This is a genomic window from Psychrobacter sp. H27, from assembly GCF_059072655.1.
Map to the genome: position 1 here is coordinate 576,714 of NZ_JCACRX010000001.1, position 57,671 is coordinate 634,384.

At 42.0% G+C, this 57,671-nt stretch carries 39 protein-coding genes and 1 tRNA gene (2 of these 40 cut by a window edge); 23 read left to right on the forward strand and 17 right to left on the reverse strand.

Translation table 11 applies throughout. From position 1 onward, the window contains the following. From AC5JPY_RS02280 to AC5JPY_RS02295, 4 genes are all read right to left on the reverse strand, one after another. A protein-coding gene (locus AC5JPY_RS02280) for a CoA-acylating methylmalonate-semialdehyde dehydrogenase (RefSeq protein WP_493851955.1) crosses the window boundary here: on the reverse strand, positions 1-1,337 show its 5' portion. The gene continues 148 nt to the left of window position 1, outside the view; only the first 1,337 of its 1,485 coding nucleotides appear in the window; it begins with the start codon at positions 1,335-1,337; its stop codon lies off the left edge, out of view. A 505-nt stretch (positions 1,338-1,842) separates the two neighbouring features. After that, the gene (locus tag AC5JPY_RS02285; protein WP_493851956.1) at positions 1,843-3,864 is read right to left on the reverse strand and encodes a propionate--CoA ligase; all 2,022 of its coding nucleotides are present in this window, start codon (positions 3,862-3,864) and stop codon (positions 1,843-1,845) included. Between the two features lie 302 nt (positions 3,865-4,166). Next, a complete protein-coding gene (locus tag AC5JPY_RS02290) occupies positions 4,167-5,837 on the reverse strand; it encodes a fatty acid--CoA ligase (protein WP_493843021.1) in 1,671 nt (556 codons plus the stop codon). Positions 5,838-6,182: 345 nt separating this feature from the next. Beyond that, positions 6,183-7,382 carry an MFS transporter gene (locus AC5JPY_RS02295; RefSeq protein WP_493852718.1) on the reverse strand — a complete coding sequence of 400 codons (1,200 nt, stop codon included), beginning with the start codon at positions 7,380-7,382 and terminating at the stop codon, positions 6,183-6,185. Between the two features lie 601 nt (positions 7,383-7,983). Between AC5JPY_RS02295 and AC5JPY_RS02300 the strand changes: the two genes are divergently transcribed. Next, entirely contained in the window at positions 7,984-8,730 is a 747-nt protein-coding gene (locus AC5JPY_RS02300; protein ID WP_493851957.1) for a hypothetical protein, read from the forward strand. Positions 8,731-8,900: 170 nt separating this feature from the next. Beyond that, entirely contained in the window at positions 8,901-9,647 is a 747-nt protein-coding gene (locus tag AC5JPY_RS02305; protein WP_493851958.1) for a hypothetical protein, read from the forward strand. A 228-nt stretch (positions 9,648-9,875) separates the two neighbouring features. Here the strand turns inward: AC5JPY_RS02305 and AC5JPY_RS02310 are convergent, their stop codons facing one another. Together AC5JPY_RS02310 and AC5JPY_RS02315 are read right to left on the reverse strand one after the other, a co-directional pair. Continuing rightward, positions 9,876-10,313, reverse strand: coding sequence for a DUF3429 domain-containing protein (locus tag AC5JPY_RS02310; protein ID WP_493851959.1), 438 nt, complete (start codon positions 10,311-10,313; stop codon positions 9,876-9,878). Between the two features lie 72 nt (positions 10,314-10,385). Continuing rightward, a complete protein-coding gene (locus tag AC5JPY_RS02315; RefSeq protein WP_493851960.1) occupies positions 10,386-11,738 on the reverse strand; it encodes a DASH family cryptochrome in 1,353 nt (450 codons plus the stop codon). 359 nt (positions 11,739-12,097) lie between these two features. Here AC5JPY_RS02315 and AC5JPY_RS02320 point away from each other — a divergent pair, with 359 nt between their 5' ends. After that, a complete protein-coding gene (locus tag AC5JPY_RS02320) occupies positions 12,098-12,343 on the forward strand; it encodes a hypothetical protein (RefSeq protein WP_493851961.1) in 246 nt (81 codons plus the stop codon). Between the two features lie 147 nt (positions 12,344-12,490). Here the strand turns inward: AC5JPY_RS02320 and AC5JPY_RS02325 are convergent, their stop codons facing one another. Next, positions 12,491-13,969: an aldehyde dehydrogenase family protein gene (locus tag AC5JPY_RS02325; protein WP_493843014.1), complete on the reverse strand. Its 1,479-nt coding sequence runs from the start codon at positions 13,967-13,969 to the stop codon at positions 12,491-12,493. 289 nt (positions 13,970-14,258) lie between these two features. On the opposite strand from AC5JPY_RS02325, the gene AC5JPY_RS02330 reads away from it, so the two are divergent. From AC5JPY_RS02330 to AC5JPY_RS02360, 7 genes are all read left to right on the forward strand, one after another. Beyond that, positions 14,259-14,864: a TetR/AcrR family transcriptional regulator gene (locus tag AC5JPY_RS02330; RefSeq protein WP_493843013.1), complete on the forward strand. Its 606-nt coding sequence runs from the start codon at positions 14,259-14,261 to the stop codon at positions 14,862-14,864. A gap of 403 nt (positions 14,865-15,267) precedes the next feature. Then, positions 15,268-16,479 (forward strand): iron-containing alcohol dehydrogenase, encoded by a 1,212-nt coding sequence (locus AC5JPY_RS02335; protein WP_493851962.1) that lies wholly within the window; start codon positions 15,268-15,270, stop codon positions 16,477-16,479. Between the two features lie 134 nt (positions 16,480-16,613). Continuing rightward, the gene (curA, locus tag AC5JPY_RS02340; RefSeq protein WP_493851963.1) at positions 16,614-17,663 is read left to right on the forward strand and encodes an NADPH-dependent curcumin/dihydrocurcumin reductase; all 1,050 of its coding nucleotides are present in this window, start codon (positions 16,614-16,616) and stop codon (positions 17,661-17,663) included. A 157-nt stretch (positions 17,664-17,820) separates the two neighbouring features. Continuing rightward, complete coding sequence (locus AC5JPY_RS02345) at positions 17,821-18,498, forward strand: type 1 glutamine amidotransferase domain-containing protein (protein WP_319051519.1); 678 nt, start codon at positions 17,821-17,823, stop codon at positions 18,496-18,498. A 44-nt stretch (positions 18,499-18,542) separates the two neighbouring features. After that, on the forward strand, positions 18,543-19,172 hold the full coding sequence (locus tag AC5JPY_RS02350) for a glutathione S-transferase family protein (protein WP_493851964.1): 630 nt from the start codon (positions 18,543-18,545) through the stop codon (positions 19,170-19,172). Between the two features lie 409 nt (positions 19,173-19,581). Then, positions 19,582-21,270, forward strand: coding sequence for an MFS transporter (locus AC5JPY_RS02355; protein WP_493851965.1), 1,689 nt, complete (start codon positions 19,582-19,584; stop codon positions 21,268-21,270). Between the two features lie 70 nt (positions 21,271-21,340). After that, entirely contained in the window at positions 21,341-22,627 is a 1,287-nt protein-coding gene (locus AC5JPY_RS02360; protein WP_493851966.1) for an HlyD family secretion protein, read from the forward strand. A 118-nt stretch (positions 22,628-22,745) separates the two neighbouring features. On the opposite strand, the gene pdxH is transcribed toward AC5JPY_RS02360, so the two are convergent. From pdxH to cysS, 5 genes are all read right to left on the reverse strand, one after another. Further along, a complete protein-coding gene (pdxH, locus tag AC5JPY_RS02365) occupies positions 22,746-23,417 on the reverse strand; it encodes a pyridoxamine 5'-phosphate oxidase (protein ID WP_493852719.1) in 672 nt (223 codons plus the stop codon). Positions 23,418-23,486: 69 nt separating this feature from the next. Next, positions 23,487-24,854: a phosphoglucosamine mutase gene (gene glmM / locus AC5JPY_RS02370; protein ID WP_493851967.1), complete on the reverse strand. Its 1,368-nt coding sequence runs from the start codon at positions 24,852-24,854 to the stop codon at positions 23,487-23,489. A gap of 195 nt (positions 24,855-25,049) precedes the next feature. Further along, positions 25,050-26,522, reverse strand: coding sequence for an IMP dehydrogenase (gene guaB, locus AC5JPY_RS02375; protein ID WP_319051514.1), 1,473 nt, complete (start codon positions 26,520-26,522; stop codon positions 25,050-25,052). Positions 26,523-26,790: 268 nt separating this feature from the next. Continuing rightward, positions 26,791-28,806 carry a mechanosensitive ion channel family protein gene (locus AC5JPY_RS02380; protein ID WP_493851968.1) on the reverse strand — a complete coding sequence of 672 codons (2,016 nt, stop codon included), beginning with the start codon at positions 28,804-28,806 and terminating at the stop codon, positions 26,791-26,793. Between the two features lie 154 nt (positions 28,807-28,960). Further along, complete coding sequence (gene cysS, locus AC5JPY_RS02385; protein ID WP_493852720.1) at positions 28,961-30,397, reverse strand: cysteine--tRNA ligase; 1,437 nt, start codon at positions 30,395-30,397, stop codon at positions 28,961-28,963. Between the two features lie 248 nt (positions 30,398-30,645). Here cysS and AC5JPY_RS02390 point away from each other — a divergent pair, with 248 nt between their 5' ends. Then, positions 30,646-31,242 (forward strand): cob(I)yrinic acid a,c-diamide adenosyltransferase, encoded by a 597-nt coding sequence (locus tag AC5JPY_RS02390; protein ID WP_493851969.1) that lies wholly within the window; start codon positions 30,646-30,648, stop codon positions 31,240-31,242. A 141-nt stretch (positions 31,243-31,383) separates the two neighbouring features. Here the strand turns inward: AC5JPY_RS02390 and AC5JPY_RS02395 are convergent, their stop codons facing one another. Continuing rightward, positions 31,384-32,331 (reverse strand): hypothetical protein, encoded by a 948-nt coding sequence (locus AC5JPY_RS02395; protein ID WP_493851970.1) that lies wholly within the window; start codon positions 32,329-32,331, stop codon positions 31,384-31,386. A gap of 358 nt (positions 32,332-32,689) precedes the next feature. Between AC5JPY_RS02395 and AC5JPY_RS02400 the strand changes: the two genes are divergently transcribed. The 11 genes from AC5JPY_RS02400 (at position 32,690) to AC5JPY_RS02450 (ending at position 46,968) form a co-directional block, all read left to right on the forward strand. Beyond that, positions 32,690-33,418, forward strand: coding sequence for a glycerophosphodiester phosphodiesterase (locus AC5JPY_RS02400; protein ID WP_493851971.1), 729 nt, complete (start codon positions 32,690-32,692; stop codon positions 33,416-33,418). A 472-nt stretch (positions 33,419-33,890) separates the two neighbouring features. Continuing rightward, a complete protein-coding gene (locus AC5JPY_RS02405) occupies positions 33,891-35,069 on the forward strand; it encodes an acyl-CoA desaturase (protein WP_493852721.1) in 1,179 nt (392 codons plus the stop codon). A gap of 356 nt (positions 35,070-35,425) precedes the next feature. Continuing rightward, positions 35,426-36,892, forward strand: a complete 1,467-nt coding sequence (locus tag AC5JPY_RS02410; protein WP_493851972.1) for a protein adenylyltransferase SelO — start codon at positions 35,426-35,428, stop codon at positions 36,890-36,892. Between the two features lie 348 nt (positions 36,893-37,240). Further along, positions 37,241-39,559: an NADP-dependent malic enzyme gene (locus AC5JPY_RS02415; protein WP_319051507.1), complete on the forward strand. Its 2,319-nt coding sequence runs from the start codon at positions 37,241-37,243 to the stop codon at positions 39,557-39,559. Positions 39,560-39,747: 188 nt separating this feature from the next. Beyond that, positions 39,748-40,929 carry a tRNA nucleotidyltransferase gene (locus tag AC5JPY_RS02420; protein ID WP_493843003.1) on the forward strand — a complete coding sequence of 394 codons (1,182 nt, stop codon included), beginning with the start codon at positions 39,748-39,750 and terminating at the stop codon, positions 40,927-40,929. Between the two features lie 68 nt (positions 40,930-40,997). Continuing rightward, positions 40,998-41,774 (forward strand): pteridine reductase, encoded by a 777-nt coding sequence (locus AC5JPY_RS02425; RefSeq protein ID WP_493843002.1) that lies wholly within the window; start codon positions 40,998-41,000, stop codon positions 41,772-41,774. Between the two features lie 93 nt (positions 41,775-41,867). After that, positions 41,868-41,944 (forward strand) — tRNA-Ile (locus tag AC5JPY_RS02430). A 150-nt stretch (positions 41,945-42,094) separates the two neighbouring features. After that, positions 42,095-43,294 carry a tyrosine-type recombinase/integrase gene (locus AC5JPY_RS02435; protein WP_493851973.1) on the forward strand — a complete coding sequence of 400 codons (1,200 nt, stop codon included), beginning with the start codon at positions 42,095-42,097 and terminating at the stop codon, positions 43,292-43,294. Between the two features lie 56 nt (positions 43,295-43,350). Beyond that, entirely contained in the window at positions 43,351-44,265 is a 915-nt protein-coding gene (locus AC5JPY_RS02440; protein ID WP_493851974.1) for a hypothetical protein, read from the forward strand. Positions 44,266-44,405: 140 nt separating this feature from the next. Further along, the gene (locus tag AC5JPY_RS02445; protein WP_493851975.1) at positions 44,406-44,711 is read left to right on the forward strand and encodes a helix-turn-helix transcriptional regulator; all 306 of its coding nucleotides are present in this window, start codon (positions 44,406-44,408) and stop codon (positions 44,709-44,711) included. Next, on the forward strand, positions 44,704-46,968 hold the full coding sequence (locus tag AC5JPY_RS02450) for a YfjI family protein (protein WP_493851976.1): 2,265 nt from the start codon (positions 44,704-44,706) through the stop codon (positions 46,966-46,968). Before AC5JPY_RS02445 ends, AC5JPY_RS02450 begins: the two co-directional genes overlap by 8 nt. Before the next feature lie 182 nt (positions 46,969-47,150). Here the strand turns inward: AC5JPY_RS02450 and AC5JPY_RS02455 are convergent, their stop codons facing one another. From AC5JPY_RS02455 to AC5JPY_RS02470, 4 genes are all read right to left on the reverse strand, one after another. After that, positions 47,151-50,954, reverse strand: coding sequence for a hypothetical protein (locus tag AC5JPY_RS02455; protein WP_493851977.1), 3,804 nt, complete (start codon positions 50,952-50,954; stop codon positions 47,151-47,153). Positions 50,955-51,100: 146 nt separating this feature from the next. Then, positions 51,101-54,352, reverse strand: a complete 3,252-nt coding sequence (locus AC5JPY_RS02460; protein ID WP_493851978.1) for a site-specific integrase — start codon at positions 54,350-54,352, stop codon at positions 51,101-51,103. Then, positions 54,345-56,669, reverse strand: coding sequence for a hypothetical protein (locus AC5JPY_RS02465; RefSeq protein ID WP_493851979.1), 2,325 nt, complete (start codon positions 56,667-56,669; stop codon positions 54,345-54,347). Before AC5JPY_RS02465 ends, AC5JPY_RS02460 begins: the two co-directional genes overlap by 8 nt. Further along, positions 56,669-57,223 (reverse strand): hypothetical protein, encoded by a 555-nt coding sequence (locus AC5JPY_RS02470; RefSeq protein WP_493851980.1) that lies wholly within the window; start codon positions 57,221-57,223, stop codon positions 56,669-56,671. Before AC5JPY_RS02470 ends, AC5JPY_RS02465 begins: the two co-directional genes overlap by 1 nt. A 433-nt stretch (positions 57,224-57,656) precedes the next feature. Here AC5JPY_RS02470 and AC5JPY_RS02475 point away from each other — a divergent pair, with 433 nt between their 5' ends. Beyond that, positions 57,657-57,671: the beginning of an anti-phage-associated DUF499 domain-containing protein gene (locus tag AC5JPY_RS02475; RefSeq protein WP_493851981.1), read on the forward strand. 3,111 nt of this gene lie beyond the right edge of the window; the window shows 15 of its 3,126 coding nt (coding positions 1-15); the start codon lies at positions 57,657-57,659; its stop codon lies off the right edge, out of view.

A 57,671-nucleotide genomic window follows, 5' to 3' on the forward strand; every position in this document is an offset into this window, starting at 1 on the left:
GAGAACATGGGTAATGGCACAGGAATCGGTAAGTTGATACCGATCTGACCGACTTGAATGTCTTGTTGGAATTTGTGCGCAGCCGCGCCTGACTGGGTGAATATCGCCGTGCCATTGCCATGCGGATTGGCGTTCAGTAGTGCAATCGCTTCATCTAAGCTATCAGCGCGCATGATGCAAAGTACGGGTCCAAAGATTTCTTGTTGATAAATTTGCATATCACTTGTGACATTGTCAAAGATAGTTGGCCCAACAAAGTTACCGTTCTCAAATCCTTCAACGCTAATGCCGCGACCATCCAGAATTAAGTCTGCACCCTCTTCTACCCCAGTCCCGATCAAATGCTCGACACGGGCTTTTGCGGCAGGTGAAATCAGTGGCCCTAGGTCTTTGTCGTTTTTGCCAGCTGAAACAATTAAGTTGTCTGCCTTGGCTTTAATATCATCGATCCATTCTCCAGCAGCGCCTACTAACACGACAACTGAGAGTGCCATACAGCGCTGACCAGCGGCACCAAATGCCGCGCCTGCTAGCTGATTGAGCGTTTGCTCTTTATTAGCATCAGGCAGGATAACGCCATGGTTTTTTGCACCCATCATACACTGTGCACGCTTACCTGATTGGCTGGCACGCTCATAGACGTGCTTACCAACGCTAGTAGATCCCACGAAAGAGACAGCTTTGATATCTGGGTGGTCACAGATGGCGTCGACGGTTGCTTTGCCACCATGTACCACGTTCAGCACACCTTCTGGTACGCCTGCTTCAATTGCTAGCTCAACCAAACGCATAGTCACCATCGGATCTTGCTCAGACGGTTTGAGGATGAACGTATTACCCGTGGCAATCGCCATTGGGAACATCCATAGCGGAATCATCGCAGGAAAGTTAAACGGCGTGATACCAGCGCAAACGCCGAGCGGCTGCCAGATGCTATAAGTATCAACACCTGATGCGACGTTTTCTACAAAGTCGCCGATTTGTAAATTGGCAATACCAGCGGCATGTTCGACCACTTCTAAGCCTCGGAACACATCGCCGCGTGCATCAGCAATCGTCTTGCCCTGCTCTGCGGTCAATATTTCTGCTAGCTCATCCATATGCTCACGAATAAGTGCTTGATAGGTTAAGAAAATACGAGCACGCGTGGTGATTGGTGTTTTGCGCCATGTTTCAAACGCGGTTTGGGCGGCTGCAACGGCTTGATTGATCTCATCATTGGTGGTTTGCGGGACTTTTGCGATGACTTCTTGGGTCGCAGGATCGGTAATATCAATCCATTCATCGGTATTTGACTGTGTGAACTGACCGTTGATGAGCTGTTGAACGTGGTGCATAAGATATCCTTATCTTTTTTGCGAGACTACCGTGTGACGGCACCTGAGTATTCACTGGTGAATGAAACGCGATGAGCGTTTATCTATAAAACATCATTAAAATTCTAAATTTTAAAATGATTTATTTTGTATCGTTATTGACTATAGCAATAAACCAATTTTAGGGTCAAGCGCTTTATCAAAATTTTCATTAAGTTTGTTTTATTAAAATGCGATGAGTGAGCAGATTGCTATAAGGAAATGGCAGAAACAAAAAAGCCCATGATGATTCATGAGCTTTTAAATGGTTGGGGCGTGTCCCTAATTCAAACGTTTATCACTAAATGTGCCAAAAATGGCTAAATCTTTTACAAACGGCGTCAAATAGCTGGTCAATATCTCGATATTGACCAGCTATTTTCCTTGTTTGGCTTCGATTTATCTCATTTTTATCACCATTTTTAAAATAGGGACACGCTCTAGTCTAATTTTGATAGGCAGTAGGCAACTTATTGACCTTCGATGTTCAATAGTCTTTCATTGACTGCTTAATCGCATCGATAGCGGCTGGGTTATCGAGGGTCGACATATCTCCTGTAGGCTTATCTTCAGCCAACGCACGAATAGATCGGCGTAGGATTTTGCCAGAGCGCGTCTTTGGCAGTGCTTGCGGGAAATAGATAGCTGCTGGCCTTGCAATACCGCCCAAAGATTTGACCACCGCACCGATGACTTGCTGCTCAACACGAAAGCGGTTTTCGGTCGTTTCGACTTGCGTCTGATCTTTTAGCACACAGAATGCGATGGGTAGCTCTCCTTTTAACTCATCCTGAATACCAACCACTGCACACTCTGCCATATCTGGATGCATACTGATGGCTTCTTCGATCTCTTGCGTTCCTATCCGATGACCTGCGACGTTGATCACATCATCAGTACGCCCCAATATATAAAAGTAACCGTCTTCATCTGTCACTGCATAGTCTGACGTAGAATACTGCTGCCCATCAAACAAACCAAAGTAGCTACTGATAAAGCGATCGTCGTTGCGCCACACCGTAGTCAGACAACCAGGCGGCAATGGCGCTTTGATTGCAAGGAGGCCTTTTTCTCCCGCTTTGCAGGGGTCGCCAGTCTCTTCATTAATCACCTGCGCCTCATAGCCATACATGGGATAGCCAGGCGATCCTTGCTTATGCGGTTTATGATTGAATTTTGGTGTGTGACTTAAGATGGGCCAACCAGACTCTGTCTGCCAATAGTGATCTAAAATCGGTACGCCTAAATGCTGGGTCAACCAACTGGCCGTTGACTCGTCAAGTGGTTCACCTGCTAAAAAGAACGATTTGACACTAGAGACATCATAGCGAGTCATCCAGCTCTCGTCTTGTTTTTTGAGCATACGCACGCCTGTGGGTGCTGTAAACAGAATATTGACTTTGTTGGCCTCAACGATACGCCACCAAATACCAGGATTAGGTGAGTGTGGTAAGCCCTCATACATGACGCTCGTCATCCCTGCTAGCAATGGCGCATAAATCGTATAAGAGTGTCCAACTGCCCAGCCGATATCTGATATCGCCCAAAACGTCTCACCTGCCTTGCCATCATAGACATAATCCATCGAGGTAGTCAGTGCGACGGCATGACCGCCAGTATCACGCTGTACGCCTTTTGGCGTCCCTGTCGTACCAGAGGTATAAAGCAGATAAGACGGTGTGTTTGACTCAAGCCAGACAGGTTCCACAATTGCATGGGCCTCACAACTATGGCGACGCTCAGTTGCATAATCCACATCAATCTCTTTTGGCTCAAAGGGTAGGATACCGCGATTGACCACCACTACATGCTCAGGCTTGGTTGTTGCTTGCTCGACGCCCTGATTGACAAGGTTTTTATAATTAATAACCTTACCATCACGCAGACCTGCATCTACCGTAATGACCATTTTTGCTTCGGCATCATCCATACGGATGGCCAAGTTATGGGCCGCAAACCCACCAAAGACGACTGAATGTACCGCGCCAATACGCGCACAAGCCAGCATGGCATACGCCGCTTCTAGAATCATCGGCATATAGATGATGACGCGATCGCCTTTACCAATACCCTGGCGCTGTAGCACATCGGCAAAATAATTAACTTCTTTATATAGGTCGTTATACGTCAGACGGCGCTTGGTATAGTCTGTATAAAACTCGACGTTGTTGCCCAGATCTTTAAACGAATCAATGACTGCTGGAAAGGTTTCTATCAACTCTTGATTGATTTCTGATGATACCCAGACAAACGCGTCTTGCTCGGCACGATCTACCAAGTGACGATCTACGCAGTTATAGCAAAGATTGGTCTCACCGCCGACAAACCATTTGGCAAATGGTAGATTACTATCATCGAGAATTTGCTCAGGCTCTTTGTGCCAGTAAATGCGCTTTGCTTGCTGGGCCCAAAAATCCTCTCGTTCGATAATGGAGTCGTGATAGATATCAGCAAATGTAGGCATGTCTGCTGCTTGGGTAGATACTGGGTGTTGGGCGTGGTCGCTCATAATAGCTGTCCTTAGCATAAACGAGAAATGAGGCAATGTTATTTTATCATCGAAACTCTAGCAAGTCGTCATCGCATTAGGAGCGCTATCTGCACGTCTAACTCTGCGAGGCTTACACGGTTCCGACTATAGTAGACAATGTCTGAGTGTGTACTGGTCATCCTTGCCAGAATTAAAAAACCGATACATTACGTATCGGTTTAAAATGTAGCAGAGCCTATTGCAAAGGTCAACTATTAAGCGTGTAACATGCACTACATTTTGACAAATACAAACGTTGAATGTTCAATTAATAAATATGATTATATTTGAGTTTGGTTGGCATATATCTCACGCATGACTTTTTTGTCATGTTTACCCACCGAGGTTTTTGGCAGCTCATCTACAAACTTAAACTGACTTGGTACGCCATATTTAGGAATGATACCGCGCTCTACTGCTTTTTCTGCAATGGCTTTAATATCATCAGCGCTCGTATCTTGGGCAGTCGGCTTTAGGACAACCAATGCGAGTGGACGCTCGCCCCACTGCTCATCACGCACCCCTATCACTGATACATCAGCTACAGAAGGATGTAGTGATAGAATCGTCTCAATCTCGAGCGATGATATCCATTCACCACCAGACTTGATCACATCTTTTAGGCGATCTGTAATTTTGATATAACCATCAGGACGTATGTAGGCAATGTCTTGAGTGTGCATATAGCCGCTTTCCCACAACTCTTTACCAGCATCATCGTTCTTAAGATAGCTTTGGGTCAACCAAGGCGCTCGTAGTACCAGCTCACCTGTGTTGTCTTGTCCTTTGCCAACTGATTTATTGCCTTCACCCCAGACCTGAGCATCGACCATAAGCACAGGCTTACCTGTCATACAGCGACGAGCAATATCTTCTTCTTCACTCATCTCAGGCTCATCAAGGCTAAACTCAGTCAAACTGATAAGTGGCGCGGTTTCTGACATGCCGTAGCCTGTATAGACTTCGATACCTTGTGCCATTGCTGTTTTTGCCAACCCTTCAGTCAACCTTGAACCACCAATGATCATTTTTAGACCATTGAAGCTAACATCACGATCTTGGGCTTCTTTAAGTACCATTTGCAGGATGGTAGGGACGCAATGAGTGATGCTGACTTTTTCGTTGATGATTAAGTCCATCAATGTATCAGGCGCATAACGCCCTGGATAGACTTGCTTTAGACCGACCATCGTCGCTGTAAATGGGAAACCCCATGCATGGACGTGGAACATCGGTGTCATCGGCATATAGACGTCACCGTAGCTGACACCTTGTTTGTTGGGTAGCATACCTAGAGTGGCGGCCTCTGCTAGGCTATGTAATACCAATTGGCGATGACTAAAGAAAACCCCTTTTGGGTCCCCTGTCGTACCAGAAGTATAAAAAGTCGTCGCGATAGTATTTTCATCAAAATCTGGGAAATCAAACTCGCTGTTAGCAGCGTCTAGTAGGGCTTCATACTCGCCTGTGACACGGCTTTGGTTGTCACCAAAGACACCTTCAGCCGTTACTCCATTATCATCAAGCCAAATGATGTGCTCGATACTAGAGTTTTCAAATTGATAGTCTTTGACCAGTGGCGCAAACTCAGAGTTGAGCATTAGTACTTTGGGCTTGGCATGGTTGATGGTGTACAGAACTTTTTCTGGAGAGAGACGAATATTGACCGTTTGTAGGATGTACTCTGACATCGGTACCGCAAAATAAGACTCAAGATAGCGATGACTGTCCCAATCCATAACCGCAACCACATCACCTGCATCGAGATTTAAGTTTGCCAATACATTAGCCAATCGATTGATACGTTCAAACAGATCTTTATATGTGAGGCGCTTCTTGTCCGCGTAAATAATCTCTTGGTCTTGCGATACTGTTTTTGCACGGTTTAGTAGCTGCTTGACCAGTAATGGATAATCATAGGCAGATGGCGCGCTGTGATAAATATTTGACATAGATCTGACTTCCTTGTTTGTTGTATTTATAGGTTATATAGTCAGAGAGCTGCTAAACAGCTACGACGTTATCCTCCCTAGACGTACTATTTGTACAATCTGCAGTCGGCTGCCTTGTACCCGTTTTAGACCTCTTTGACTATACACAGTAATGATAAGTAGTAAAAATACTCATGTGGAATGTTTTGCCCAATCATTCTCATTTCTTAATGAGTTTTTATAATGAACGACAATCTTATTAGGTTAATAACATCGTTATAGATAGTAAGAAAAAAGCAGCGCCATGTAAAGCGGGCTTACATTAAGTAGCATAATGGGCAAATACATAATGTAGAGATCAGTCAGCTACTTTGACTGCACCGTGGTTTTGACCATCCCAACGCTGGCTATTATCAATGCCAATATTTGTACGATGACTAATAACCCTACGGTCATAGACCACTGCCCGCGTGCATAAGCCATACCGCACAACCACGCGCCAAGCGTGCCACCTGAGTAGTAACCCAGATAATATAAACCCGATGCCAGTGACCGTCCTTTTTTAACATTGACAGCGATATAGCTGATGGTCGCTGACTGGGTAATGAACACGCCAGATGACATAATGGCAAGTCCTATAACTACGCCCCACAATGGTGTCACCAACGTTAACAACACCCCGACCATCGAGATAACAATCGCCACTCGTACGGTACGCGCTGAACCGAATCGACGTAATAGTGACGTAGACAACGGTGTGATAACAACACCAAGTAAGTACACTGCAAAAATATTCGCAAGTGCACCAGTCGTCAGCTGATATGGCTCATCTGTCAGATGTAAATTAATAAAAGTAAAACAACCGACCAGCGAAAATAAAACGCAAGCACCCAGTAAACAAGAGGTGACTACATAGCGATTGGTGACGTGCTCCCCTAGCGTTTGTATCGCTGAGCGAAAATTGGGGTTGGGTACAAAATGACGAGACGATGGTAGCATCTTACCGACCCATACCGCACCCAGTAGTGTTATCGCTGCCATGACATAGTAACCATGACGCCAACCGATCAACTCATGCAAATGCCCTAGCAAAAACCGGCCCATAAAACCGCCGAACACTGACCCTGAGACATAAAACGACATCAGCTCGGTCACTGCCCGTCCCTCGAACTCCTCACCGATATAGGCAATCGTCACCACTGTAATACCTGGTACGGACAGCCCCTGCATAAAACGCCATAAACCTACCCAGCCGATGCTGGAGCTTTGGGCGATCAAGAATGTCGGTATGGCTAAGAATAGCAACGCACCAACCACAAATGATTTGCGACCGACGGCATCTGAGAGCATACCCAAAAACGGTGACATGATGGCAATTGCCATGACCGTAGCACCAACTATCATGCCAGCTTGTACTTCAGTCGCAGCAAAATCCACCATCATGACGGGGAGTACCGCTTGGATAGAATATATCTGTAAAAAAGCGAACATACCTATCAAACCAATCGTAAGCTTCAAAACCCACGACACTGAATGACTGGATGAAGGCGATGGTTTTGTGGCAATGCTTTGGGGTTTATCTGTAGGATTATTCACAAGAGAGCTGACTATATTGGTTATGCTATGACAGTAGATCGAGCGTGTCGTTAGCTTAAATGGTAGGAAAATATAACGCGAATTTATGACATCGACTTTTTATAGCTATAGCATAGACATGAAGCCGTAGAGGATAAATAGCTATCATAATGATAAGAGAGGCATGTTAGCACATCAATTAATATACTCAGGTTTAAATGTGTTATTGGCGATTGATAGTGCTCTTGACCTAGATTGAAAAATTAGGTTCAGGTCATTATGGAGACGCTTGCTCTTATTAGATAAGACTCTATTTGCTGATTGAAAGTGAAAAATAGTTTTTGCAACAAGCTCAATAACTACAGTAACTTTTAGCTATCAGACAACAGCTATAATCGCTGATTGTAGACTGATGGGCAGTTTTCGTTTGCTATGATGACATTTGGATAACAACTCTATTTTATTTTTACACATCTACATTGCTTATATCTTTTCTTGTACAGACATTATTTACCAAACCATTAATAATCGCATAGTGTTATATATAAATAAGTAAAATGATTGAACAAATGAACAGTAAAGGAGCATATCGATGAATGATGAAATTTATGATTTAGGTGCAGGGTTTTGGAGTATTCGAGGATCATTTATAAAAAATGGCATTATCGATATTGGCGTCCAATGTGCTCTAATAAAGCGACCATCAGGACGATTTATTTTTTTAGATAGTTACACGTTAACGGGCGATGTACGTCAACAAGTCATGGTACTGACCAATGAAGGTAGAGATGTCGAAGCCGTCCTCAACGTCCATCCATTTCATACGGTACACTGTGCCCAAATGGCACAAGATTTCCCGCAAGCGACATTTTATGGGAGTAACAGACATCCGCAACAAGTCCCTGAGGTTAGCTGGGCAGATGATTTGGTAGAAAGCGACGCAGTCGCTGAGCGTTATCCTGAGCTTCAATTTTCCATACCTAAAGGTATTCATTATATTGCGCCTAACGAAAACGTTCATGCAAGCTCATTGCTGGTATATCATCCTGCTAGCCAGAGCATCTATGTCGATGATACTTTTGAAATCCCACCGTCAAAGCTATTCAATGCAGTACAGCCTAATCTTGGCTTGCACCCAACCACCAAAAAAGCACTCAAAGAAGAACCAAACGCGGGCAAGCACTATTGCGATTGGGCAGTAGGTCTGGCACACGAGTGGCGTAATGTTCGTCATTTTTGCGGCGCACACTCAGGACTGATGGTATTTGAGGAAGGTCAATTTGAAGCAGCGCTCTTGTCAGTCATTGATAACACTCGTAATGAGCTTGAGAATCGATGATGCTAAAGAAGTCTATGTTTGAAAGGTACAATATCTAAAAGCATAATTTTTAGAAGTTATAATTTTTATAATCTGTTATGTCTATAAGCGATTACGGTAAAATCTAAAGAATAAAAATTGAAAATCATTGTGATTTTTTGAGTCAACATATTGAATAAGGAGAATTATAAATGTCAGAACAAATTCATGATTTAGGGGCAGGATTTTGGAACATACGCGGGTCATTCCGTATTGGCGGTGTGGTGAACATTGGTACCCATTGCTCACTTGTTAAACTGTCTTCAGGACGCTTTATATTTTTAGACAGCTACGCCTTAACAGGTGACGTTCGAGACGAAGTCATGGCACTGACCAACAATGGACAAGATGTCGAAGCCGTTCTCAATGTCCACCCGTTCCATACGGTGCATTGCGCCCAAATGGCAAAAGACTTTCCGCAAGCAACATTCTATGGCAGCAGCCGTCACCGCAAAAAAGTGCCAGAAGTGAGTTGGGCGGATGATTTGGTAGAAAGTGACGCAGTCGCCGATCGCTATCCAGAGCTCAAGTTTTCGATGTCAGAAGGTATCGCTTATATCTCATCAAACGAGATGATTCATGCAGGATCGCTACTGGCCTATCACCCTGCTAGCCAAAGCTTGCATGTTGACGATACATTTATGAGTCCACCAATGAAGCTACTAGAGGCTGTCTTACCTGAGCTTATACTGCACCCCACCACCAAAAAAGCTCTGAAAGATGAGCCAAACGCGGGCAAGCACTATTGTGACTGGGCAGAAGCGCTAGCACACGAATGGCGCGACGTTCGTAATTTCTGTGCGGCACACTCTTACCTTGTACAATTTAAAGAAGGTGGATTTGAAAAAGCATTAATCAAAGCCATCAAAAAGGCTCGACCCAAGTTAGAAACAGCCTAGACTTGTGTATCGACGAACGTAGTCTGTGTACATAGATTTTATCAATACAAAGGAGGCTACCATATTGGTAGCCTCCTTTGAATATCTTGCTCAATAATACTGGTTGCACCTAACCATTATATCTAGTGATAGTCATATGTTAGAACAACTATATGCTAAATCAACCATAAGCTAGAACAACCATATACTTAATCGTAGAGTGAATATTTTAGTACTATATTGCATAACTTATAGCTGCAGAGCGGCTACGATTAGAGATGCTATTACTATTCCTGTGACATAGGTTCTCACTTTAAAATAATTCTGAGTAATGATACGCGCTTGATTGAGGCCATAATCAATCACCCACATACTGGCAAAACTAGCTGCTAATAACCAAATAAAACTGACCGTAGATAGTATTAAAAACCCGAACCATAAGACAAGCGCTATCATATTGCTTAAAAAGGGCAATTTAATAGCCCATCTATCATTATCAGCCAAGCTCAGATGATTACCCCAATGCGCGCCTGCCATAAACGAAGCAATCACCAAGCCATATATACTCAGCACCTCAGTCGTCTTTCCCAATACAGGTATCGTATCACTATCTATAGCCAGTAAAAGCGCGCAAGCGATAAAGGGTATAGCACCTGCAAAAGTGAGATAAGGGCTTGGTTTTTTCATGGTCTAAACCTATTTTGATGGTATGGTTAGTCTATTCAAAGCTATAGCCTGCACATCCGCAATGTTTAGCAATTATTCATCGCTCTTTTTAATATTGCCTTGCCATTGTCGAATAAACGCACCTTCTGGATCGTATTGCTGGGCTTGCTTATCAAGGTTAAATTGTCGGGACCCTCTTGGATCAGCACCCACACCTGCCAAATACTGCCAATTACCCCAATTGCTGCCAACATCATAATCAATGAGGTGTTGCTCAAAGTAAGCTGCCCCGTAACGCCAGTCAAGACCCAGCTCATGGACAAAACAGCTTGCGACCAGTTGCCGTCCGCGGTTCGACATATATCCCGTGGTGTTCAACTGATTCATGCACGCATTCACGATCGGATATGGCGTTTGACCCCGCGTCCATTGTGATAGACGTTCTTCATCTAGCTGAGTTGACGGCATATGCTGACCGATACCTGTAAACCAAAATAGCTTTTGCTGATGCGTCATCGCATACCAATAGAAATACTCGCGCCACAGCAGCTCAAACCATATCCAATAGGTAGAGCCATTGGCGACAATATCGCGCTCATAACGGCGCAGACGATTTAATACCGTATTTACAGACAGTGAACCATTGGCAAGCCACGCAGAGAGTTTGGTAGACTGTGTCCAGTTATCAAGCGCATTTCGCGTGGTCTTATACGTACTTGGTGCCTCAGAATCAAAATAACGCTCCAAATGTTTGAGACCGTTTGACTCCCCGCCTCTAAAACTATCGACCTCTTGCAAGTCGCATTGATGCGCGTCACAAAAACACTCACTCTTGTCAGCCATACTCTCAGGCATTGGCGCCAGTGACTCTGGCGTTGGACAAATGATCGCATCTTCTTCGGTATGCAATAAATCATGATCATTTTCAATTTTCTTACGAAATTGGGTAAAGCTCTTGGGTAACTGCTCTAGCGGTAACTCATCAAATAAAGTGGCCGTTGTCTGGACATGCCAGCGTATTTGCGGGTGTTTATCCTGTAGTAAAGCATATACTTGGTTCTGATAATAATCAGAGGTTTTACTGACACAGATATCCGTTACTTGTTGCACTTCAATCAGTTCATGCAACTGAGTAAGCGTGTCTGGCACTGTAGCGTCTTTTTTTAGATACAGCAGTCTATTACCAAGCTGCGTCAGTGAGGCATTCAAATCAGCCAAGCTTTCTTGCAAAAACTGCTCGCGAGCACTACCCATAGTGTCATAATGATAAGCGGGGTCACTGTTGATATCATTCAACCCCTCAGCCAATGATGATGCATAGACAAGCAGTAATTTTCCATTGCTAGATAGGTTAGCTGCTGTCGACAATGTCGCATTGTCCGCTACTCGCAAATCATTATGAAATAAGACCAATGTGACATTTTTATCAGATGGCTGATGTGACATACCTAAACCTCGTGCTATATATTTTAATTATGATGTTTAAGATTTTAGAGTAGCTTGCATAGACAGTTCAATGTAACTTAAGTATAAAAAAGGCAAGTGAGCACGCTATAGACATGGTCAAATCATGCAAGCAAGTAGATATGAAGCAAGCAAACATAGAAACAAATAGGCGACATATTTTTTGAAGTAATGATATAAATCCACTATCTTTTGTTAGCATCAAACAGTGAGACAATATAGTGACTCTACTTAGCATATATCAGATGTTGATTAGGTAAGATGTCATACCCTAAATATCACTATAACCTTTGACTCTCAAGAGCTTGACTGCTTAAATAACTTACCTCTAGGAGAATACAATGACTAAAGAAAATACAGCTGAAGAGAATAAGTCAGACGAAAAACGCAAACTTATTAATCGGTTTTTGACGAAACTCACAAAAGATCAGCCTCAAATGTATTACGCCACAACCTCTGAGATATCACGGAGTATTCATACCATGATAAAGGAGCACACCAATCGTTTGTCAGTAGAAGAGCAAGCACTGGTAAGACGTATGACTATCGAAGAGATTGAGGGACTATTAGGCTTTCATGCTAGATAAATGACTAAGGCATATCCTCATTTTAAAAATGGTGATATGCCCAAGCTGGCTCTCACATGTATTGTTCTCAGTTGATTGATGAACGCCATAAAAAAGACCGCTATCAAAGCGGTCTTTTTTGTTGCCAGTCGTTTTAGTATAAGGCTACTAGAATGGATACTGACGTGGTTCATTTTGCATTGAGATCCAATGCGTTCTAGTGAACTCTTCAAGCACCCACTCGCCGTTAAAGCGACCGATACCTGAGTTTTTCTCACCCCCGAATGGTGTATTGCTTTCATCATTGACTGAGATATCGTTGATATGAGTCATACCCGCTCGAATACCGCGAGCGAAGCGCAGACCCTTTTGCATATCGGCTGTGAATACCGCACTAGACAACCCATACATAGAGTCGTTGGCGATCGACAACGCATCTTCTTCATCCTTGGCACGGATGATACCTACTAATGGTCCAAACACTTCATTGCATGACAAGTCCATCTCTCGCGTGACTTCGGTAAAGACATGCGGCGGTACGACTTGACCTTCAATCTCGCCACTCAATGCCATTTTAGCGCCTTCTTCTTGTGCTTGAGCGATTTTATCCTTAAGTGATTTGAGTTGTTTTTCATTGATGATTGGACCGACAGCAGTGTCTGGCTTGTTTGGATCGCCTACATTTAATGTTTTAACATGAGCCAAGAACCGCTCTACAAAGTCATCATATATCTCGTCTTCTACAATCACTCTATTAATCGCAATACAGATTTGACCTTGGTGCAAGAATTTACCAAAAGCAGCCGCTTTAACAGCTTGCTCGATATCCGCATCTTTTAATACAACAAACGGGCTGTTACCACCCAGTTCAAGCGCGACTTGCTTGATGTACTCACCGCCATTGGCCAGCTCACCGATATGTTTACCTACTGATGTCGACCCTGTGAATGACACTAGGCTTGGCGCTTTGTGCTCAACGATGGCATCCCCTATCTCGCTACCTGAACCCACCACAACGTTTAACAGACCTTTTGGCAGACCTGCTTCTTCAAACACTTTTGCAAGCAGTAGACCACCTGTCACTGGCGTGTCACTAGCAGGCTTTAATACGACAGCGTTACCCAACGCCAAGGCTGGCGCAATCGAGCGCTGGGTTAAATGTAGTGGAAAATTCCATGGGCTAATAACTGCCACGATACCGATAGGCTCGCGGTAAATGAAGTTTTCTTTACCAGGCGTGTTCGATGGACGAATTTCGCCATGGACACGATTAGGGAAAGTCGCTGCCTCAAGCGTGATCGCGCGTGTCGCACCGAACTCAACCATCGCTTTGATACGAGTACTACCTGACTCTTTGATCAACCAATCAACGATTTCTTCTTGGCGCTGATCTAATATGTTGACCACTTTATACAACACAGCAGAACGCTCTGCTGGCGTCTGCGCAGCCCACGCTTCTTGAACTTGGGTTGCAGCATCATACGCTTCGTTCAGCTGATCTTTGGTCGCTTGCTGAATCTCTACGAGCGTATCGCCGTTATAGGGATTTGTATTGGTATTAATGCTATCATCTTTGCCTTTTTGCCATTCACCTGCGATGAATTGCAAATGAAAGTCATTGTAGGCACTGGTATCGTTCGTTGACATAATAATCCTTATTTTACTTTGTTATGTGACACATTTATCTTCAATATCTAAAATAGTGTATTAGCAATGGGCTATCTGTTTTGTGACTGGTAAGAATAAAAGCCACCTTGCTAGACGACTGGTCTAATGCTACCATAGCTCTTAATAAAACGAGACAACTTTGTCAGTAAATATTGTTGATGAAACGTAACCACTACAGCTAAATATTATTAGAATATGCCGACAATATGACGCTCAATGAAGCCTGACTACTCTATTTGTACCACTATCAAGGGAGACTATCCTATCTATGTCTACTGTTACAGACACGACTACAACACCAGATACCAAGGCGCACTTACTGACTACTGGCTACCAATTGGTAGCTAAGAAAGGCTTTACAGCTGTTGGCTTAAAGCAAATTTTGGACACAGCAGGTGTTCCTAAAGGATCTTTCTATCATTATTTCGCTTCTAAAGAAGCGTTTGGTGAAGCTATTATTGGTCACTATTTTAGCCTATACAAAGCGCGCTTAGATATTATCGATGCTCAGAACGTTACCGCTCAGCAAAAACTGTATGACTACTTTCAAAATTGGTACGACACACAGCAGAATGGCTGCGACCACGAGAGATGCTTGGTGGTCAAGCTAAGTGCAGAAGTCGCTGATATGTCAGAGACGATGCGCAAAGCACTCGACACGGGCTATCAGCAAACTACCCTTTGGCTTACTGAGCAGATCAAGGCTGGATGGATAGATGGCTCAGTACCTCGTCTAGATAATATCTCAGCTGAGAGTATGGCCAAGCGCTGGTATTTTGCCTGGCTTGGAGCAAGCTTGATGGCCAAAATCAGCCAAACGAATACGCCTTTGGCTGAAATATGGCAAATGACGACGACTCAGATGGGTCGATAGATATTTAGGCCAATAGGTTCTTAAGCTAATATATTTTTCATACACCTTTTTAATAAGCTATCTTCGGATAGCTTTTATTTGTTGTAAGTTTTCAGATAAGTCGTCTTTAATTAATTTGCATTTAATATAAACAGCATGCCGGATAAGCGTTTAACCTTAATACTGTCCATACGCCGCTACCTACTCTCTTATATATAACCATTTATCCCTAGCGCTTTTGTCCCTCTTACTGTCTTAGACCAAAACATTTTATACGACAGTTTTGTAAACATTCCTAGACGACTGGTCTAATTGGTGTACAATGCGCATAAATATTCAGAGTATATGCGTATAAGCATTGCTCGCCACTCATTGTTTGATATCAAACATTTAATAGAACCATTTCATTAACATTAGGAATTTTATGAACAACTTTCAATATTACAATCCAGTACGTATCGTCTTTGGCGAAGGTCAAATCGAACAGTTATCAGACCTAGTACCTACTGATGCCCGCGTTCTGATTACTTACGGTGGCGGTTCAGCGCAGCGTACTGGTACATTAGATGAAGTAAAAGACGCCTTGGCAGTAAGTGGTAACCGCACTGTTTTTGAATTCGGTGGTATCGAAGCTAACCCAGAGTTCACAACGCTCTTGAAAGCTGCTGATATGGTCAATGAACACAACATTGACTTCCTATTAGCAGTTGGCGGTGGTTCAGTCATCGATGGTAGCAAATTCGTTGCACTCGTCTCCTCACTCACTGAGGAAGACGGTACTGTCTCACGCGACCAAGCTTGGGATGCGCTGACTGGGTATTGCAAAAACATCGACTCAGCTGTGGACTTAGGCGCAGTATTGACGATCCCAGCAACGGGCTCTGAGATGAACTCGGGCGGCGTGATCAACTATAGCGAGCGTCAAGCAAAACTACCATTTGGTAACCCACTTGCCTTTCCTAAATTCTCAATCTTAGATCCAATCAAAACACTTACCCTACCTGAGCGTCAGGTTATGAATGGTGTTGCTGATGCATTTGTCCATGTGATGGAACAGTATTTGACTTATCCAGTAAATGCAAAAGTTCAAGATGCCTTTGCTGAAAGCTTACTAAAGATCCTTATCGATGAAGGTCTAGTGGTTAAGCAAGATTCAGACAACTTAGAAACACGTAAAAATATTATGTGGACAGCGACTATGGCACTGAACGGTCTAATCGGTACAGGCGTACCTCAAGACTGGACAACGCATATGGTTGGTCATGAACTGACGTCATTGCATTCTATCGATCATGCACGTACGCTAACCATCGTCTTGCCATCAGTAATGCGTGAGCTAAAAGAAAGCAAAAAAGAAAAGCTACTTCAGTATGCACGCAATGTATGGAACATCACTGATACCGATCAGGATGATGACACCATCATCGAGACCGCTATTGTCTACACTGAAAACTTCTTCCGCGAGCTTGGCTTGCCAGTTAGCCTAGAAGACGTTGATTTGACTGAGTCAGCAATTGACCCAATCATCAAACAGCTTGAAGCCCATAATATGGTTAAGCTTGGTGAACATGGCAAGAACGACTTAGATGTGTCACGTCGTATCTTGGAGCGTGCTGTAACTAGCAAAGCCTCGTAGTCAGAAACATTATCATATTAATAAAAAATACATATCGTTATGCTATCTATAGTAGTAGCTATTCCATGCTAAATAGCTACTACATTTAACACCACTATTATAATCACAACGAATAACCATAAAGGAGTCCTATCATGAGCTTCGACAAACAACAAAATCAAGAAGTAAACCGTCAAATCAAACTTGCCAGCCGCCCTAATGGTGAACCAACCGCTGATAACTTTGATATGGCAACCAGCGATATTCCAACGCCAAACGAAAATGAGATGCTACTACGCACGGTATACCTATCATTAGATCCGTATATGCGTGGACGCATGAGTGATGCAAAAAGCTACGCTGATCCTTTAGCAGTCGGCGATGTCATCATGGGCGGTACTGTCGCTCAGGTCGTCGAGTCCAATATCGATGGGTTTGATGTCGGTGATTTGGTGGTATCAAACTCAGGCTGGCAAGACTATAGCGTCAGTGATGGCGAAGGTGTCCTGAAATTGGACAAAAACATGTCAAACCCTTCTTATGGTTTGGGCGTATTAGGTATGCCTGGATTCACAGGTTACATGGGTTTGACTGATATTGGTAAACCACAAAAAGGCGAAACCTTGGTGGTCGCAGCAGCTACTGGCCCTGTCGGTGCAACGGTTGGTCAAGTTGGTAACCAATATGGTCTACGTACTATCGGTGTGGCAGGCGGCAAAGAAAAATGCGACTTTGCGGTCAATGAGCTTGGTTTTGATGTCTGCATCGACCATAGAGCTGATGACTTTGCTGAGCAATTAAAAGCTGCCTGTCCAGATGGTATCGACATCTATTACGAAAGCGTTGGCGGTCAAGTATTAGATGCTGTTCTACCGTTGCTAAATGATCATGCGCGTATTCCTGTATGTGGTCTCGTATCACAGTACAACGCGACCGAATTACCTGATGGTAAAGATCGTTTAGGTATGTTGATGGGTCTTATCTTAAGCCAGCGTTTAACGGTAAGAGGCTTTATTATCTTTGAAGAGTATGGCGATCACTTCCCAGAGTTCTTAGAAACCATGAGTAAATGGGTAGAATCAGGCGATGTCAAAACCAAAGAATATATCGCTGATGGTTTAGACGATGCACCCAATGCTTTCGTCGATATGCTAAATGGCGACAACTTTGGCAAAACAGTTGTCAAAGTAGCTGACGTTAAGTAGCTACTGATAGTTGTCAATCGTTGTTAATAACTACTTAACAACATAACTAGCTAAGATCACTACTGAAAATTACGTTTGAAGCAGGAATAATACTAACAGTCATTTAATGACTGCGACTCAACTGCTCACTCACAATAAACAATAAATAAGGAAAACTATGAACATTTTAATGGTACTAACTTCTCATGACCGTCTAGGCGATACTGGTAAAAAAACAGGGTTTTGGTTAGAAGAATTTGCAGCCCCTTACTATGCATTTTTAGATGCTGGCGTCAACGTAACCCTAGCCTCTCCTGCTGGTGGTCAGCCACCACTAGATCCTAGTAGTGATACTGAAGACACGCAGACTAAAGATACTAAGCGTTTCAAAGACGACAAAGACGCTCAAGAGCATTTGGCCAATACCAAAAAACTTGCTGATATGAAAGCGGAAGACTTTGATTCAGTCTTTTATCCTGGTGGTCATGGCCCACTATGGGACTTGGCAGTAGATAAGAACTCTATCAATCTGATTGAGACTTTCGTCAAGCAAGATAAGCCTGTCGCGTTTGTTTGTCATTCTCCTGCAGCACTCAAAAACGTCAAAGTTGATGGTGAGTACTTAGTAAAAGGCAAAACAGTCACTGGTTTCACTAATTCAGAAGAAGATGCCGTTGGCCTAACAGACGTTGTGCCATTCTTGGTAGAAGATGCACTCAAAGCTAATGGTGGCAACTACGAAAAAGCAGCGGATTGGGAATCGTTTGTCGTCGAAGATGGTCTATTAATCACTGGTCAAAACCCAGCCTCATCAGAAGAAGCAGCTACGCGTCTTGTGGCCAAGCTAAAAGGTTAAGACCCAGAAACTAATAAATCACATCATGTACTAAGGTCGATATTATGATTCGCTTACACCATCTCAATCAATCACGCTCGTTGCGTACGCTTTGGCTCCTAGAAGAGTTAGGCGTGCCTTACGAAGTTGTTAGTCACCAACGTGATGCCAAAACTCATTTGGCACCAGACTCTCTAAAAGCTGTGCATCCACTTGGTAAATCTCCGGTTATCGAGATCGATGGACAGGTTTATGCTGAGTCAGGCGCTATCACTGAGTTACTGATTGAGAGGTTTGCACCAGAGCGTCTACGCCCTGAAACTGGTAGCTCTGATTATGGCTACTATTTACAGTGGATCGACTTTGCTGAGAGCTCACTCATGTTGCCATTGATGCTAGAGCTATTTACCAAAAAAGCAGGCATCGATGACAATGAGTTTTTGAATGGTTATATCGAGACAGAAAAGACAAGATTGTTCAAATATTTGGACACATCGGTTGAAGGCAAATCCTTTATCGTCGGTGATAAGCTCAGCGGTGCTGACTTTATGCTGTCATTTGATTTGATTATTTTGGCCAAGCGTCAAAAGCTTGACGCTTATCCTCATATCAAACAATACGCTGAAGCGCTTGCCAGTATAGATAGCTATCAGCGCGCTATGCAGTTAGAAGCAAAGTATGACGAGTCTATCTAGACTTTTGTTTTAACTACTGCATATCAATCGTATGATGTACATAAGCAGCTCTTTATAGAGCTGTTTTTTGTGCGTACTCTATTTTGTGCTTGTAGTGGTAGCGACAGTATAAGAATAACGACAGTGCAGTGATAAAGGAAGTAAAACTCGCTTTGGTATGTAAGAGATTGAGAGTTAGGCGTACACAACCGACACCACGTTGCCACGTGGCTTATAATTTACGTGCACATGACAGAAGCTCCGCCGAACTCGTGATAAAATCTTTTTAGCGATTATTGAGTTACCCCTCATACTCCCTCAGTCAATCGACTGACCTTTGACGTTTAAAACACCAATGACACTGTCCTGACTCCCCGTCTGGAGTTTGTCCTATGTTGCTTCATTTCTTTATACAGATTGTGGTCCGCCCATGACTAACGAATACCAGTTTAAGCCCCATGAAAAACCACTCATGGTAGGCTCTCCAGCCAATCCTGATCACCCTACCCGCCGCAAAGTATTTTATCTACTGATTGGAATATTTATTGGTCTCACAGCCAGCTTCCAAAATGGTCTACTTGTTGCAAACCTCTCTCAAATACAGGGCGAGATGGGATTAGCGCCTATTGAAGGAGGCTGGATATCTGTGAGTTACAACATGACCAACGCTTGTATTACTGTCCTGCTGTACAAGATCCGTCAGCAATTTGGCATGTCACTTTTTAGTAAGATCACTTTATTCTTCCTACTGGCTGCCACAAGTCTGCAATGGCTGATTAGTAGCCACTTGCTAGATACGCCTAGTATTAGAATCGAGCCCTATTATCTAGAGATTGTCGCAAGGGGACTTAGCGGCATGGTGGCCAGTGGCATGACCATATTGGGATTATTCTATTGCCTACAAGGCATGCCAACCGTCAAACGGACTAGTGGCTTGATACTAGGATTTGGCTTGGTGCAGTTTGGTATTCCTCTATCACGTATCATCTCGCCCTACCTTGCCATCGATGGTCAGCTTGAAAACTTATTCTTATTCCAACTTGGTTTGGCATTGATTTGCTTTGGACTGATTAATCTTTTGGAACTACCACCAGGTAATATCGAAAGAGTATTTGAGAAACTTGATTTTTTAAGCTTTGCTTTTTTTGCCAGTGGTTTGGCCGCGTTGGCTGTTGTACTAGTACAAGGTCGAATATTATGGTGGACGACGCCTTGGCTCATTTATCCGCTTATTATTGCTATCGTTGGGATTAGCATTGCATTATGGATTGAAACCCATCGCAAAAACCCAATGTTACAAGTCCGCTGGATGCGTAGCCGTAATATTATCGCCTTTATGGTGACAGGTGCTGTGATGCGAATCTTGCTTTCTGAACAGACTGTCGGCGCCGCAGGATTACTTGCTACGCTAGGCTACGGCGGTGATCAGCTGATTACCTTTTATATCGTCATATTGGCCGCCAGTGTATTGGCTTTGGTCATTAGTGTTTTTAGCACCAATCCAATGGATTTACGCAGGCCTGTCATTTTTGCAGTAGCATTGATAGCGTTGGGTTCTTGGATGGATGTTGGTGTGTCTATCAATTCAGCACCTTATATGTTTTATCTCAGCCAGTTTTTAATTGCCTTTGCCGCCGTATATTTTATGGGGCCTTTGGTTTTTGAAGGGTTTTTGCGTGCGATTGCCAGTGGTCCTGCCTATATTATTAGTTTTTCCGTTATTTTTGGTATTTCCCAAACGATTGGCGGCTTGGCAGGTGCAGCAGCTATTCAAGCGTTTACGACTGTTCGTACACAATCACACTATGCAGATATGGTCAGCTCACTTAATTTGGGTGATCCTGCTTTTAGCGCTCAAATAGCGAATACTCGTAATATGCTATCAAGTCAGACCACTGACGCTGCCCAAGCAAATGCTGGTGCAGTCAGCCAAGCGCTACAAAACATTCAGCGCCAAGCAGCAGTGGCAGCGTATAGCGATCTGTTCTTTTTGATGGCCGTCCTTGCCACAGCTGTTACGATTATTTTACTGCTCAATTATATTTATAACCGTTACCACAAACGCAACCCGCTGGCTAAAGAGCTCGCTGTCATTGCAAAAATGCGTGAAAACAAATAACTCGGTCTATTATCCCAACAATCACCTTTAAACCTGTTTGGTATTTTTATTGAAAACTTAGGAGTACGTCATGAGCCAAAAAAAACCAGATGAGCTTAACCAAATCTCTCAGGCGTCTACTGGTGCTCCAGCAACAGATACACATATAGCATCGTCTTCTACTCAAGCACAGACGACCACAGATGCAACACAAACAACAGCAAATTCTGATATACCAAATAGCAATAATACGACAGCAGACGCTACAGAAAACCCAGCAGATAGCATTCAGACACCCATGCCAACCAAAGAGCCCATTACAGACACCACTGGATGGTCACCTAAGAAAAAATCCTATCTGAATTTAGCGTTTTTGATCGTGCTGATTGTCATAGGTGTGGTATTGATATTGTATGCGTGGAAGCTCCCCCCATTTACACCTACCACGCAACAGACCAATAATGCTTTTGTCAAAGGTCAGACGACCATTATCAGCCCGCAAGTTTCTGGTTATGTTACTCAAGTGGCAGTGGAAGATTTTGCTAATGTGAAATCAGGTGATTTACTGATAAAAATAGATGACCGAACGTTTCAGCAGCAGCTCGAACAAGCCCAAGCCAACACTGAAGTCGCTGTCACTAACCGCGCTACTAATGATCAAGATACACAATCGAGTCAAGCACAGATCGAAGCACGCAGAGCGGATGTATACAGTGCCAACATCAATGTAGAGAGTGCTCGCGAAGACGTCAATCGCTACCAAGGTTTAGATGCTATTGGCGCTGTATCAAAAGCAGAAGTGGCTCATATCAAAGCACAACTCGCTCAAGCACAGGCAAGTTTGCAACAAGCAGAAGCAAACCTACAATCTGCGCAAGAAAGCCGGGCAAAAACCAGTGGCAGTCGACCTTCATTGGATGCGAACATCAAAAATGCGGAAGCAGGCGTCAAGCAAGCAAGAATCAATCTAGACAATACTATTATTACAGCACCTGAAGCAGGTCAGCTTAGCCAGGTCAGTGTTAAAGAAGGTCAGTACGTTAGCGCAGGTACTCAGCTTATGTATATCGTACCGAAAGGCATTTGGATTATTGCAAATTTCAAAGAAACTCAGATTGCCAGTATGGCAGTCGGTAAACCTGCAACCATTCATGTCGATGCGCTTGGCGGTGCCAAATTTACGGGGCACATAAGTAACATCTCACCAGCGACTGGCAGTGAGTTTAGTGCAGGTGCGGCCAATCCTGCAACAGGCAACTATATCAAAGTGGCTCAGCGTATCCCTGTACGAATAGACTTAGACCAAAATCAGCCTGAACTTGCACGGTTGCGTCCTGGGATGTCAGTCTCCGTTGATGTCGATACCAAGGCGAAATAAAAAATAATACCGAATAAGCTAAATAATTCATGCAAAAAAGCCACTCTAGATACCAAAGAAACTGGGTCTAGAGTGGCTTTTTTATTTTTGTATAGTCTATAGCGTGAAACCCTAGCAACTATGGTAGCAAACGCTTGGTTGTCCAACCTGTATTACCTTCGTGACCTTTACTATCGTCGCCGCCAATCTGCGTATATATGATTCGATCATGCATACGATTAGCGCGGCCTTGCCAAAACTCAATCTTCTCAACCGTAATCTCATAACCACCCCAAAACGCTGGCGTCGGTACCGTAGTATTGGTTGGATGTTTTTCTTGAAGTTGTTCAAACGTTTGCTCCATGACCTCACGATTGGCAACTTCACCACTTTGCGGTTGACTGACCCACGCACCTACTTGGCTATCGTGCGGGCGTTTTTGAAAGTAGCTCGCAGATTTATCAGCATCAATCTTAGCAATAGGACCACTGATACGAATCTGACGCTCGAGCTCGTGCCAAAAAAACAGCACCTCTGCATTGGGATTCTCTGCAATATCCTGTCCCTTAGCGCTTTCGTAATTGGTATAAAAGACAATACCGGTATCGGTAATCTCGCGCAATAAAACGATACGTACGCTAGGCTTATTATCTACGCCGCATGTCGCTAGGCTCATTGCATAAGGCTCTTGTACCTTTTGAGCGAGCGCCTCATCCATCCACCCCTTAAAAAGCTCAAATGGTGATGCTGGTACTGACTGTTGATCAAGCTCGCCTTTCTCGTATGAAAGGCGTTGGTCGGTAAAATCCATACTCATGATCATTCCCTATTATAGAATTATGATGTCATTATTTTAGTGATTGTTAGCTCAGTATTGATTTTAACCCAATACTGACTTGATCTGATCAGCCAAATCATTTGCCATTACGTCACATTCTATTTCGTCATCTGACTCGACCATGACTCGAATCATAGGTTCAGTACCTGATTGGCGAATGAGTAGACGGCCACGGCCTTCTAAGGTTGCTTGAGCCTTGTCAAAAGCAGCAACCAGTTCTTCATACTGAAATGGGTCTTGCATCTGAGACAGTCGCACATTGACTAGCTTTTGCGGCAGTACCTCAAAACCCTCGACCAGCTCACTCAGAGCACGCCCTCGTGCCTGCATCACCGCTAATACTTGTAAACCTGCGATGATGGCGTCCCCTGTTCTGCTCTTATCTAGACATAAAATATGACCAGATGGCTCGCCGCCCAATATCCAGCCATTGGCTTCTAAGTCCTGCATTACATAGCGATCGCCTACTTTTGCACGGGTAAACTCAATGTCTGCCGCTTTTAGCGCCAACTCTAACCCCATGTTACTCATAAGCGTACCAACGATACCTTTAACTTTGTTTGTCGCTTGGGTTGCAAGCACATACAAAATACCATCACCATCGATTAGATTACCCATCTCATCGACCATCACAATACGGTCACCATCACCATCTAATGCGATACCGACATCTGCTTCATGCATGAGTACTGCTTTTTGTAGGCCTTCAGGATGCGTAGAACCACAATCAGCATTGATATTAATACCATCAGGTGTGTTATTAATAGCGATAACAGTGGCGCCCAGCTCACGCATCACTCTAGGCGCTACGCTATAACCTGCCCCATTGGCACAATCAACCACGATGGTTAAATGACTAAGATCATATTGATAAGGGAAGCTGCCTTTACAGAACTCGATATATCGACCTTTTGCATCATTAATGCGATTGTTTTTACCCAGCTGCGAAGGATCGATGATAGGCATAGTGACATCATTACCATTAGCGCTACTCATAATGGCTGTCAGCTTGTCATTGATAGACGCTTGCATCTCATCACTGATTTTTTTACCGTTACCAGAAAAGAATTTGATGCCATTGTCATAATAAGGATTATGTGAGGCTGAAATAACAACGCCAGCATAAGCATTGAAGCTGCGAGTTAAATGGGCGATAGCAGGCGTCGGTAGTGGACCGAGCATATGAACGTCAACACCAGCCGCATTGAACCCTGCCTGCAATGCGCCTTCAATAACATAACCTGAGAGACGAGTATCTTTTCCAATGACCACACTTGGTTTGCGCGCAGGGTTTTCATTATTTTCTATGAGAACCAGTCCAGTGACATAACCCAGCTTTAGGATAAAATCAGGTGTAATAGGCAACTCGCCAAATTTTCCACGGATACCATCAGTACCAAAATAACTCATTATGTCTCTTCCTCAAGTCCAAAATAAAAGGCCTAACGTATATGTAGGCAAAATCATTATTGTAATAATCTGTTTTGTATTTTACAAAAAAAACAGCCAACAATAACAAAGCATTGTTGGCTGTTTGTATCTCAAGACCACTGTAGCCCTTAAACTGGGCTGGTTTTGAGACCGTATAGGACTATAGAGTAGCGTTTAGCTTACTCGGTAGTTCGGCGCTTCTTTAGTAATCTGCACATCATGAACATGTGACTCTTTCATGCCTGCTGAGGTTACTTTGATAAACTGTGGATTGGTACGCATATCTTCGATAGTCGCTGAGCCTGTATAACCCATAGATGAGCGCAGACCACCAACCAACTGGTTGACAATACCGGCGACTGGGCCTTTATAAGGGACGCGACCCTCGATACCCTCTGGCACCAGTTTTTCTACGCCATCTTTGGCGTCTTGGAAATAACGGTCTGATGAGCCGTTTGATCCTGACATCGCGCCCAAGCTACCCATACCGCGGTAAGCTTTGTAGTAGCGACCTTGGAACAGCTCAACTTCACCTGGTGCTTCTTCTGTACCTGCCATGAGCGACCCAACCATGATGCATGATGCACCAGCAGCGATGGCTTTTGCCATATCGCCTGAATAGCGGATACCGCCGTCAGCAATCAGTGGGATGCTGTCTTTCAGTGCACTAGCGACGTTATCAATAGCAGAGATCTGCGGTACGCCAATACCAGCAATAATTCGCGTGGTACAGATAGAACCAGGACCGATACCAACTTTTACGGCATCAGCGCCTGCATCACGTAGGGCTATTGCTGCTTCACCAGTTGCAATGTTGCCGCCGATAACTTGAACGTGCGGATAGTTCTTTTTGATCCATGATACTTTATCGATCACGCCTTTTGAGTGACCATGTGCTGTATCAACAACGATCACGTCGACGTCAGCTGCGATCAATGCTTCGACACGTGCTTGTGTGTCTGCACCAGTACCAACCGCTGCACCAACACGCAGACGACCTTGGTCATCTTTGCACGCATTTGGGTTGTTTTCAGCTTTGGCAAAGTCATTGACCGTAATCAAACCACGCAAACGGAAGTTATCATCAATCACGATAACTTTTTCGATGCGGTGTTCGTGGAGTAATCTTTTGATGTTTTCGTTACTCTCGCCTTCTTGCACCGTTACCAGCTGCTCTTTTGGCGTCATGATCTGGCTAACTGGTAGCGAGAGGTTGGTTTCAAAGCGCCAGTCTCTGTGAGTGACGATACCCACAACATTATCTGTGCCTTTTTCGACGACAGGGACACCTGAGATATTATTATCTTGTGTCAAACGCAGTAGTTCACCAATCGTCATCTCTGGGTGTACAGTGATAGGATCGACAACGGTACCCGCTTCAAATTTTTTGACACGGCGTACTTGTGTGGCTTGCTTTTCAATATCCATGCTCTTGTGCAAGATACCCATGCCACCAAGCTGTGCCATTGTAATCGCCATTTCAGACTCAGTCACGGTATCCATCGCCGCAGAGATAAGCGGAAGATTAAGCGTGATGTTTTTGGTCAAACGAGTAGAAAGATCAGCAGTCTTTGGCAGAACTTCCGAATAGGCTGGCAATAGTAAAACGTCATCAAAGGTTAAGGCTTCATCGACAATTCGCAACATACAGACCCCTAGTGGTGGTTATTTTGATGGGTAGGAATTCATGGCTTAACATATCAGTCGTTGCAGCTGCCTGCGCAGTGTCGACTCATCGCTAACCACTCAGTTATCCTATAAAAATAACGCCATATTATAACAAATAAGCACCTCTCTGACATAGTCTATTTGTCAGATTATTTTACATAAATGAGTCTTTTTATATTGATAGACAAACTGTGCAGCATTCGCCTATCAATAAGTACTGTATACCCTCGATGAGTTTTTTCTAAAGCTACTCACCTGATTTTAAGGTAAAACGCTCTGTCGGTAGGTACGCGTTTTGCTGCTCATATAAGTAACCAAGCATTTTTTCTCGTACTTCGCAAGCAAGCGTCCACGCCTCTATAGGACCTACTCCTGCAACTGCACCGCGCAGCTGAACGGTATTCTCTGTCACATCAACGACAAATATTTCAGGCTCAGTATCTCCATCCCAAAGCTCATTGTCTTTGGTCACTGATATAAAGTGCTGACGAATGGCCTCAATATCTGCGCCATAATCGATGTATAAGAATACCGGACAAGTCTGATGTACTTCGGTATGAGACCAATTCTCTACTTTTTCGGTGATTAGCTCACGCATTGGCACGATCAATCGACGTTCATCCCAGGTTTTGAGTACTGCATAAGTGTAACGCAAGTCTTCAACGGTACTAAAATTACCTTCCATTATTACACTATCGCCAATACGTACAGGCTGCGTCACCGCTACCTGTACCCCAGCGATGATATTGCCCAGTATAGGCTGTGCAGCGATACCAAGCACCACGCCCGCAATACCAGCCGAGGTCAGTAATGTTTTGCCAAGCCCTTCCATATTGGCAAATTCACTCAGACCTATCCAAATACTCCCCAATACCATGACAAATATAAAGACACGGCGAAATATCGATACATAGGTGCGACGACGACGAACTTTGTCAAAGTGCTCCTCTGCCAAGTTTTCGATCTGTAAGTCTTGATAGCGATTTGCAAAAAAATTGATAACACGTATACCAAGCCACATGGCACTCAGTACCAGTCCAGTCCAAATTAGAGGGCGGATGGAGGATGCGACGGCATCTAGATAAGGAAATCCACCAGATACTAAGGTAAAAACGAGTGAAAAACTGATGGTAAATGTCAATGGTACTGTTAACTTGTTGACCAAGTCAGTCACACCATTAGCACTATTGGTGTACTTGTTATATTTCTCCTCATCGACATATCGATTGATGAGCTTTCCTGTGCCTTTACTCAGTAACCACCCTAAACCCATGGTCAACAAGAAAAAGAGCACTAACGATAAAAACTCCCATAGCGCAATCCCAAAAAACTTTAGTTTTAACCAAATAGGTAGATAGCGTTCAAACTCTGCTGGATGATACTGTTCATACAGATTTTCGATATTGCCAACGGTTTGCGCAGAGAACACCCATGTTGGCGCTTGATCTTCTACTCGTACCCGCTCCAAATGAATGGGCACTCGGCGCTCTCGATATTCAATATAGCCAAGTTGAATCGAGCGCCTAGGAATACCCATGACGCTGCTACCATTGCCAAGCGGCGGCTCAATCAAACCATCGGGGCGATCTGGCATATCATCGAACACATATAGCTCTTTTTGAGTGAGCAGATAATCCAGTTGCTTGGTCAGATCAAGCGCACGACTACGCTGATCTTGCTCATTAATCAAATTCATGTTGAGCGCGTAAGCTGCCAAGTCATACTGCTGCTTCATTACTGCCGACTGGAAAAACTCCAAGGTTGCGAGTGGTGTTGCCAGATTGGGCGGCTTGTCTAGAGGTGGTAGTCCTTCATTGATGGTGTTGAGCAAATAGTAATTTGCGTTATATTCACCCGTGAGTCCAGTATCGCCTTGCAATGTACCCGCTTGCTGTACTGCGCTACGCTCTGTCGGGTCAAATATCTCTTCGCTAATATCGGAGATATTGACGCCAGTACTTTTGACCGTGTTTACCTGCTGAACAGCGTACTCCGCTAGATTGTCCGGCTTACTAATTTCTTGCGAATGATTCTGTTCACTGCCGCTTGTTTCAGCATTAGTGCCTGCTGCATTGGCAGGTGTATGAAGGGCACTGATGGCTATAATCAAAAGACCTAACATAGCTTTTAGTGCATGACGGTGAGCACTAGGACGCTCTGTATTGTGCCGATCTATATTGCGGTGCTCTATATGTCGACTCCTATGGCTTACAGCCGGTGCAGCAACATGAGCATCAACGGTAGTATTTTTTAGAGTAGTCATATTTCAAAGCCAGTAGTCTAAAATGGAAGTGAGTATAAAAGTTGCATTTGATATGCTTTAACCTAATGTAGTGTACAAAAAAAAGCCAGCACAGCGCTGACTTAATTTACAACTATATTCTCACTATTTAAATTATAAATGGTAACTGCTCAATTTAGGCACGGCGCCACGTCGTCCCAGCGCGACTGTCTTCAAGCTCAATGCCAGCATCTTTTAACTGCTCACGAATCTCATCAGCACGTGCAAAATTTTTGCCCGCTTTGGCATCTGCACGTTCGATGATTAGCCCATCAATAGTCGCATCACTCAGACCACCTTCTACCTGATCACCAATCACCGCTTGCAAAAACTGCTGCACTGGCTGTTGTAGGATATTCAATACCTGCGCTAGTGTTTTTAATTGCTGCGCTAACTGCCATGCTGTGTCTATGTCTTCCGCTTTGATGGCTTTGTTGATATCGCGGGCGAGACCAAACAAGACGCTGATTGCCGTCGAGCTATTGAAGTCATCATTCATTGCTTTGATAAAGTGTTGACCCGCGTCACTACCGTATGCGCTAGCAACCAAACCTGCGTCCACTACGATTGTCTGCTCTTTTCGTTGTTCAGCTAATTTTAATGCGTTGTATAGCCTGCTTAGGCTATTGTGTGCTTCATCCAAAGCACTATCAGAGAAATTGACTTGGCTACGGTAATGACTAGACAACAAAAAGAACCTTACCGTCTCTGGTAGGTACTTTGCCATCACATCACGAATGGTAAAGAAGTTGCCTAATGACTTAGACATTTTTTCGCCATCAACATTGATAAAACCAACATGCATCCAGTTGCGTGCATATTCGCAGCCAGTTGCTGCCTCAGACTGCGCGATCTCGTTTTCATGATGCGGGAATTGCAAGTCATGGCCACCACCATGAATATCAAAAGTATTACCTAAGCATTTAGTCGACATAGCCGAGCATTCAATATGCCACCCTGGGCGCCCCTGCCCCCATGGTGAAGCCCACTGCGGCTCGTCAGGCTTGGCAGCTTTCCACAGTACAAAATCAAATGGGTTACGCTTATCGTTTTCGACATCTACTCGCGATCCTGCCTGCATATCGTCGAGATTACGCTTCGATAGTTTGCCATAGTCTGCAAAACTATCGACAGCATAATAGACATCGCCATTATCACTTGCATACGCATAGTCGCTAGTGACGAGCGTCTCAATCATTTGCTGCATGTCACCGATATGATCAGTTGCGCGTGGCTCAGCATCTGGCATCTCGCAACCGAGCGCCGTCGCATCTTCATGCATTGCCGTAATAAAACGCTGCGTCAATACGCCAATCTCTTCACCATTCTCAGCGGCGCGCGCGATGATCTTGTCATCGATATCGGTAATGTTACGCACATAGTTCACGTCATAACCCAATTGTGCCAACCAACGCACTGCCATATCAAACCCGACCATGACACGAGCATGTCCGATATGACAATAGTCATAGACAGTCATGCCACACACATATATACCCACCTGCCCTGCTTTGAGCGGTTTAAACTGACGTTTGCCGCTAGTCAGTGAGTCATATATGGACAGTTGAGACATCGCATCTGTAAGTGGTGTGGTCATAGTAAGAGAACCTTTTAGCATAAATAAAATAGAGAAATTAAAGATATCGGCTGCAGCGAACGAGTCCAGCCATAGCAATAGTATGATTATAATTGTCAAAAATTAACGACGGTAATACCGAAACATAAAACGTAACCCATTATCTTAGCGAAAACAGGCGTAAAATACTACAATGAGCATGCAACTACCACCCTTCAATGATAAAAACTACTAAGGATATAAAGATGGGCAATCGCTTGAGCAAAATATATACACGTACTGGAGATGACGGCAGCACTGGTATGGCTGATGGCAGTCGCCTCAGCAAAGCTAACAACCTGTTCAGCGTTATGGGTGATATCGATGAGCTCAATTCACACATCGGTCTGGTACGCGCACAATTACAACAAACTAAAGACCAGTCCATTAGCGAGGAGTTCTCTCAGTCCCTAGTCATTATCCAGCACTTGTTGTTCAATATCGGCGGTGAGCTTGCTATGCCAGAGTATGAAGGTGTCAGTACCATGCATATCGAATGGCTCGAGCAAAAAATCGATACGATGAATAGCACGTTACCACCGCTAAAAGATTTTATTTTGCCGACAGGTTCTGTACTGGTGAGCCAACTGCATGTCGCACGTAGTGTCTGTCGCCGAGCTGAGCGCCAAGCCGTATTATTAAAAGAGCAGCGCCCGTCTGCTATACGCAACACTGCCATTAGCTTTATCAATCGCCTATCGGATTGGCTATTCGTCGCCGCGCGCTTCTGTACGGATCCAGAACAAATATCTGAAGTACTGTGGGACAGTAAAGTGTTGCAGCATTTTTCTGAAAGTCACTAATTGACCAGACTGACCCTCGAGTTATTATTTTATTACTCACAAAAAACCCCGCAACATTTAAGTTACGGGGTTTTTTACTCAACGATAGTTATTAACTACCTGTTGTAAATTACTGATAAAATTAGGGATAAATCAGACTGCTTAGTACGTAGCGCTCTCGTCTTCGATAATGACCATGTCGATGGTTTCATCTTTAGGCACTACTTTTGGCGTCGTTGGTGTTACTGGTTTGTTCGTCTCAGTAGGAGCGGCAGGCTGATTGTTTTCTGTTGAGCTGTTTTGGCTGCTAGTAGGGTTGTTGATGGTCGGCGGCGTGGCAGGCTGAGTCGGACGGATCGGCTCAACGGGCGTTACCGTTCTTGGCTGCTGACGAGCGGGCGCTGGCTGCGTGTTCTGTGCAGGTGCAGGACGTTCAGCAGCGCGCTGGGCACGTTGCTCGTCCATAGCAGTTTTTAATACAGACCCTGCCATTACATCTGCAACGACCGTAAGTAACGCCGGCTGTCCAGCAATACGAGTGCGGACTTGCCCGCCTTGTGTACCGACAACATAAGTAAAGGCATCATCGACGAGCATATTATTATTGATACGGATATTATCTTGCGCTAAGCGTGACTGTAGGCTTGGTTGATTATTGGCTGCTTGTATCTGACTGGCTTGGTACAAATCTTCGCTTGGCAGCGTCATGCTGACACTTGCTTGGCAAGTTGTCATGCCATTATCGTTGGCTTGTTGCAAGATAGCTGCGTTCTGCACATCGATGACGATACCATTGGTCTTATCACTGACAATACCGCTTGCTAAACTGATCTCAGCGTCATTTGCGTAGTTGGTAGCCAACGCTTGTGCTTGTTGATTGAGCGTATTTCTGAGCGCAGTTTTGAGGCGATCTTGTACCATTGGGTCATCACAACTGACTGCAGGAGCAACTGCCGCATCGGTAGCCGCTGGCTCTTGTTCCGTCATTTCTGCCGCATCGTCAGTCTCTTCCACCTCTGAGCGATCACAACCGGCAAGCGCCAAACTACATACCAACCCAATTCCAGCTACTTTATGCCACTTGCTCAAACTTACATTTGCTACGCTCATAGTTACTTTACTCCCAATTTACTGGTTCTTACCGCCACTGATGGACAGTGTTTAACACTCAAACGACAGCGTGATTTTATAGACCAATCATGTAGACCAATCACGTTGTCGCATTGAAAACCACATCATTATACGGTGTTTGGTTGAAATGGTCATTAGTGTAGCCCATGGACATACAAATAGCGCCCCTCATTGTGTGTAAAACCTGTGTTTTGTTGCAAAAACATAACAAATGCCAACGTTGTTTTTCGCTACAGATAATAGATGCAACCAGTATTGGTCATATCAAAGATTTTGTTAGACGCTGCTACTATGACGATATATGATGACTCGTAAAATCCATCAGTAGTCATTTGATATGGTAAATTTTAAAAATACGCGTCTGTTGGGCCATCGAGGCGCACGTGGTGAAAGTTTAGAAAACACGTTTTCAGGTTTTGAGTACTCTCAAAACCTGAAAACAAAGGGCCTGGCAGGGGTTGAGTTTGATATACAACTGAACGCTGATGGTCACTTAATTGTGTTTCATGATGATGATTTGGAGCGAATGTGTGGCCAACAGTCACGTGTGGATCAATTGGGTCTAACAGAGATTCAATGCCGATTGCAGTTTGGTCAGCCCATCATGACTTTGGCGAATATTGCAACGGTGCTTAGCGGGTTTAGTGTGATTGAGCTTGAGATTAAAACTCATAACCGAACCAACTATGCAGTATTGGTTGAAGCACTGGCGCGAGAGCTCATCAACACTACCTTTGCAAACTTACCTATTGTGCTGACTAGCTTTGATATGGAGCTGCATAATCGGTTGCAACGTCATAAGTTGTTGTCTCATGTGCCACGAGGGCTCCTTATTCGTACCCCAGAGGCCTTAGCAAGAGCGACCAATACCGCGTTACAACTTGGCTGTATTCAACTGGGGGTTTACTACCCGCTCTTGACCCATGCCATTATTAAGCACAGCCATCGCTATGGTCTGCCCGTAAGCGCTTGGACAGTTAATGACATCAATACTATCGAGCAGCTTATAAAATGGGATACCGATGTTATTATCACCGATTTTCCTAGTCATCTATTGCTGCCTTAAACGGTCTGTTTATTATTTCTAAACCTTCATCGGTGGTTTTTAATAATCTATACAGCCAATACATATCTTGCGTGTTAGTTACACTTCTCCTTCATGCCTGATAAGTCATTCTTATTTTTGGACAATACCGTCTATAATTCATACAAGTTATTGTTATTTAGCAATATTTTTATAGTGTATAAGTGTTCACTTTATCTGTTTTTTCAGGTACTATGGGGACTTAAATTAATACCGTTAGGGATATTATATGATTGCAAAAAAAGCACTTGGCTTACCGCTTAAAGGCTTACGTTTCGCTATCAAATCTGGTGATACGCTTGTAAAGACTGCCAGCACTCAAGTAACGCGTTTTAAAACTCGTTTTGATGAGAAAAAAGCGCAAATGGCTTTGGATGAGCAGCCTGTTGCAAAGCGCAATTATGCTAAAAACTCTGAGCAAACTGATGCTATGACAAAAGAGCAAAGCATCGATATGCGCGAGTTTGAGTTTACAAAAGCGCCGATCAATTGGATTCCGGCGACTATTTTGGTAGCGACACCCATTGCCGCTGCTATCATTACGCCATGGTACTTGCTTACTCATGACGTTAGTGCACCTGTATGGGGTGTGTTTGGTGCCTTTATGGTATGGACTGGCATGAGTATCACAGCGGGTTACCATCGTTTGCTTGCGCACCGTGCTTACAAAGCGCATCCAATTGTCAGAAATTTTTTATTGCTAGGTTCTACTTTAGCAGTACAGGGCTCTGCGTTTGACTGGGTTTCAGGTCACCGTGTCCACCATCGTCATGTCGATGATCGCTTGGATGATCCGTATTCAGCGAAGCGCGGATTTTGGTTCAGTCATATTGGCTGGATGCTACGTAACTACCCGAGCGGCAAGTTTGATTACAAAAATATTCCTGACTTGACCAAAGACAGAGTGCTACAGATTCAGCATAAATACTATGGTCTGTGGGTCGTGGCTATGAATGTCGGCATGGTTGCTGCTGTTGGTTGGTTGCTGGGTGATGTCTGGGGCACATTGGTCATCGCAGGCTTACTACGCTTAGTACTGACGCATCACTTTACGTTCTTTATTAACTCGTTATGCCATATGCTGGGTACTCGTCCTTATACCGATACCAATACGGCTCGTGACAATTTCTTCTTGGCTATCTTTACGTGGGGTGAGGGTTATCACAACTATCATCACTTCTTCCAATACGACTATCGTAATGGCGTGAAATGGTGGCAGTATGATCCAACCAAATGGTTGATTGCTGGTTTGTCAAAGATTGGTCTGACTTCTGATCTTCGTACCGTGGATGACACGACGATCAAGCATGCTGAAGTTCAAATGCAGTTCAAAACGGCGCAGCAGCAAATTGAGACAGCAACCGTAAGCGGTATTGATCTGCCTCATGCGATGAAGAGCTTCCAAGATCGCATTAAGTTTGAATACGATGCTTTCACGCAAACCGTTGAAGAATGGCAAGCGCTAAAAGCCAAAACAATCGAGCTTAAAAAGACAGAATTCGCTGATCGCTTGCACGAAGCTGATGATAAATTGAAGCATGATTATGCCAAGATTGAGCAAAAAATTCTTGAACATAATAGCAACCTCAAAACCGCATTTCGTTCTATTGGTGTCAGTCAAAAGGCAGCTTAAATTTTAGCCAGCCAATTACCGAGTAATCGATATTGAATGGGTACTGGCTGATTATTATTAATAGTAATGTTTCTCCTTCCCCCTATCTCATAGATAGGGGGATTTTTTTGTCTGTGATTTATATTCTTTACTGGATGAGCTCCCAAGACTATAGACTACAATCAGGCGATTAGGTGCGATCGCTCCGTTCTGCTAGCTAAGAACGGTATAGACTAAAAATTGTGTAGACTAAAAATAGTAGGCAAGGTTAATTTTTGAGGCAGAGATTACAAGAGGTGGACAGAGTGCAATGATGACATATAAGAGCTATGTTATAGTGAAACTCTCACTTTTATATTTTAATGGAAACGGCCTGTATGCATTATCAAAATACCTATGCCAACCTCGACACTCGCCTTTATCATGAGCAGCCGCCGACACCACTCGACAACCCACGTGCTGGACACTTCAATACACAAGTGGCACAGCAATTAGGCTGGGCAGAAAATGACGAGCTGATGACTCACTGGGTGGATATTTTAGGTGGCCAATACGTGCCAGCTGATTTTAAACCATTAGCCATGGCCTATGCAGGCCATCAGTTTGGGCAATGGGCAGGACAATTAGGTGATGGGCGCGGTTTACTCATGGCTCAGGTTCTGGATAATGACGGACAACCACAAGACTTACACCTCAAAGGAGCAGGACTGACACCCTACTCGCGCATGGGAGATGGACGTGCAGTACTGCGTAGTACGATTCGAGAATATTTGTGTGGTCATGCATTGACCCAGATTGGTATTCCTTCTTCTAATGCTCTGGGTTTTGTGGTCTCTGATACACGAGTACGTCGCGAGCGTATCGAAGCAGGCGCCGCGTTGATGCGTGTCGCTGATAGCCATATCCGTCTTGGTCATGTTGAATGGATTGCAAGCTTTGCGCCTGACTTACTCGGTGAATTTACGGACTATATGATTGATACTTACTATCCAGAGTGCCGGGATAGCGAGACGCCTGTACTGGCGTTTTTGACCGCAGTCGTTGAGCGTACGGCACGTATGATTGCTGACTGGCAACTGATTGGCTTTGCGCATGGCGTGATGAACACAGACAACTTGTCTATTACGGGTAGTACCTTGGATTTTGGGCCTTTTGGGTTTATGGAGCGATTTAATCCAGCTTGGATCAACAACCACTCTGATCACACGGGTCGCTACGCCTACCAGAACCAGCCTGCTATCGGACATTGGAACCTGAATGTTTGGCTGCCACATTTTATGCGCTTAGAGGGAGTGACTCGTGAGACGCTTGCTGACTGCTTAGGTCCTTACGAATCAACCTTTATGCAGCATTATCAGCAAGGCCTGTGCCGCAAGCTTGGGTTACCACACCAACGCGAGAGCCTAGGTTTGGCTTTTGAATGGTTAACACTACTAGAAGATAACTTACTCGACTATACCAATAGCTTTCGCGCGCTACTCGGTCTAATCGCACCACATGATCATCCATATGAGCAAGACCTACTGGCTAAAATGACCACTGAATTGAGCGCTGATGCGCAGCAGGTCTGGCAGGACTGGTCGATGCGTTATCTGGCGCATATCGAGCAGCTACCAGTTGAGCAAGCCATCAACGATATGCAGACCAATAACCCAGTGTACGTACTGCGCAACAGCATGGCGCAGCGGGCTATTACTGCTGCAGAACAAGGGCAATTTGAAGAAGTTGATCGAGTCTTCCGCTTATTAAGCAATCCTTATGACGTTCAGAATATTGCGTCCGATTTGGATACTACTGCACCTGCGCCTGACACGCCGCAGATGCCTATCAGCTGTTCATCTTAATGGATACGTATACTGTAATATTTTGAAACATTATGAAATTATGGTTGATATTAGACTGTATTTTTTGGCATTATCAACCAGCTAAATAACGAATATCATTTCATTATATTATTCACACAATTCACCGCTGTTGACTAGGCAGTGAATTGCCAATAGTGCTAGAATGACTATTTTTGCTAGATTGCTTTTTTGACTTGATCTTTGATCACCGATCATGATGCCTATGGTCGCTAGTCGTCTAATGTCTTTGTACCCTCTAATTATTATCTTATAGTAATTTTTGAGGGTTAGACGTTATGTTCATCACCATTTAATTTATTCCAATTTATTCCAACCATGGCAATTATTATGAATGACGATACCACTTCGAATACGGATAACCTCAGTACAGAAAAAGAGCAGTTTGAACAAGCTGCCTTACATTACCATGAGTTTCCACGCCCAGGTAAAATATCAGTAACCCCTACTAAGCAGTTGGCTAACCAACGCGATTTAGCACTTGCCTACTCTCCAGGTGTCGCTGTACCGTGTCTTGAGATCCAAAAGGATCCAAAGCTTGCCTCTAAATATACGGCGCGTAACAACTTAGTTGGTGTCATTACTAATGGTACTGCTGTACTCGGTTTGGGTAATATCGGTCCATTGGCATCAAAACCAGTTATGGAAGGTAAAGGCGTTTTATTCAAAAAATTCGCAGGTATCGATGTTTTTGATATTGAAATCGATCAAAACGATCCAGACAAGTTTATTGAAGCGGTTGCTTCGCTTGAGCCTACATTTGGTGGTATCAACTTAGAAGATATCAAAGCACCAGAATGTTTCAAAATTGAACGTGTACTACGTGAACGCATGAACATTCCTGTGTTCCATGATGACCAACATGGTACTTCAATTATTGTTGCCGCAGCAATGCTGAACGCTTTGCTAATCACTGGCAAAAAAATCGAAGACATCAAAGTGGTCTGTTCAGGCGCAGGTGCTGCTGCTATTTCTTGCCTAGATATCATTTGTGCGCTTGGCGTTAATAAAAACAATATCTTGGTGTCAGATTCTCGCGGTATTATTAGTACTAGCCGTGAAAACCTTGACGAAACCAAACAACGCTACGCTCGTGACACGACAGCTACTGCTATCGAAGAAGTCATGGACGATGTTGATATGTTCCTTGGACTATCCATGCCAGGCACCTTATCAGAAGATATGGTTCGCCGTATGGCAAAAGACCCTATCGTCTTTGCACTTGCCAACCCAACACCTGAAATCATGCCTGAGCTAGCGCACGCTGTGCGTCCAGATGTGATCATGGCGACCGGTCGCTCAGATTATCCAAACCAAGTAAACAACGCGTTGTGCTTCCCGTACATCTTCCGCGGTGCATTGGATGTTGGTGCAACTACCGTCAACGAAGAGATGAAAGTAGCCTGTGTAAAAGCAATTGCTGCGATGGCACACGTTGAGGCAACACCAACCACCAACGTCAGAAACATCGAGACCATGAAAAGCTTTGGCCGCGAATACCTGATCCCAGGACCTCTAGAGCCAAACTTAATCATTGAAATCGCCTCTGCTGTTGCCAAAGCAGCGATGGATTCAGGGGTCGCGACACTGCCTATCGAAGATATGAAAGCGTATCGTCAGCGTCTGTCTGAGTTTGTTTACAACTCAGCGTTTGTGATGAAGCCTATCTTTGCACGTGCTAAATCTGCGCCAAAACGTATCGTGTACTGTGAAGGTGAAGACAACAACATCCTATTAGCCGTACAGGTCGTTGTCGATGAAGGACTGGCTCAGCCTATCTTGGTTGGTCGTCCAGCGGTTATTTCAGCCAATATCGAAAAGCTTGGTCTGCGTCTAAAAGATGGTGTAAACATCACTATCGTTAATCAAGATGATGATCCACGCTATAAAGACTACTGGCAGGGCTACTACGAGAAGAACAAACGTCGCGGTGTAAGCATTGAACTTGCCCGTCGTGATGTGCGCCGTAAAACCACTCTGATCGGCTCTTTGTTGGTTGATAATGGTGACGCTGATGGCATGGTATGTGGTACATTCAGTGATTATCAAATGCACTTAGAATATGTCAAAAACGTCATTGGTAAAAAAGAAGGTGTGAATGATTTTTATGCGATGAATGCGGTATTGATGCAAGATCGTAATATATTTATTGCTGACACCTATGTCCATGAAGACCCAACCGCTGAGCAGTTGGCTGAAATGACGGTATTGGCAGCAGATCAGTTACGTCGCTTCGGTATCACGCCACGCGTTGCGCTAGTGTCTCATTCTAACTTTGGTGCCTCAAACCGCACCAGCGCTGTCAAAATGCGTAAGGTTCATGAGCTGCTGACTGACATGAATGTAGACTTTGAATTTGAAGGCGAAATGCAGGGTGATTCAGCGCTAAATGAGAATATTCGCTTGAACGATATGCCATCAAGCCCACTAAAAGGTGCCGCAAACTTACTTATTTTGCCAACCCTTGATGCCTCAAATATTGCCTTTAATCTACTCAAAACAGCAACAGGCAGTGCGTCTATTGGTCCTATTCTATTAGGTACTAATAAGCCAGTACATATTTTGACACCATCAGCTACTGCACGTGGCATCGTCAACATGACTGCATTGACTGTGACTGAAGCGCAAGACCTAGAAAACGAAAAATAGTCGTATACTGTACTTAGTTACCATACATTGCACTTAGTACAAATATATTATTAGAAAGGGCTCTGTCATTTATTGGCAGGGCTCTTTTGTTATAATAAAACCAGTCAGTGCTCGTTCATAGCATTGACTGGTTTTATTATGGTTCGCTATTGAACTGATGATTTACAGTGCAATACAAAGAGGCTTTTATGCAAATCTACCTTGTCGGCGGTGCGGTACGTGATCAACTGCTAAAACGTCCCATCAAAGATAAAGACTTCGTTGTTGTTGGCGCTACTGCCAAAGAGATGCTTGATGCTGGGTTTCAGCAAGTAGGTGCTGACTTCCCTGTTTTTTTGCACCCTCGCAGTCATGAGGAATATGCGCTAGCCCGCACGGAGCGCAAACAAGGCTCAGGCTATAAAGGCTTTAGCGTACATGCCAGTCCCGATGTCACCTTGAAAGAAGACCTGCAACGTCGTGACCTAACCATCAATGCCATGGCTATCGAGGTCACTAGTCTCACGGATGACACCCCTATCAGCGGCGACGTCATTGATTACTATGGTGGATTGGAAGACTTAGACAGTAAAATCTTACGTCACGTGTCTAGTGCTTTTAGCGAAGATCCATTACGAGTATTAAGAACGGCTCGATTCTATGGACGTTATTACGATTTAGGGTTTATTATCGCGGATGATACTTTAACGCTGATGCATCACTTAGTGAGTTCAGGAGAGCTTGCTCACTTGAGTGCCGAACGCATTTGGCAAGAATCGAGTCGCGCCACCATGCAACTATCACCGCAAGTATACTGGCAGCAGTTGTTTGATATTGGCGGACTCATAGAGCATTTTGCCCCACTACATGATGCTTGGGAAGACACTTGTATACGAGAAACGGTTCAGACTGCCTTGTATTTTGCAGGTCAAATGCGCTTAAACTTATCACAGCGTTGGACGCTATTGATGATAAGCCTTGCCCCTTCACTATTTAAGAGCGAAAACTCTGAATCTGACTTTAACGTATCAACTGCTACAAAGAGCATTAATAGTATCGGTAACACAGCCAAAGTACCCAAAACACATACTCAGTTCGCTACCCTATTTGCGCAGCACGCCAACAAACTACGCGCAATAAACAGTCTAAGCGCTGCTGACAAGATTGACCTATTGCAAACATGCGGCGCTCACAAGGAGCCAGATAAACTATCGCAATTACTTGTGTGTAGTCATGTCTTACAACTGGCCATACAACATCGTCAAATGATGCTAGCGCTAAATAGCTTTCATGCTATCGGTATGACTGACATTGCCTCAGACCTTAAAGGCCCCGCTATTGGGGCAGCCTTACGCCAAAGTAGGATTGATCACTTACAGGCACACGGCTAATATTAGAACGCACTCAAAACAGTATTCTCATTATGAACAAAGAACCTAATGCACTTCAGCGAACAAGCATGAATACTCAAGCACCTGTCATGCTGGTAACGGGTAGCGCCAAGCGTATTGGTGCAGCGATTATTAGAGCAGCACACAGCCAAGGCTACTGCGTCATTATTCATTGTCATCGTAGCGAGACAGCAGCAAACCGTTTAGCAGCTCAACTCAACGATATGCGTGATAATAGTGCCATCGTTATCGTTGCTGATCTGGCAGTAGTCAATGATGACACGGCATTGAACCAATTTGTCCAAAATATCATGTCCGCCTTTGGACAGCTTGATGTACTGGTGCACAATGCGTCAAGATTCTATCCTAGTCCACTTGGTGGCATCAATCATGCACAGTGGGATGAGCTGTTTTTGACCAATACCAAGGCACCTTTGATATTGAGCCAAACGCTACTGCCCTATCTCAAACACCAGCAAGGCTGCATTATCAGCTTATTGGATATTCATGCGAAGGATAAACCTTTTGCCAATTATACAGTCTACAATATGGCAAAGGCTGCCCATCGAATGATGGTGCAATCGCTAGCACTAGAGCTCGCACCAGATATACGCGTCAATGGTGTCGCACCTGGTGTGAATATCTTACCTGATCCTAATGGCGACCAAGCCCTCGATCTCACACAGCAACAAGAGATTATTGACTCAATTCCTATGCAAAGAATAGGCAAGCCTGAAGATATTGCGCATAGTGTGCTGTACTTGATACAGGCACATTATGTCACTGGCGAGATTATCACTGTGGATGGTGGGCGTAGCCTCACGATGGCTGGTAGTGGTTTTTAACTAAGACCATCACTTATAAATAATTTCTCGATTACTTCTTATCTTTTACTTGAAAAATTAAAAAATTCAGGTATCATTGTGCGTCTAACGTTAGGGCCCATAGCTCAGTTGGTTAGAGCAGAGGACTCATAATCCTTTGGTCGTAGGTTCAAGTCCTACTGGGCCCACCATATATTAAATCAGGCTTGTTCGTAGTGATACGGCAAGCCTTTTTTTATGGGTGTTCTGGAGGTTTTTGAATTATATAGGTATATGGCGAACCATATAGAAAGTTGGTATATTTGTTGGTATAGATTATAACAACACGGAGATATACCAACATGTCACTAACTCATACTATTATCAACAAACTAACTCCAAGCGAAAAATGCACTCCTAGCCGTCCTGATAAGCACAGCGATGGAGACGGTCTACAACTGTGGGTAAGACATACAGGTAACAAAGTCTGGGTCAGCGCTTATCGCTGGCAAGGAAAGCAGCAATCTCTCACTTTGGGTAAGTATCCAGTGCTTACATTACAGCAAGCACGCCATCATAATCTAAAAATAAAGCAGCTGATCAGTGAAAGCATTAACCCGAAAGACAAAAAGAAGGAAAAAATTGCTGAACAAGATGGATCGAGGCTTTTTAATACTATTGCTCAGGCTTGGTATGCAGACCGTAAAACCTTTTTAGCCACAAGTACGTTTAATCGTAACTATTCAGCTTACACACGTGACGTTAAACCAGTTATCGGTTATAAACTAATCGACGACATTACATCACCTGATATTTTAAAGATTGGTAAAAATGTCGAGGCACGTGGTGCTAATGAAATGGCGCGCCGTACAATGGCAGAAGTTGGACGAATATTTAAACATGCTATAAGAATCGGTTTAGCTACATATAATCCTGCCTCTGACCTATCCGCTGCTATTAAACCGCATAAAACTAAAAATCATAGTCGCATCACCTCAAAGGAGTTGCCTCAGCTTTTACACGATATTGACAACTACAATGGACATATTACAGTTAAATTAGGTCTATGGTTTCTATGCTATACGTTTGTGCGCACAAATGAGATTCGATTTATGGAATGGTCAGAAATCGACTGGAACGAAAAAATTTGGCGTATTCCAGCAGATAAGATGAAAATGGATAGACCTTATATTGTTCCACTTGCGACACAAGTTATAGATATATTACAGCAGATCAGAGAGTTAAATTTCTCAGAACAATACGTGTTCTATAATCCATACACTCGCAAACCGTACAGCCAAAATGCTTTTATTAATGCTCTTTATCAGATGGGATACAAATATAAAATGACGGGGCATGGTTTTAGGGGTTTAGCGAGCACTACCCTACATGAGCAGGGCTATATGCATGAAGCTATTGATTTACAGCTAGCACATGAACAAGAAAATAAGGTTAGTAAAGCATACAATGGCGCTCAGTACTTAGATTATCGTCGAGATATGATGAATGATTGGGCAGATTATATAACCACCATTTATGCAAGTGAGTTTATTTTAAACTGATGAATTAATTATTATTAATAACTTTACAACATATAGATATACCTTGGGGTTTATGTATGATGGAATTATCCATTTTGGAATCTACACACTATACGTTGAGTGAAGCTTGTGATTACTTAAATGTAAAAAATAAAACTAACATATTTTCTTCCGAAAGGTTATTAAATAATATCTCTAAGTATGAGATACCTATTTACGCATACTTGAAAGGTGATATCGTCAGAGGTATATTTAGAACTAATGTACCCAGTAACGATGACAAAGAATTAAACCATATAATTATAACTAGAATTATGGAAAATACTTTGTCAGAAATATTTAAAGATGGAAAAGTACTTTTTGAATTACATCATAGTGCTGTTAAATCGCTTTTACTAGACAAGCATATAGATATTTATGATCGTGAGAAAAACCCAATAATATTCATAAATATGATTAATGTTCCCGATGGAGGCGAAGAATCTGATATTTTGACTAATATTAATAATTTAATTATTAAACCAAAGTACGGGTATTATGTTACCGAAACTATCATTCTATATCCGACAACAAAAAAAACACTATCTCATGATTTAAATCAAAACTCAAAAGAACAGCTTGTAGAAGAACAAGATCTAATAGATTTTACTCATTTAATCATTGTGCATAAAGACTTGATTCTGTTAGAGAGAAGAATTAGCTCGCTTTTAGGTAATAAACTAACAGATTGTCCGCATAAAAAATTAACGCAAGGTATTAGCCCAATAAAAAAAGCTGCCAAAGAAAAAGCTAAAGAATTAGCTAAAGAATTTTGGGAACAAGACATTAATAATGAGATTAGAATGAAAGACATGGCGATTAATGTTTTTGTAGCATTGAAAGAGAGTGAGTATGCGGATCAACTTCCTAATCATACTTCAAGTATAAAGAGCTGGATATCAGATATAGCTCCACCTTATGCAAAAAAAGCTGGCAGACCTAAAAAATCATGAAATTTATATGCAGCAACTTAAGTTTATGTACATAAACCTAAGTTGCTGCATTTTTTGGTAATAGAAAATGATCTAAGCTTATTCATATCAGCAGTAGCATACCGTTACTGTTCATAACTAACCGTTAAGGAGTTATAGATATGACAAGCTCAACTAATAGAAATCATTTAGTAGTCTCAAGTCAGTCCGCTAGTGAAACTCTATCTTATAGAGATAAGTCTTTTCTTCCTACACTTCCACTTCAGGGCATGTCGCGAGCAAAAAATATCTTACCGTTTTTACCATTTGGACGCACAACACTGCACGAATGGTCGCGCGATGGCAGGTTTCCAGCCAGCGTTAGACTCTCACCAACCATGGTAGCATGGAAAAACTCTGAAGTTTTAGAGTGGCTAGAAAATCATAGTAATCCTGTCAATAGTGCACAGGAGAATATTAATGAATAATATAATCAAAGAAAAAGCCCATGCTGACGGCATGGGCTTGTCTCAATATCTAGCTGATTTCTTGCTCGCTACGTTTGCAGACGTAGCAGATAACGAAGTTCTGGCAACTCTTATCAATACTCATGAAAATGCTGATATCTATAAACTACATTGTGATATTACCATTTTTTCTGGACAACTAGAAGGGCAAATACAACTGGACACTGCTAATACGCTAGGTCTAGTTATGCTCAATAACAAAGCTGAGCAAGTTAATCTTGCCAGCATACCGCTTGAGGATAATAAACATATCTTTATATCTGATACCGATATACCGAGCGCTTTTGTCATTGGCTCGATGAGTCGTGATAGTAAGTGGGTAGTTATAACTAATCTTGTTGAGGCAGTGCGATGTTATAACGCTTATCGCAAGCAAGATATCGATGTTACGGTACTCACTTGCCTTGTACCAAGTTTGTTTAATCGGACGGTGAAACACTTTGCAGAGGTGCAGCAAGTAACCATCATGACCACCTCACAGTGTAAGACCAAAGTCATAACACCACTTAAAGGCGTTAATGTTGAAGCCATTATTTGTGAGCATACGCTTATTTATGACGCGCTTGAGTTTGACGCTGACTATGATGACTTAATAGCTGATGCTGAGATCATAAAATTACAAGCACTAAACAAACCAAAGCCCAAACCTATCAGCCAAACCTTGCCACCAGTTAAGACGCTGACAAGCAATATGATGCCAAAACTGCTATGGGATTATGCGTCAAACAGTGCTGAGCGCTTGAGCGTACCTATTGAATATGCAGCTGTACCGTTGATAGTATCGTTTGGTAGCGTGATCGGTACTAAGCTGAGCATTTATCCAAAGATGTATGATAACTGGGAGGTAGTGCCTAACTTTTATGGTGCAATCGTAGGTAATCCATCGAGTAAAAAAACACCGTCTTTAACTGAGGGGTTAAAACCTATTAGCTACTTAGAAGCACTTGCTGAAAAGAGCCATGTTAATGACAAGCTTGAGCATGACACTCAAAAAGAAATAAACAAGCATATGACAAAGGCAACTGAAAAACAGCTCAGTGACCTTGCTAAAAAGCTGACAAACCAAACTGATGACGATGCTGAGATCAGTCAAGACGATTTTAAAGCTAAGGCGCAGGAGTTGGCAGAAGCAAAACAAAGTGATGAGCTAATGCCTGAGATGAAACGCTACTCTACAAATGATGGAACGATAGAGAGTATTGGAGAGCTTGAAAACAAACATAAGAACGGTATGTTAATAATACGAGATGAGCTGACAGCATGGTTTGCTTCGTTAGACGGTGATACTAACAGTCAAAATAAATCATTTTTTCTTGAAGGCTTTAACGGCTTAGGTAGTTTTAAAGTCGATAGAATTGGTAGAGGTCACGTACCTGTCAGCAATCATTGTCTATCGGTCATTGGTGGCATACAACCTGACAAGCTTGAGTATTATTTATCTAAGACGATGAAAGGATTAGGCAATGACGGACTTATACAACGCTTTCAATTAATGGTCTATCCTGACCCACTGCCAAACAGTAAAGAGCGTGACTTGCCCCCTGACAAGCAAAGCCGTGATGCGATTTATAATTTGTTTGAAACGATTGACGGTATGCAGCTAGGCGACTTCATGCGTTACGGTGCAAACCCTATTGATGACTACCACAAGCGCCCCTACTACCGATTTACTGATGACGCCTTTCAAGTGTTTATGAATTGGTATGATGCGCTTAAACTCAAAGCTAGCGAAGCTGAGCATAGCATCATAGCTGAGCATCTCATCAAGTATGCTAAAACAGTGCCGTCATTAGCCCTAGTCTTTCATCTAGTCGATTGCATTGAGCATAATACTTCTTTAGGTGCAGTCAACATAAACGCACTCAGAGCAGCGCTAGCATGGTGTGAGGTATTAGAGAGCCATATGATGAGGATATATAGCACTGTCACTGACAGCGCTAATATCAAAGCCTCTTATTTAGCAGATAAAATACTGAAAATGGTCAAAAAGGGAGCCGACAAAACTGACACAACCGATTGGATTGAGCATGGCTTCACAGCTCGCCAGCTCATACGTAAAGGTTGGAAAGGTTTAACTGATGCTGATGACGTACTTAATGCACTTGAGGTGCTAGTTGAACATGACTGGCTAAGTTGGCAAGTAATACCTAGTACTAGTCGAGGTGGTCGACCAACAGAACGCTATTCTATTAACTCAAGAGTGGCGGAACTTATATAGTTATGGCAGTTATGGCAGTTATGGCAGTTATGGCAGTTATGGCAGTTATGGCAGTTATGGCAGTGTAGTATTAGAGCGCTATTGAAAAATAGCGCTTTTTTTGTGCTTAAATGATAGTTTCGTCAGTAGCATTTATGGATCTTATTAAGATTTCTTCTATAAAGACTCTCTATTAAGATACCTCAAGCAAACCACTGATCTTTATTTTTAATAATCCAATTGTCTAGCTTATCAACTTGAATAAACTCAATTTCAATTGGCACCGGAGGATTTCTATGAATCCAATAAATTTGCCTAGCGATATACAACATAATTATTTTAGGGTTAGTTTCAGTATTTAGTGAGTATCCTAAAATCTCACAAATCCTATGATGGTTTTGAATAAGGAAATCATATCGCTTAAATATTTTAGGAACATGAGTTTTTTTACCAATACTAAAAACTCTATCTCGAAGACGCTTCATGTCCTGTAGACAATATGGCGTTTGGTTGTATTTACATTCGACCATAATCCAAGTATTTGATTGGGGAATGTATGCCAGCACATCATAATCACCAACATCATCAAAACCCTCTTTTTTAAACTTTCTCTTAAAATCTATACCATGATGACAATAGTTAGAATCGAAGTAACGGTTAAATACTTCAAAGGTCACTAATTCAAGTTTTTTTTCTATATCTTTTTTGATGCTATCAACTACTGTATTAACAGACTTCCAAGGAAAATTGGCAGGTAAGCAACCTTCAGCTATTCGAGATAGCCATATATTCCTTGTTCTAGAAACACAACCTGCGCTCCATAAAACGCTATCATTGCTTATTTTAATTAAAGGTTTTATATTTAAGCGTTGGTCTCTTTTGTTGTACTCTAATACAGGTACATCAAATTCCACTTTGTCAGAACCCAATTTTTTAACCACTCTATCTGCATCTAAAGTTAAAAAAATGATGACCTCTCTAATTTCTTGTTCTATAACAACTCCATTTGAATCTTGGAGTTCGGAAACCTCTTTAAGACATACAGAAACTAATTCACTGAAAGAAGCACAATAATGGTTTACTAAGTCGATTTGATTAATACTTGCCCAGCTTTGTAGAATGTCTAGAGTTATAATAAGTGTTGTAAATGAAAAACCCAAATCATTCATAAATGCCACGTTAATTTGATTTAGTAATTTCTCAGTAATTTCTCCTGTAACCTCGTCACTTTCATTAACACCTATCCCCAAATTAGTGCCTGCTTGTTCAATTCCGAATTCATGATCAAATTTTCCAGATTTTTCTGAGAAAAACACCTGTGGAATGTATTCGCTGTCAATCTCAATTCCTCCAACATCAATACCATGATGAATAACATCACTAGCAGAGTATAACGTCATTAACCAATCTACGTAGGCAAGTATCAGTAACATATTTTCTTTAGAAGGTTCTTCACAACCACTAGACTTATTAGCAACTAGCCTTTCAATAAGATAACGATGATGATTACTATTTTTATCAAACTCGGTCTGTAACTCATAAACAGATTCTTCCCTATTGAATGCAACTTCATGTTCTAAGCTTTGTAATGCACGATGACTATGATGATGTTTGAAGTTAATGTAAGCATCGTAATTCTCTAACAAACTTATCAGCAACTGATCTTTATCAAACTTTGAAAGAAGCTTAAGTAGTGTGCTTAGATAGTCTGATGAAATATCGTTAATTAGATCTTTAGCAACAGCAAGCTCATATCGCTTTTTCTCATAGCCCTTATTTCTTATTATTTCTGCTAATTCCTTCCTCGCAATTATATAATGTTCAGGTTTAGGTAAAATATGAAAACTCTCAAGAGAGTCAAATGCTCTCTTCATCGTACCTAAAGCTACTCTGGTTTGGTTCTTGTACGACTCTTCTAAAATTTCAATGGTTTGATCTGAGATAAAGCTTTTATTTATTTCATGAATAATATTTATTATTTTCTTTGCTAGCTTGCCTTGAAACTCACTGTTGATCGAGTTATCTAACTCTGTTTTCATAGCTAAGATATTTACAGATAGTCTGATTTCTAGACATTTATCATATTTACTTGTATCTTTATCAACCCACCAAACTAAATTATCAAAGAAATTTTTACTAGTAGGTCCTACTTTACCTTTATCGTCAATCAAGAAATTATTATCAAGTAAACATTTGAAAATAATCGTTTGATACTGATTAACAATCATAAGTTGCGAGATAATGTTTCGTCTTTGTGATAATGCGTCTGTAGTACTCTCAGCAAAAAAATTGAGCATTCTACCGTTTATTTGAGGTAAGTTTATGAATTCATCAACTTCTACCAAAAAGTGTATGGATGTATTTGACACTTTAGTTGACCAAGTATACTTAGTACCATCATTAACACTTAAAAATTGGATATCATCGTAAGAGCTCCTAGGTGTCCACTTAGATATTTTATCAGGGAAGTCTACAATCAAATTTTGCCAATAATTAGCCAGATATTTATAGCGCCAGTTAGAGCCACTATGAGGGTCTAAAGCTATAATGTCATAGGTAGTGGCTCCTTTTTCTAAAATTCCATTTGAGTCTTTGAAGGTTGCAAACTTGTCTACTAACGAAACAACAGAGGAATGCATCTTACGGTCATGTTTTTTTATAAAACCTAGAAATTTTACAATCTCATCAGCATTTTCAATACTATCAAAAACTGAAATGAATTCAGGGAAAGGAAAGACTATTCCAGATTTTGGAGGTAAGTAGTAAGCTGCCGCGGTAGCGGCACCTCCTGTAACATATAAGATCTCTATCTGCTCTCTTGAGACCATGTCTCCAATTCGCTCCTTAACATTGAAAGCATAAGGAGAATTTAATTTTTTAAAACCCCAGTACTCACTTTGAAGCGCATTCTGCAAATCAGTCTCAAGCTTTCCAGCTGTGTCTTCGTCATCATCTAAAATCACTACAAAATAAAATTTTTCATCAAAGTAAAATACAGAGGTTATTATGGGGGAGTAAATTTTTTCTGCATCAAATAACTGTAATGGCAGTTCACTGAGTGTTTCTAATCTACGGTTGATGAAGTCGAGCAGTCGGAATGACACTTCTTTAGGATCGGATGACTTTGAAGCCCACTTATCTATGATAACAGAGATACTATTACGAATTGAAAAAGGAAAAATTTTTGTTGAAATTTTGACAAATACATCTTGATTTACCTGTGATTGCATAAATTCATTAGTAAATTCGTCAAGACTTGAGTAAGCTTTCTCTTTGCCCAACCTTATAGCTATTCCATTGAGATCCCCGCTAATGTAGTTACTAGTATTTGTAATCACCTGTCGACAAGCAATCCAAAAATCAACATTTGGAATCTCAATATGCCCATTTTGAACATTTTTAGGTAGATCGACAATATGCTTAAGTTGGTTAATTATATAATCTTGCAACTCTAAGGCATATAACATGTCTACTATTGCTTCTCGTTTATCACCATGAATAATTAAGAAAGACTGTAAAAAGTCAGGCACTCTTTCAATACAGCCACCATAGAATATATTAAAGTACTGATTGTCGACGTTAACCTTAACTTCTCCCCAATCTATTTCAGGAACAAAGTCTTCCAACATCGGAAATGTGGGAAGTAAGTCTATTAAATAGCTAGAGAACTTGCAAAATTCATCGTAGTTGTTAATAGCTTTATTATATTTAAAGTCATTTTCTTTAATACTTAAAAATGCATTAACTAGAATACTCTGTTTTACAAGTGATGAGATATTAGGCGGCCATAGCTCTATAGTATTAATAGATATAATAATATCTACAGGAGAGTACTGTTTCAAAAACAGGACTAGATCATCGTATAGTTTTGTATAGTTACTATCATTCTTATTTTTAGGAGAACTATATTTAAGTGAATTGTTGAGGCTCTGGATAGCTTCTTTATTTACTCCCAAAGAAGTATTAACACCTAGCAAATCATAGATTGATTTGTGCTTTTTTTTCATATATCACCTCAAATTAAACTGACAAAACTGACAAAACCTCGCTACAAGATATATTTCTATTTGAATTCACGAAACATCGTTATGCTATAAATTACTATCTTTAAAAATTTCTGATGTATATCTAGAATATCGTCTTTAGTCTATTATTATTCAACCAATATCATTAGAGTATGGCCCAAATATTTCAACACACCCGATGATGCATAATAGTGATCAGTGGTAGCCAAGTTTTTGTCAGAGTGTTTACGTTTTCTCTGTACTACCCTTACCTCATAACCGTGAAAACTCTCACGAGCACCGACACGTATTAAGCTGTTCAGACTCAAGTCTTTTTTAACATCACTTACAGCTTGCTCGCTATATGCCCTAACCTGCCAATGACTGGCATCAATAAGCTGACAACCTACTAGCATAAAACTCTGTAGCATCTCCAGCTGGGTCTCCTTAATACCAAAATGAATCGATGAGTTATTTAAGTTTTGTTTATGTGCAAATATCTCAATAAACATTCTCAACTTCTCAGGATCCTTTATAGACATCTGATAAGCTCTATCCAATGCTTTAATCATTACCTCCTGATTTTTACTACCTTTGGGCCTACCTAGTAATAGCTTGTCATCGTTGAACAGCTCACTAGCGCGCAGATATAAACATTTAGACTCATTTAGACTTATACCATGTCTAATAGCAACTTCAGGTAACAGCTCATCTTTAGAGTTTATGCTTAACTTCTGCAACTCCTCTAGAAAACCTATGACGTCCGCATATTTAGGATGAATGAAAATTGAACTTGTATTCGACTCTTTAAATTCATTCAAATTACCGTTTAACAGTTGCTGACTAGCATTGCTATTAGGTTCATCTGCACTCTTAAATAATGGTGTTTTATTAACAGCTATTTTTTTAAGTAAATATGGTCTCATCCTATTTAATTGCACAGTCTTTGTCGTTGCATCATAAGCAGTTTTGTCTTGTCTATAGATAGTAGAATAACCAAGCCCTGTTATTAGCTCTAAAGTTGCTATAGGTAGCTCTAAGCAAGCGTTACTGAGCTGCTCCCCTACCAGCAGATGCGCAATATGAATATAATGCTCAAATGTTGTGTCGCACGTTAAATGTCCTGAAAGGCTGGCCAGCCCAAACCAAGCGCCCTGCTTTTTATGATAGCCAAGGATACCTTTGATTACTTTCTTGCACTGCTCATTGTCATAATCAGTCATCACCTGTGCCAATGGCGACTTACTTAGTACTAACGCCAGCTGACTAATAGCAGTATGCCTAAAGCTATGAAATGTGAAGTCGTGCTCTCCTAGCAATCTATCCCAAATTAACTTCATGAGATTGCTAAAAAAAATACTGGTTAACGGCTGATCACCTGAACCTTGAGAAAATAAGTAACGACGCTTCAATCTTTTCTGCTGACGATATAACTGAATAAATTGTTCCAACTCGTCTTTTTTAAGTAGGCTGTTAATCGGTATAAGGCGGCTTGCGCTGCTACTTTTCAATCTCCGATAGCGATTTGGTCTTAGCCATATTTGCGGCTGCTCTATTCGTTGTCCATGCTCATCAATATAGATGTCAGCTATATCACGAACTTTAACACCGATAAGTTCTTTGATGCGCATTCCTGTCCGATACGCAAGACTCAAGACTACTAAGCACAGGTTTTTCTGTTCATAGTCTAAATCTGAGGTGATCAGATACTCTTCCATCGCATGATATATCCGAGGTGATATCATGTTCTCATTCACAACCTGCCGTCTATTACCCCACGGAAAATATACATATGGGGCATCACAATACTCTTTTTGATAATCATGAAACGCTTTCAACCGACCATAAGTAAACTTTTGAGTATCTTTGAGCTTATACAAACATGAAACTTTGTTTTTCTTTAAATGCTCATTATTCAAGACATTGAAACTACTTTGACTTAATACATCGTCTGCATAGCCAACTAAATCGTAATCCGTATCTAGATTGTCTTCATTAAAGCCTGCATCTTTGTGCAAAATAGATTGCTTTCTTCCATCCTTAATCTTACTTTGAATAATCTCTTCATATACAGCTTCAAAGTCCTCGTTAGACCATTCATCGAGATTTTCATCCATCGTTAGCATCAGCCAATCCCGGCCAATACACCCCACGTATTTACTAATGGTATCTAGCCTACTATTACTATCACTCAATAAGCTCTTGACCCACCCTAAAAGACGCGTAGCATTAGGTTGAGTAAACTCCTGTTGCAACAGCTCTACTTTCATAATAGCTGAGCCTTTGCTGCCCTTAAGAGCGTCTTGAACCTCTTTAATAAGATTCTTACTAAAGCTTGGATACTCCCTACTATTGGTAATTTTTTTGTCTGATTCTGAATAGCTTGCTACAAATAGCTCTGACCAAGTTAGCGGCTGTGGGTTTGAGTTAATCACTTCTTGATTATAATTAATAAGCTTATTTGTGGTTAAGCCCGTCGTTTTAATTTTTCCCTTTCTAACAATAGACAGCGCACTATCTATATCGGCACCCTTCATCTGCCGCCAATGATAGTCAGCGTATTTTATTAACTGCGATAAATGCGGTTTACTTTTATCTTTATTTTGTAGTTTTAGCTTCTTACAAATATCACTGATAATGGTTTCAAACGATTTTATACCTTCTCTGTTCAGCTTTTTATCTTTCAGCGCATATAAAAAGCAAAGTGTCATATCGTCAGGTATGTACTCTACATAACGCTGTAAGCTTATAGTAGATACATCATCTAAAACATGACCTTGCGTATGAGAACAACCGTAATTGTCATCATCAATACTTAGTAAAATTATCGCCAAACTCTCGCTGCTGACACCTGAACCTGGTAATTCATCAGTTGCTGGTATCTGCAATTGATATATCTCACGTTCGCCTAGCAGCCATTGATACAGAGCTTGTAACACATCTAAGTCATTCAATCCCCCATACATCACGCTGCAGTAGAGCGCTGACTCAATCAAATTATTGTTTGAGAACCTTCTTTTTCGTTGCCATATTTCAATCATTTGCTGGCTAGCAAGACTTACTTGAGCACCATTTACCATCCAATCATAGGATATTGTTAAATGATCACGCTCTGCTACGACTGGCACAACTGGTTCATCCAAACACAGTTCATGAGCTTTGTTGTAACTCCGTATGTATTCTAAAAATCCTTGTCTAGCTAAGTGATAGCTATGCGCAGTATCAAAATGCATTTCAAGTATGTTACCAATGGTTTGATAGTATTCAGTTAGGTTTATTCCTGTGGGTATCTGATTGCCCTCAACATACGAAGCTATCAAAGCTTTCGCCTCATTTTTGATACTTTCATGACTCTTGCTTTTATTTTCTTCTCTTAACTGATGGGCAACGGCATTATCCATATATATTCACCTCAACTTGTCGTAAGTTAAGCTCGACTGCTACTTTATCTAAGTCAGCAGATAGTTCTTTTAGCTCATTAATGGATAATGACGACATTGGATGCATAGCCTCTTGATCTGAATGTTCATGACCATATAAGGCGCAGATCAAATACTCAGGAGATCTATTCGTGAGTAGTGAGCGTAATTGATGTCTTAACCAGTTATCTTGGTGACTAAAAAAATGTTTTATCTGATAACGGACCTTACTAGGCGTAATACCGGTAAACCCTTTTGGGTTTTGGCTAAATAGCTGAATGAGTGGCTGACTAGAATTCAAAATATTATTTATAGGAAATTGGTCGTTGGGATATATAGAATTATGCATGACTGCAAATTTCTTGATATATTCAATATAATTTTGAATGGCTGTGATTAAGAAATTACTAAGAGGAATAAGCCTTCCCTGCCCTTGTCCATGACGCTCCTCTTTATCTGACACCCATAACAGCCTTTGCCTAACGTCAAACTGATTTAAAAGCCCAGGCGCGTGCTTTACAGGTCTAATGCCCGTCTGAATAATAGTAATGTGCCATAGCCAAATACTATAAGCGTTAAACTGCTCAATATAACGGTCCTGCCGTATATTGATGTTTCGCTTTAATCGTCCGTTATAACTCTCAGCTGCCTCAGCAAGCTCATCAAAGAACCTTTGGCAGATATTAGTATTTAAAGTCATGTCACTACCGACATATTTTTTATACCGATTACTTCTCGTGCTAGACATACTAAGCTGTCGCAGCTCACCTTGGCTATCCGCATTACAGTATTCGGTCAATAGCTGTATAGCGCTGTAGTAGGTCTTCTCTAAGCTTATCGTCTCAATGCTGGTGTAATATAAGGGCGAGCTGTGCTTCACATCAACCCCAGTAATCATGTCGGCATGTAATGGTTCTTGCAGCTCATTCTTTATAACTGTATATAAACAAGCGTCAATATGCTGATTAGATAACACTGGTAGCTCTAGTTGCGTTTTTAAGCTTGCCAGCACTTCAGAGACCTCATTACTATTTACCAAAAACTTATTTTCAATAACTGCTTGCAGTCTAGCTGGCAGAGGTAATTTAAATTCATTATCATGGCTTTGACGATGCGGCAATAAGTGACTTCTACGATTCGAAGTTACGTTAATAGTGTTACTCATAGCATAACTATCAGCAGCCGAACCGCTCTCATGACTCAACCACTTGCGCTGACTTTTCTCCAGTTCTAACTCATAAATCACGTCTTGGATCTTCCGACCACTTAATAGTGATAGTAATATGACCGCATAAACCTGACGCTGCTTATAACTGACAATAATAAAAAGCTGCCACACCCGAGCAAATAGCATTTGATAGCTTAGTAGGCTTAGTTGACGTAGATTGGTAGGAAAATGAAACTGATTACGGCGGGCATGTCGATAGTTGTTTTTTAGCTTCCATTGCTGCAATTCTGAGGATTTAGCGGTTGTCCTGGAAGGCTTAAAATCATTATCTAAGAGCGCAGGCGGGTCATCATCAGCAATATTCTCAGCGTCCGCCACGTTATCATTTTTATGGGGTCTGCCAAATACTGTCACTCGTAGTGATTCATTAGTACTATCAAGGTATCGCTTATTAGAGTGTTCTTTACTAAGCTCATTGTTTTGTGAGTTGGTATAGGTTTTACCTACAAATGCTTTGTTCTCTGCAACAACCTCATAGGCCAGTCTTATTTGACCAATTTTACCAGCCAACTTTTGATTAACCACTTTGCCTGACTCTTCATCATTCCTTATCTGGGCTTCATATTGACGTAACATCGCTAGTGCCTTCGTCAGTGAAACGTGTTGAGCATGAATATCAATCAGTTTTTTAACAATCTCAGATTGTGGGTTATTGTCCTTTAAGCCCATCCTTAGACGCACACTTAGCTGATTGACTTTGGCGGAGTGGTCATCCTTACGTATAGCAATCATAATAATTATTTGCAGATATGCACTCATAAGCTGCCATGCTTCATTATCAATATGTGCTTGACCATACCTCTGGTAAAACAAAACCAGCATATAAGTGACAGCCCAATCCTCAATCTTTTTTTCTTTGATTACTATAGCGACAATAGCTTCACATTCAGACGATGCAAATACTGGCATATCTATTTTGGCATGTTCACCAATATGTAGGCAAAAGCCTAGATTAATATAAAGAGTATTAACAATCAGATTTTGTACTTTTATAAAGTACGGTGAATCAAGTGGCACTAGATGATCTAAAACCCTCTGTAATTCGCTGTTATCAAACTGCTTTATATTCATTAGGGTGCACCACTCAACCAGCTCATACTTTGGGGGATACCTAGAACTCGCTCTTCTAGTGCAAACTTACATTGGCGATATTCATAACTACTCTGGCTAATACCTGCAAAATGGCAATACTCCTTTACAGTCAGATGTCTAATTCCCATTAGCTGACATACAACACTTTGAGGTGCAGTACTTTTAAGTGCTTTAAACAAATCAGGATGATGAATACCTTTCAAGAATATTAAATTTATAACCTCCATCCATGCCAGCTGCTGAAGGTCTTTAATACTTTCAGGGATTATTAAACATGGGTAATCACTCTCGAACCTTAAGACCTGATCTACTCTTTGGAAATCATTAAAGAAATAAAAAGCATTGTCCCCTCCATCAACCAAGCGAAGTGGTAGATGGTAGAAGTTATCCAAAAACTTCATATTGATATAAGTAGTCTTAGGTCTCAATCTCTGCCAAACACATAAAGCAGTTTTAGCATACGGATGTACATACAAATCATCCTTACTCGGATTGGCAAGTTTTTGCCCAGCCTTAAGTTTATTATTTTTCATCACATATATAATATTAGTGAATATAATTCATGTTATCCAATAATCACTTAGGAGTCAAACGCTTTAGTGTTGTGGGGCTTAAAATCGTAAAATAATTAATCTTATTAAACAGTTAGCATTATTTTAGACACAAAAAATCTCTTAACACCATAAAATATATAGCTTTAAGAGGTTATTACATTTTATGTTTTTTCTAGGTGAGAAGGTTAAACTTGGGGTTTGATATGTTAAGTCTTTGTTATATGAAAATGGTACACTTAGAATTTGATATTAATACCGATTAAATAATAAAAATACCAATTAGTAAATTCCCTCAATAATAGTGGATTAAAGCCTACTTTAACCCCTTCATAACAATTAGTCATAAGCCAATAACAATTAGTCATAAGCCAAAATCGCACCTTAACAATCTATATCCAATTTGGAGTTCTTTATGCTACAAACAGTC

Bases quoted from the DNA above. Each gene is read 5' to 3' on its own strand.
- AC5JPY_RS02300 (WP_493851957.1), top strand. From the start codon at position 7,984: ATGAATGATGAAATTTATGATTTAGGTGCAGGGTTTTGGAGTATTCGA.
- AC5JPY_RS02335 (WP_493851962.1), top strand. From the start codon at position 15,268: ATGAACAACTTTCAATATTACAATCCAGTACGTATCGTCTTTGGCGAA.
- AC5JPY_RS02310 (WP_493851959.1), bottom strand. From the start codon at position 10,313: ATGAAAAAACCAAGCCCTTATCTCACTTTTGCAGGTGCTATACCCTTT.
- AC5JPY_RS02450 (WP_493851976.1), top strand. From the start codon at position 44,704: ATGAATAATATAATCAAAGAAAAAGCCCATGCTGACGGCATGGGCTTG.
- AC5JPY_RS02330 (WP_493843013.1), top strand. From the start codon at position 14,259: ATGTCTACTGTTACAGACACGACTACAACACCAGATACCAAGGCGCAC.
- AC5JPY_RS02410 (WP_493851972.1), top strand. From the start codon at position 35,426: ATGCATTATCAAAATACCTATGCCAACCTCGACACTCGCCTTTATCAT.
- AC5JPY_RS02315 (WP_493851960.1), bottom strand. From the start codon at position 11,738: ATGTCACATCAGCCATCTGATAAAAATGTCACATTGGTCTTATTTCAT.
- AC5JPY_RS02350 (WP_493851964.1), top strand. From the start codon at position 18,543: ATGATTCGCTTACACCATCTCAATCAATCACGCTCGTTGCGTACGCTT.
- AC5JPY_RS02380 (WP_493851968.1), bottom strand. From the start codon at position 28,806: ATGACTACTCTAAAAAATACTACCGTTGATGCTCATGTTGCTGCACCG.
- AC5JPY_RS02320 (WP_493851961.1), top strand. From the start codon at position 12,098: ATGACTAAAGAAAATACAGCTGAAGAGAATAAGTCAGACGAAAAACGC.
- AC5JPY_RS02405 (WP_493852721.1), top strand. From the start codon at position 33,891: ATGCGCGAGTTTGAGTTTACAAAAGCGCCGATCAATTGGATTCCGGCG.
- AC5JPY_RS02400 (WP_493851971.1), top strand. From the start codon at position 32,690: ATGGTAAATTTTAAAAATACGCGTCTGTTGGGCCATCGAGGCGCACGT.
- AC5JPY_RS02455 (WP_493851977.1), bottom strand. From the start codon at position 50,954: ATGAAAAAAAAGCACAAATCAATCTATGATTTGCTAGGTGTTAATACT.
- AC5JPY_RS02420 (WP_493843003.1), top strand. From the start codon at position 39,748: ATGCAAATCTACCTTGTCGGCGGTGCGGTACGTGATCAACTGCTAAAA.
- AC5JPY_RS02305 (WP_493851958.1), top strand. From the start codon at position 8,901: ATGTCAGAACAAATTCATGATTTAGGGGCAGGATTTTGGAACATACGC.
- AC5JPY_RS02290 (WP_493843021.1), bottom strand. From the start codon at position 5,837: ATGTCAAATATTTATCACAGCGCGCCATCTGCCTATGATTATCCATTA.
- AC5JPY_RS02360 (WP_493851966.1), top strand. From the start codon at position 21,341: ATGAGCCAAAAAAAACCAGATGAGCTTAACCAAATCTCTCAGGCGTCT.
- AC5JPY_RS02440 (WP_493851974.1), top strand. From the start codon at position 43,351: ATGATGGAATTATCCATTTTGGAATCTACACACTATACGTTGAGTGAA.
- AC5JPY_RS02445 (WP_493851975.1), top strand. From the start codon at position 44,406: ATGACAAGCTCAACTAATAGAAATCATTTAGTAGTCTCAAGTCAGTCC.
- pdxH (WP_493852719.1), bottom strand. From the start codon at position 23,417: ATGGATTTTACCGACCAACGCCTTTCATACGAGAAAGGCGAGCTTGAT.
- AC5JPY_RS02415 (WP_319051507.1), top strand. From the start codon at position 37,241: ATGAATGACGATACCACTTCGAATACGGATAACCTCAGTACAGAAAAA.
- AC5JPY_RS02465 (WP_493851979.1), bottom strand. From the start codon at position 56,669: ATGAATATAAAGCAGTTTGATAACAGCGAATTACAGAGGGTTTTAGAT.
- guaB (WP_319051514.1), bottom strand. From the start codon at position 26,522: ATGTTGCGAATTGTCGATGAAGCCTTAACCTTTGATGACGTTTTACTA.
- AC5JPY_RS02355 (WP_493851965.1), top strand. From the start codon at position 19,582: ATGACTAACGAATACCAGTTTAAGCCCCATGAAAAACCACTCATGGTA.
- AC5JPY_RS02325 (WP_493843014.1), bottom strand. From the start codon at position 13,969: ATGTCAACGAACGATACCAGTGCCTACAATGACTTTCATTTGCAATTC.
- cysS (WP_493852720.1), bottom strand. From the start codon at position 30,397: ATGTCTCAACTGTCCATATATGACTCACTGACTAGCGGCAAACGTCAG.
- AC5JPY_RS02425 (WP_493843002.1), top strand. From the start codon at position 40,998: ATGAATACTCAAGCACCTGTCATGCTGGTAACGGGTAGCGCCAAGCGT.
- AC5JPY_RS02285 (WP_493851956.1), bottom strand. From the start codon at position 3,864: ATGAGCGACCACGCCCAACACCCAGTATCTACCCAAGCAGCAGACATG.
- AC5JPY_RS02435 (WP_493851973.1), top strand. From the start codon at position 42,095: ATGTCACTAACTCATACTATTATCAACAAACTAACTCCAAGCGAAAAA.
- AC5JPY_RS02345 (WP_319051519.1), top strand. From the start codon at position 17,821: ATGAACATTTTAATGGTACTAACTTCTCATGACCGTCTAGGCGATACT.
- AC5JPY_RS02460 (WP_493851978.1), bottom strand. From the start codon at position 54,352: ATGGATAATGCCGTTGCCCATCAGTTAAGAGAAGAAAATAAAAGCAAG.
- AC5JPY_RS02390 (WP_493851969.1), top strand. From the start codon at position 30,646: ATGGGCAATCGCTTGAGCAAAATATATACACGTACTGGAGATGACGGC.
- glmM (WP_493851967.1), bottom strand. From the start codon at position 24,854: ATGAGTTATTTTGGTACTGATGGTATCCGTGGAAAATTTGGCGAGTTG.
- AC5JPY_RS02395 (WP_493851970.1), bottom strand. From the start codon at position 32,331: ATGAGCGTAGCAAATGTAAGTTTGAGCAAGTGGCATAAAGTAGCTGGA.
- curA (WP_493851963.1), top strand. From the start codon at position 16,614: ATGAGCTTCGACAAACAACAAAATCAAGAAGTAAACCGTCAAATCAAA.
- AC5JPY_RS02470 (WP_493851980.1), bottom strand. From the start codon at position 57,223: ATGAAAAATAATAAACTTAAGGCTGGGCAAAAACTTGCCAATCCGAGT.